Here is a 43932-nt window from a genome sequence, read left to right as displayed (position 1 = left end):
TGGCCCAAGTCTTCCAAAGCCAGCGCGACGCGCCCGAGCAAAGCGGAAAGATATGGCTGTGATTGCGGGACATGTTCAAGTGTCATAGTCGGCCAACCACACTTTCGATACACTGTTTCATGCTGGCAGTGGAAAACGGTTTTTTGATAATATTGTTCAAACCTAATGCCTTTCCCTTTGTCACCATCTCGGGCGTTGGGTTGCCTGTCACTAGAATAAAGCCAATGCGCGCCGTTGATCTGTTCTGCCGCAGTGCTTGGAGCAGGGCCAACCCATCCATGCCCGGCATGTTATAATCAGACAATACAAGGTGGACCGGGTCCGCCACCAGCTTGGCCAGTGCTGTCTGGCCATCATTTTCGGCCTGGTTCTTCCAGATACCTATTTCTTCAATGGCCTGAACCAACAGCCCGCGGCTGACACCCATATCGTCAACCACCATCACACGTAAAGAATCTTTCAGGCTCATGTTTTGTTATTCCTTTTTGGGAAGATTTGCTTTTTAGGCGGTTGTGTTGATTTTCTGATAGGTTGTGATGCCAGTGCTTTTGAAATGCTGTGCTGCTGGCCCCGAAAGCCTTTCCGAATGACCGATCATCAAATAGCCCCCCGGCGTCAGCGCTTGTTCAAAACGCGCCCACAGATTTGACTGTGTATCTTTGTCAAAATAGATGGCGGCATTGCGGCAGAAAATCACATCAAATTTCCGCTTCATTGGCCATGCTTCGATCAGGTTCAATTGACCGAACGTGACAATGGCACGCACATTTTGCTGCACCGTGAAATGGTCTGGCGAATCTGCAATCTTACTGACCATGATGTCGCGAAACACTGGCGGAATCGCATTCAACTGTTCGTTCGGGTAGCGCGCAGCGCGCGCTTGCCCAAGGATTGCAGCATCTACATCTGTCGCCAGCACCTTGATATCGTGCCTTTGCGCATCAGGAAAAGCGTCTAGGATCGTCGCTGCCATGCAGTAAGCCTCTTGCCCTGACGAGCAAGCCGACGACCAGAGCCGGATACTGCGGCCTGCCTGCGCCTTTTCAATCAGCTCTGGCATAATTTTATGACGCAAGGCATCAAAATGATGCATTTCACGAAAGAAATGCGTGACGTTCGTGGTCAGCGCTGACAGCAGATGGGGGTGTTCCGTCTCGCCTTTAGATGTCTGAATGAAAGCGCAATAGGTATTAAAAGAATCCATCTGTAGCGCGCGAAGCCGACGTGCCAGACGTGAATACACCAGCGCCTTCTTTGAAGTTTGCAAATGAAGACCGAACTTCCGGTTTGCCAGTTCTGCAATCATCGTAAAGTCTGCATCCGAAAACGCATATGCTTGCGGCGGACTGACATCCAAGGGAAGGGCGCTGAGCTGGGTCATGCCGCCACCGGTTCGGAATTTGTCAATAATGTCGACAGGTTGATCACTTTTGTCATGTCGTCGCCAACAGCGATTACGCCAAGGATCGCCCGCATCGTTGTATCATCAGGGCTGCGCGGCGTTTCGCGCACCATATCGGATCGGACACCCAGAATTTCTGATACTGACTCCACTAAAAGTCCGACAATGCGGTCTTCGATTGCGGTGATGATGATCACGTGACGCTCGGTCGGTGAAATGCGATCAAACCCAAGTTTTGCGGCCAGATCAATAATCGGAATGACTGCACCACGCAGGTTGATGACGCCCAGTACGTGGCTGGGAGAATGCGGCAGAATGGTCACTGGGGACCAGCGGCGGATTTCGCGGATTTGTGTGATTTCGATGCAAAAGTTCTGCCCGCCTGCAACAAGTGTCACGAATTCCAACTGTGTACCTTGGGTGTTTTCATCAGGCGGCGACATATGACCGACCTCCTTCTGTTGGTTGCGCGATTTGTGATTGGACGCTGGTAGTATTCGTTATCGCTTCGGGGTCGATGATCAGTGCAATCTTGCCATCACCAAGAATCGTTGCTCCTGAAACGCCAAGGATGTAGCCGTAGTTGCCCTGCAGGCTTTTGACGACAACCTGACGCTGATCGTAGATATCATCGACAGCCAGCGCGCATTGTGCGATGCTTTCGGTCTGGATCAGTAACAGGACCCTGTCCGTCAGCGGTCTGCCTGGCGGCGCATGGCCAAGTCTTTCGGCAAGGTCAATGATGGGAACATAATCCCCCCTGATCCTGAGCAGATCGTTATTCAAACCGATTTTCGACAGGTCAGTTTGCGAAGGGCGGATGGTTTCAAGGATATTGGTGATCGGCACTACCATTGTCTGACCACTGACATTGATGATCATCCCGTCCATAACCGCGAGGGTCAGCGGCAGCGTGATTGAAAATGTTGTGCCGCGTCCTGGCACGGTGCTGATTGCGACCCGTCCGCCCAAGCCGGTAATCGTTGTTTTGACGACATCCATTCCGACGCCGCGCCCGGAGAGGTTTGTGACTTCTGCGGCAGTGGAAAACCCGGGCGCAAAAAGAAGTTGATCAATTTCCTGATCGCTCAGGATTGTGTCATCCGCGATCAACCCCTTTTTGATGGCGGTGTCGCGGATTTGCGGTCGGTTTAGGCCAGCGCCATCATCAGCGATTTCGATCACAATACTGCCAGATCGCTGGCTGGCTGACAAACGTATGATGCCCTGCTGCGCTTTTCCCGATTTGATGCGTTTTTCCGGTGACTCAATTCCGTGGTCGATCGCGTTGCGGATCATATGCGTCAATGGGTCAGCCAGACGTTCTATGACGGTCTTGTCAACTTCGGTAGTCTCGCCCTCTGTGATCAACACGACAGATTTTCCCGTCGCGTCTGATGCTTCGCGGGCGATGCGCAACATGCGCTGGAACAAGGGTTTGACTGGTTGTGCGCGAATTGCCATCACGCCTTCCTGAATTTCGCGCGCAAGGAGCTTGTAGTCGTCAAGATCAGCAAAAAGTTCTGACGAATTTGGCAGCGCCGCTTCTTGCAATCGTTGAGAGATCACTGACTGGTTGATGATCAACTCGCCCACGGCATTGATCAGCCGGTCAATACGTTCGGGATCGACGCGTAATGTTGTCGTGGGCTTGATGGCCGTTCGTTCTGCTTGTTCGTCTTTCAGTCCCCTTTGCGGCGCATCTGTTGTCGGTCCGCTTTCAGGTTCGGGTTGTGGTGGGTGATCTGGGAATGTCGTCTGCGCAAAGGGCGCGCATTCATTGTTTTCGATCCTGAGATCGCAAAGGTCATCTACGAATTGAAAAATTTCGCGAATTGGCAAGTCTGAAACCGGTCCTGAAAGGGTGATTGTCCATGTCAGATAACCGTCGTCCCAATGGAGGTTAGAAAAGTTGTTTGGCAAATCGTTGGCTGTCACACAGATCTCTGTCGGGCCAAGATCCTGGATCGCCAAGATCAGAAGGAGCGGATCATGACCAAGCGCATAAAATGTGCGCCCGGGAGTGAACGAAATCCGGTAAACTGGAGAGGTATCATCCTGCCCCCCCAGATCCAGCGACATAGGCTCGAACACGAATTCATCTGTCGCAGTGTCCTCTTCGGGGCCGAGGAACGCCTGAAGTTCGGCCAAAACCGGATCGACAAGGGCGCGGTTCGCGGGTGTTGCATTGCGGGCATTATCGACCAAATCCGCAAGCATATCCCCTGCGCGTTGCAACGTGCGGAGCAAGCTGTCATCGGGTGCCAAGCGTTGCGCGCGCACGTCATCCAGCACCGTTTCAAATTTATGCGCAAAGTTAACAAGGTCATCGAGCGCAAAGGCACCTGCCGCGCCCTTGATCGAGTGCACTGCGCGGAAAACGGCATTAATGGTCTCATTGTCTGCCTGCCCGTCGCGCATTTCTGTCAGGCCATCGGATAAGGCGATGATCAAATCTTCGCATTCTTCGAAAAACGTATCGAGCAGTGATGGTTCATTGTTCATTGTCACCCCCCCGTCAAACGCTTGATCACTGCGACCAGCGATTCGTCATCAAAAGGCTTGACGATCCAGCCTGTTGCACCAGCTTTGCGCGCGCGCTCCTTCAAGGCGGCCCCGCTTTCGGTGGTCAGGACAAGCACGGGTACGGCACGGTTCCTGTCGCCATGGCGGATATCCTCAATCACACCAAAACCATCTTTGTTGGGCATATTCACATCGGTAATGACCAGATCGGCACCTTGATCGAGATATTTATTGACGCCATCAACGCCGTCGACCGCCGTAGTTACACGAAATCCCGCTTTTTCAAGTGTCAGGGACAGCAAACTGCGAATCGTGCGCGAATCGTCGATGGCAAGGATATGTGTTGTCATGCAACGCCCTCTTTTTCCGTCAGCAAATCATCAAGTCCGAGTGCCCTCAGGCTGTCGCGAAACCCTGGCGAGGGCGCGACCAGCTTGAATGGCACACCTTGCGCTGCCCAGATGGTGGCCGCAATTTTGATCAATTGCGCCGCCAGCCCGCCCAGCCGCGTCACGGATGCACATTCAAGGATGACCGGGGTGCCGCCTGACTGTTGCAGAAAACCATGCAGGTTCTGACAGTCTTCGATTTTCATGATCGGCGGCAGATCAAAAGTTCTTGTGTCCAAAGTCATTGTCGAGCGGTCCAATCCAACTGGCATAGTCACAACCAGCTTTATGGATCCGGTGACTTAATTTGGCGTAAACAGGACCGGAAAATGCCGGACAAGGGCACGTTTCCCAAATGGTGGAAAGATAAACGCCCTGACAACTGTAATGGCGTCAGGGTTGAACATGGTGTTGACGGGCTTTCAACCTGATAGGTTGGGGCCTATTCTGACGATTCAGGTTGTCACGTCGGGCTCTGACCGGTCGAGATGTCCGCGAAAATCTGCCAGCGCCAGCGTGGCGGCGCGCACGGCATCCAGTTTTGCCGGATTATTCAGATCATCGGCGCTATAGGCCTCCAGATAGCAGCGGATCGTCGCGCCTTCGGTGCCGGTGCCGGATGTGCGCAACACGGCGCGCGCGCCGCCCTCATACCAGATGCGCAGGCCCTGATGCGCGCTGACAGAACCATCAACGGGATCAAGATAGCTGAATTCATCGCAAGCCTTGACCGTCAGGTCGCCGAACATCTGCCCCGGCAGGGTGCCAAGCCGGGCGATGACGCCCTCAAGCAAGGCTTGCGCGGCCTCGGTTGGCACCGCTTCAAAATCCAGCCTTGTATAGTAGTTGCGGCCATAGGTTTGCCAGTGATCGGCCAGCAGTTCGGCCACGGATATCTTGCGCGCGGCCAGAATATTCAGCCAGAACAGCACCGCCCACAGCCCGTCTTTTTCGCGGATATGGTCCGACCCGGTGCCGGCGCTTTCTTCGCCGCAGATCGTGACCCGGCCCGCATCCAGCAGATTACCAAAGAATTTCCAGCCTGTCGGGGTCTCAAAAATGCCGATGCCCAGCTTTTCGGCCACACGGTCTGCCGCCGCGCTGGTGGGCATCGACCGCGCGACACCGGCCAGACCGCCCTGATAGGCAGGCACCCGCGTGGCATTGGCCGCCAGCACCGCAAGACTGTCTGACGGCGAAACATAGGCCCCGCGCCCCACGATCATGTTGCGGTCGCCATCGCCGTCGGACGCTGCGCCAAAATCGGGCGCGTCCGGCCCCATCATGCGGTCCATCAGATCATGCGCCCAGACAGGGTTGGGGTCGGGGTGGCCACCGCCGAAATCGGGTGACGGCGTGCCGTTGACGACGCTGCCCTTGGGCGCGCCCAATGTATCCTCAAGGATCGCATGGGCATAGGGGCCGGTGACGGCGTGCATCGCATCGAAACTGATGGTGAACCCGCCCGCAAACAGTGCGCGGATTGCGTCGAAATCAAAGATCGACCGCATCAAGGCTTCATAATCGGTGACGGGGTTGACCACGGTGATTTTCATCCCTGCCAGCGTCTGTGTGCCTTCGGTTGCAAGGTCCACATCGTCGGCATTCACGATATCATAGCCGTCGATGGTTTCGGTCCGCGCAAAGATCGCGTTGGTCACGCTTTCGGGGGCAGGGCCGCCGTTGGGGGTGTTGAACTTGATCCCGAAATCTTCGTCCGGGCCGCCGGGGTTGTGGCTGGCTGACAGGATGATCCCGCCATCGGTTTTGTTCAGACGGATCAGATGCGATGCGGCAGGGGTGGATAGCAGACCGTCGCGGCCCACGATGATATGCGCCGCCCCATTGGCAGCGGCCATTTTCAGGATCGTCTGGATCGCACGTTTGTTGAAATAGCGCCCGTCGCCACCCAGCACATAGGTCTTGCCCGCCGCCCCGCCGATGCCGTCAAAGATGGCTTGCACGAAATTTTCCAGATATCCGGGCTGCATGAACACACGGGTTTTCTTGCGCAGGCCGGATGTGCCGGGTTTCTGGCCGCTGATCGGTGTGGTGGCGATACGTGTCATTTCTGCTCCCCCTTGTGATATTCCAGTGTGATGGCGATGACGCTGGCGGCCTGAATGGCAGCACAGGTTTGATCATGTTCCACCCGTTTGTGGCCGGTCGGGTTGCCGGTGTCGATGTGGCGCACCCACTGCGCGCCGGGTGGTGCATCGGGCAGTTTGACCTGCGCACGCTTGCCCGCGCGGTTAAAGGCGATGACAACCACGTCGCGGTCGTTTTCCGTCAAAGTCGTTTCCGCCGAAGGGCGCTTGATCAGGCAAAAGCGTGACAGGGCAGGGTCGCGCCATTCCAGCGGGTGACCATCAAAATCGGTCCAGACGACATCGGGCAACCCATCGCTGGTGCGGGTGCGGCTGTGCAGGAAGTGCGATTGCCGCAATGTCGGATGGTCGCGCCGAAAGGCCGCCAGCCGCACGACAAAATCGGTCAGCGCCCGGTCGGGGGTGGCCCAGTTGATCCAGCCTGTGTCGTTGTCCTGACAATAGGCATTGTTGTTGCCGTTCTGGGAATTGCCGATTTCATCCCCTGCCAGCAGCATCGGGGTGCCTTGGGACAAAAACAGCGTGGCCAGCATGTTGCGCGCGCGCCGCCCCCGCCGGGCGAGGATCACCGCATCTTCGGTTGGCCCCTCGACCCCGCAATTGTCGGAATAATTCGCCGAATGCCCGTCGCGCCCGTCTTCAAGGTTGGGTTCATTGTGGCGTTTGCTATAGGCGCAGGTATCGGCCAGCGTGAAACCATCGTGACTTGTCACGAAATTAACCGACGCCCATGTCCGCCGCCCGCTGCGATCAAAAATATCGGCCGACCCCAGCAGTTTTGACCCCAGTTCCTGTGTGGAATGATCATGGCCTTTCCAGAACCGGCGGGTTGTGTCGCGGAACGTGTCGTTCCATTCCGAGAATTCAGTCGGGAAATTGCCCAGCTGATACCCTCCTGGCCCCAGATCCCAGGGTTCCGCGATCAGCCGGACCTGTGATAAAACCGGGTCTTGCCGCAGTGCATCAAGGAAACCACCGTTGGGATCAAAACCATAGCTTTCGCGCCCCAGTGTTGTTGCCAGATCAAACCGGAACCCATCTATGCCCATCTGCGTCACCCAGAACCGCAGGCTGTCGGTGACCATGCGCAGGACATGCGGGTTGATCATGTTCAGCGTGTTGCCGGTGCCCGCGTCATTGACATAATAGCGCGGCTGCCCGCCAAGCAGCCGGTAATAGCTGGCGTTGTCCAACCCGCGAAAGCACAGGGTGGGGCCGCGGTGGTCGCCCTCGGCGGTGTGGTTATAGACAACATCAAGGATCACCCTGATCCCGCCCGCATGGAATTTCTGCACCATCTTTCGAAAGCCGATAAAGCCTTCGGGGCCGAAATAGCGCGGTTCGGGCGCAAAGAACCCGATGGTGTTATAGCCCCAGTAATTGCGCAGGCCCTTTTTGACCAGAAACCCGTCATCGGGAAAGGCATGAACCGGCAGCAATTCAATCGTGCTGACGCCGATTTTGTGCAGATGGTCGATGACCGCGTCTGACGCCAGCCCCTCGTATGTGCCGCGCAGATGTGCCGCGACGTCTGGGTGCAGTTGGGTCAGGCCCTTGGCGTGCGCTTCATAAATCAGTTCTGACGTGGGCGCGTCGGGCAGGGGGGCCATAGCAGGCAAAAACAGATCGGGGTGCGAAATGACGGATTTCGGCACAAAAGCTGCGCTGTCGGTCGCGCTGAACGACAGATCGTCACCGGCGACGTCATAGCCATAGATTTCGGGCGCATCGGTGAAACGGCCATGAAATTCGCGGGTATAGGGGTCAATCAACAGCTTGTTGGAATTGAACCGATGCCCTTGATCGGGGGCGTAAATTCCGTGCGCGCGATACGCGTAAAGCGTGCCATATGGCAGGCCGGGCACATATCCGTGCCAGACCGGACCGGTGCGTTCGGGCAGGGGGATGCGCTGCGTTTCGGTTTTGCCATCGGGGGAAAACAGGCACAGGTCGATCCGCGTGGCATGTGCGGAAAACACCGCGAAATTCGCGCCGTCGCCATCATGTGTGACGCCCATCACCTTGGGCGTGCCGCTATTGATCGCAAAGCGGGTCATATCAAGGCTTGAAACAGCGTCTGATAGGCCCGCGCGGATGTTTCCCAGCCGACCGATTGCCGCATGGCACGGCGCTGCATCGCGGCCCAGACTTTGGGTTGCGCAAACAGATCGCAGGTGCGCGCAATGGCCTGTTCCAGCCCCATCGCGGTGACGGGCGCAAATTGCACACCCGTGGCGCAGCCGGCATCAAGGGCGGCCAGATTTGCATCGATCACCGTATCGGCCAGCCCGCCGGTGCGTGCAACCACCGGAATGGTGCCATAGCGCAGCCCGTAAAGTTGCGTCAGCCCGCAGGGTTCAAACCGTGACGGGATCACAATGGCATCCGACCCTGCCTGCATCAGATGCGACAGGCTTTCGTCGTAGCCGATGATCACGCCAACCTGTCCGGCATGACGGCTGGCCGCATCGGCAAAGGCCTGTTCCATCCCCTTGTCGCCCGTGCCCAGCAGCGCCAGTTGCGCACCGTGGGCCAGCAGCGATGGCAGCACCTCTAACAACAAATCCAGCCCTTTTTGCGTGGTCAACCGGCTGATGACGCAGAACAACGGGCCAGCGTCTGGCGTCAGGCCAAAGCGGTCTTGCAGTGCAGATTTGTTCTGCGCCTTTTTCCGCAGGTTGCGGGCAGAATACGGTGCCGCAATGGCCGGATCGGTTTCGGGGTTCCAGACATCCAGATCAATACCGTTGACGATCCCCGTCAGGTCGGCACGGCGCGCCTGCATGACGCCATCCAGCCCCATGCCGAAACCCGGGTCCATCAGTTCGCGGGCATAGGTGGGGCTGACAGTGGTCACCTTGCTGGCCAGCATCAGCCCGCATTTGAGAAAGCTGAACCGCCCGTAATATTCGCCCTTATCCACCGTGAACATGTCGGCGGGCAGGCCCAGCGGGGCCAGCACATCGGCGTCAAACACGCCTTGAAAGGCGATGTTGTGGATCGTCATGACTGTGGGCACCGCGCTGCCCGCCGCATGCAGATAGGCGGGCACAAGCGCCGCCTGCCAGTCGTGCGCATTCACCAGATCGGGCACCCAGCCATCCAACGCACCCATGGCGATCTGTGCGCCGACCTGCGAAAGCGCGCCGAACCTCAGCGCGTTGTCGGGCCAGTCCGTGCCATCGGGACCAAGGTAGATATTGCCCGCGCGGTCAAACAGATGCGGCGCGTCGAGCAAAAACAGGTCTAGCCCGCGCGCGGTAACCGCCACCACCCGCGCCGGACCACCCAGTAGATCGGGCAGGGGCAGCACCTCGCGGCCCCGGGCCAGTTCAGCCGATAGGGCGGGGTAGGCGGGCAGCAAAATACGCACCTTTGCCCCCAGCGGCGCCAGCGCTTTTGGCACCGCGCCGATGACATCGGCCAGACCGCCGGTTTTGATAAAGGGCGCACATTCGGACGCCACAAAAAGGATATTCATCTAGGTTTCCAAAGCATCAATCATCTTTTTTGTAATCAGGCATATCCCGTTTTCGGTGCGGCGGAAACGCTTTGCATCTGCGGCGGCATCTTCGCCCACAACCAGACCTTCGGGAATTTTCACGCCTCTGTCGATCACCACATTGGTCAACCGCGCCTTGCGGCCGATTTCGACATAAGGCATCGCTATCACGCCCTTTAATTCGGCATAGGAATGGGTGCGCACGCCGGTAAACAGCAGGCATTGGTCCAGCGTCGATCCCGAAATGATACAGCCCCCCGACACCATCGAGGATACCGCATGCCCCCTGCGGCCTTTTTCGTTGTGGATGAATTTTGCAGGCGGGGTCAGTTCCGAATAGGTCCAGATTGGCCATTCGTTGTCATAAAGGTCCAGTTCCGGTTTGAAATCGGTCAGGTCGATATTGGCCTGCCAGAACGCATCAATGGTGCCGACATCGCGCCAGTAATCCTTTTCTTCCAGCCCGGTGCGCACGCAGGACCGGCTGAAGGGATGCGCGATCGCCTTTCCGGTAGCGACGACCTTGGGGATGATATCCTTGCCGAAATCATTGTCGCTTTCGGGGTTTTCGGCGTCTTCGCGCAGCAGTTTGAACAGGTATTCTGTCTCGAACACGTAAATGCCCATACTGGCCAGCGCATGATCAGGGTCGCCCGGCATCGCAGGCGGATCGCTGGGTTTTTCGACAAATTCCAGAATGTTGTCGTTGTCATCCACATGCATCACTCCAAAGGCGCGCGCTTCTAGCCTTGGGACCTCGATGCAGCCGACGGTTACGTCTGCGCCGCTGTCCACATGGTGTTTGATCATCAGCGAATAATCTTGCTTGTAAATATGATCGCCGGCCAGAATGACGATATATTTTGGCGCATACCCGGCAATGATATCAATGTTTTGCGTCACCGCATCGGCGGTGCCGCGATACCAGTTGTCTTCGCCCAGCTGCTGGCTGGCAGGCAGGATATCAAGGCTTTCATTGCGTTCGGCGCGAAAGAATGACCAGCCGCGTTGCAGGTGCCGGATCAGCGAATGCGCCTTGTATTGGGTGGCCACCCCGATGCGGCGAATGCCGGAATTGACCGAATTGGACAGGGGAAAGTCAATGATCCGCGTCTTGCCGCCGAAATACATCGCCGGTTTGGCGCGGATATCTGTCAGTTCATACAAGCGGCTGCCGCGCCCGCCCGCCAGAATAAAGGCCATGGATTGTTGTGCTAGGCGCTGTGATTCTGTATCCATAATGGTCTCTCCTCCCAAAGAGTTCAGTCTAATGTGAAAATCAGCGTGGCAAGCGGCGGCACTGTCACAACGATGGAATGCGGCCGCCCCGATGCGGCAACGTCTTCGCTGTGCACCCCACCCAGATTGCCCAGGCCGCTGCCGCCGTATTCCGCCGCGTCGGTATTCAGCCGTTCGGCCCAGAACCCCGGTGCAGGCACGCCCACGCGGCGGCCATGCCGGGTGACGGGGGTCATGTTGCAGATCACCAGTGCCGGTTTGCTGCCGTCCTTGCCAAGGCGCAGCCAGATAAACAGTGATTCCGCGACAGCGCCGCCTTCGACCCAGTCGAAACCTTGCGCCTTGGTGTCCAGTTCATGCAGCGCAGGTACCGCACGATAGGTCGCGTTCAGGTCGCGCACCAGCGTCTGCACCCCGCGGTGCAGGTCATTGTCCAGCAAATGCCAATCAAGGCTGCTGTTGTGGTTCCATTCGCGCCCTTGGGCAAATTCGCAGCCCATGAACAACAGCTTTTTGCCCGGATGCCCCCACATGAACCCCAGATAGGCGCGCAGGTTGGCGAATTTATCTGCCCCGTCGCCGGGCATCTTGTCCAGCAGCGACCCCTTGCCGTGCACCACCTCGTCATGGCTGATCGGCAGCACAAAGTTTTCCGAAAACGCGTAATGCAGCCCGAACGTCATCTTGTCGTGGTGGTATTTGCGGTTGATCGGGTCTTCGGCCATGTAACGCAGGGTGTCATTCATCCAGCCCATGTTCCACTTATACCCAAACCCCAGCCCCCCCTGATTGGCCATGCCGGTGACACCGGGGAATGCGGTGGATTCCTCGGCGATCATCGCAACGCCGTCCACTTCGGCATACACGGTGGTATTGGTCGATTGCAGGAATGAAATGGCTTCGAGGTTTTCGCGTCCGCCGTATTGGTTGGGCACCCATTCGCCATCCTTGCGCGAATAGTCGCGATACAGCATCGAGGCCACAGCATCGACGCGCAGTCCGTCGATGTGGTGTTCGTCCAGCCAATACAATGCGTTGGCGGTCAGGTAATTCGCCACTTCGCGGCGGCCATAGTTGAACACCAGCGTGTTCCAGTCAGGGTGGAAACCCTCGCGCCGGTCGGCGTGTTCATAAAGGGCGGTGCCGTCGAACCGGCCCAGCCCATGCGCGTCTTCGGGAAAATGCCCCGGCACCCAGTCAAGGATCAGGCCGATGCCCGCGGCATGGCACGCCGCGACCAGGGCGCGGAATTCGGCCAGTGTGCCGTGCCGGATCGTGGGGGCGAACAGGCCCACGGGCTGATAGCCCCACGACCCGTCAAAGGGAAATTCCGAAATCGGCATCAGCTCGATATGGGTAAAGCCAAGATACTTGACGTAACCCACCAGATCATGCGCCAGTTCATCGTAGGACATGGGGCGGTTTCCATCCTCTGGCACGCGCCGCCATGATCCCAGATGCACCTCGTAGATCGACACAGGCGCATCGACTGCAATTGCCTTTCTGCGCCGCGCCAGCCAATCGGCATCGGCCCAGTCGCACCCGTCAAGGCGGCGCACGATGGATGCCTGCGCTGGTGGATGTTCAGATCCGAACCCGAAAGGGTCGGCCTTTTGCGGCAGCAGCGTGCCATCGGGGCCAAGCAGTTCGTATTTGTAACGTTCGCCTTCACCGATGCGCGGGATGAAAATTTCCCATACCCCCGTCGCGCCGCGCCTGCGCATCACGTGTCGCCGCCCGTCCCATGTGTTGAAATCCCCCACCACCGACACGCGGGCCGCATTGGGCGCCCAAACCGCGAAATGCACGCCAGCCACGCCTTCGTGGATCATCACATGCGCGCCCAGCACGCGCCACAGTTGGTGATGCGCGCCTTCACCGATCAGGTGTTCGTCCAGTTCCCCCATGACCGGGCCAAAGGCATAGGGGTCTTCGGTTTCCCATATGTGCCCGTCTGTCGTGATCCGCAGAACATAGGCAAAGCGGGTCTTGCGCCGCGCCGCCACACCTTCGAACAGACCGTCGCCATGGGGTGTCAGCTCCATGATCCTGCGCGCGGTTGCGGCATCCAGCACGTCGATCCGGTCTGCGCCGGGAACATAGGCGCGCACCACCCATGTGCCCGCGATCTGGTGCAGGCCCAGCCGCGCAAACGGGTCATGACACGTGCCTGATGTGATCGCTGCAATTTCTGCCTTGGTCAGCGTGGTCATCGTGTCCCCCCGTTCGCTCAAAGCAAGGACTTTGCGCCCCAGATATCACGGGCATACCCCGCAATCGTGCGGTCGGAACTGAACCAACCCATGCGGGCGGTGTTCAGTGCGGCCTTGCGCACCCATGTGCCCTGATCCTTGTAATCTTGGTCAATCGCGCGTTGCATGTCAAAATATTCATCGAAATCAGCGGTGACGAGGAAATAATCGTGGTCATAAAGCATGCCCAGAATATCGCCGAACACGGCATCACCGTTTGAAAAGACACCATTTGCGATCTGGCCTAGCACGCGGGTCAGGCGGGGGCTGTCGCCAATCGCGCGGCGGGCGTGGTCGGGTTCATTGCGACGGGCGCGAACCTGATCGGCGCTCAGCCCGAACAGATAGAAATTATCCGCCCCCACATGGTCGCGGATTTCCACATTTGCCCCGTCCAGCGTGCCGATGGTCAACGCGCCGTTCAGCGACAGTTTCATGTTACCGGTGCCCGATGCCTCTTTGCCCGCCGTGGAAATCTGTTCCGACAGATCGCACGCCGGGATCAGCATTTCCGCCATCGAGACGTTGTAGTTTTCGGGGTAAACCACCTGCAACCAATCCCGCGTGACCGGGTCGGCGTTGATGGTGCGCGCGACGCTGTTGATCAGGTAAATGATGGATTTCGCCATCGCGTAACCCGGTGCCGCCTTGCCGCCGAAAATCTTGACGCGCGGGGTCCAACAGGCGTTGGGGTCATCACGCATATCGTTCCAAAGGGCGATGGTTTCCAGAATATTCAGCAACTGGCGTTTGTATTCATGGATCCGCTTGATCTGGATGTCGAACATCGCGTCAGGGTTCAGGATTGCGCCGTCGCGGTCCTTCAGCCAGTCGGCCAGCCGCGCCTTGTTGTCACGTTTGGCCACGCCGAATGCGGCCTGAAACGCCGGATCGGCGATATGCGGTTCCAGCCCTTTCAGCTGTTCCAGATCGCTGATCCAGACATCCCCGATGGTGTCGGTGATCAGCCGGGACAGCGCGGGGTTTGCACCATGCAGCCAGCGGCGCGGGGTGATGCCGTTGGTCTGGTTGATGATCCGGTCGGGATAGGCGCGGTGCAGGTCGGCGAAAACCGTCTGTTTCACCAGTTCGGTATGCAGCGCTGAAACCCCGTTAACCTTATGCGCCATGACAAAGGCCAGTTCGCCCATCTTCACGCTGCCATGTTCAAGAATATGCGTGCCATTGGCCGCGACAGTTTGGTCATGGATGTGGCAGATGATCTGATGATGCCGCGGCAGGATGTGGCGGAACATGTCCTCGTGCCAGCGTTCCAGCGCCTCGGGCAGCAGGGTGTGGTTTGTATAGCCAAGACAATCGCGCGCCAGCATGATGGCCGCGTCAATTTCAAGCCCGTGGTGATCCACCAGCAGGCGGATCAGCTCTGGCCCGGCAAGGGCAGGGTGGGTGTCATTGAGCTGGATCGCCACATGATCGGCCAGCGTATGAATGGCAAAGCCTTCGGACAGGAACCGCCGCAGCAAGTCCTGCAAGGACGCAGCGGTAAAGAAATATTCCTGCTTGAGCCGCAGCGCCTTGCCTTCGTTTGTCGTGTCGTCGGGGTAAAGCACACGGCTCAGCGTGCGCGCCAAAGCCTCGGGGACGGATGCGCCGATATAGTCGCCGCGATTAAAGGCGGCGAGATCGAAAAGCACCGTGGGCAGCGCCGCCCACAGCCGCAAGGTGTTCACCCATCTGGCCTGCCAGCCGACGACAGGCGTGTCGTATGCTTGCGCGATGACGGTTTCGGCCGGGTGCCACGTTGCCTTTCCGTTTTGATCGTCCACGTGGCCGCCAAACCCGATGTGATAACGCACTTCGGGGCGTTCAAATTCCCAGACATGCTGTTCTTTCAGCCAGCCTTCGGCGGTTTCAATCTGGCGACCGTCCTGAAAATGCTGCGCGAACAGCCCGTGTTCATAGCGGATGCCATAGCCATAGGCGGGGATGCCAAGGGTGGACAGGCTGTCCAGAAAACACGCCGCCAACCGGCCCAGCCCACCGTTGCCAAGTGCGGCATCGGGTTCTGTGGCGACCAGCGCGTGATAATCCTGCCCCAGTGCCGCCATGGCAGCGGCGGCGATATCTTCCAACCCAAGGTTGGTGGTGACATCCTCGATCAGCCGCCCGATCAGGAATTCCATTGACAGATAATAGACCCGCTTGCCCTTGGCTGCATAGGTGGCGCGGGTGCTGTCGAACCATGGGTCCACCACATGGTCGCGCACCGCCAAAGACAGCGCGACGCGCCAGTCATAGGCAGAGGCATTGGCAGGGTCTTTGCCCAAGGATGTTTTAAGGTGGTGGTTGATTGTTGCGCCAAAGGCGTTGGTGGTCGGCAATGGCATGGTGTCTTTTGGCATCAACAAACGGTCCCTGGTCGCAATGTTCCATTGCGACTAAGAGGCAATAAAAGCGCTTTGAAAAGGTCAAATCGTAAAAAAATGCAGCCGGGGGGCGAAAGGTGGGTCAGACCCACCCTACGTTACCTCATGCCAGATAGCGGTTAAACCACGCCAGCGTGCGATCCCACGCCAGTTCGGCCATTTCTTCATCATAGCGCGGGGTGCTGTCATTGTGAAAACCGTGATTCACGCCCGCGTAGATATAGCCCTCATATGTCTTGCCATGTGCCTGCAATGCCGCCTCGAACGCGGGCCATCCTGCGTTGATTCGTTCATCCAGTTCCGCGTAATGCAGCAAAAGAGGTGCCTGAATTTTCGGCACATCCTCGACTGCGGCCTGTCGTCCGTAGAACGGCACCGAAGCCGCCAATTCGGGATAGGCCACCGCCAGCGCGTTGCACACACCGCCACCATAGCAAAAGCCCACAGCGCCGACCTTGCCGGTGCTGTCGTCGCGTTCCAGCAAATGTTCAAAACCAGCAAAGAAATCATTCATCAGCTTTTCACCGTCCACGGTGCTTTGCAGTTCGCGCCCTTCGGCGTCGTTGCCCGGATACCCCCCGACCGATGTCAGGCCATCAGGCGCCAGCGCCATGAAGCCGGCCTTGGCCAGCCTGCGCGCGACGTCTTCGATGTATGGGTTCAGCCCGCGGTTTTCATGGATCACCAGAACGGCGGGCAGGGGGGCAGTGGCATTGGCGGGTTTGACAAAATAACCGCGCACCGCGCCATGCCCGTTGGGCGATGGGTAGGTGATATATTCCGGCACAATATCAGGGTCGTTGAATGACACCTGTTCGGCCAGCGCGTAATTCGGGCTGAGCATCGTCAACAGGGCGGCCGCCGTCACGCCGCCAACGGCGAATTTGCCCGCCTTGTCCAGAAATTCCCGTTTCGAGATTTTACCGTGGGCGTAATAGTCATAAAGTTCGATCAATTCCTGATCAAAATCCTTGGCGGTCATACGTGTCATGGCGTGGTCTCCTGTTGGGAATGATGGCCTGTGTCAAGTCTTAAAGGATACTAGGGCGCTCAGATCATCGGGCAACAGGATATCAGCGTTCAGGCGTCGCGCCACTGCCCCGGTATCAGATCATCAATCGCCCAGTCCCCCACACGCCACCGCACCAGTCGCAGGGTGGGAAAGCCGATATGCGCCGTCATCCGCCGGACCTGCCTGTTGCGCCCTTCGCGCAAAGTGATCTCGATCCAGCGATCTGGCACCGATTTGCGAAACCGCACCGGCGGAACACGAACCCAAAGCGCAGGTGGGGCGATCAGTCGAACCTGCGCAGGCCGTGTCGGGCCGTCTTTCAACGTCACGCCAGCACGCAGTGGTTGCAGATCGGTGTCGTCCGGCGCGCCTTCGACCTGCACTAGATATGTTTTGGCCAGCTTGTGTTGCGGGTCTGCGATCTGCGCCTGCAAGCGGCCATCATCGGTCAGCACCAACAAACCTTCGCTATCGCGGTCAAGCCGGCCAGCGGGATAGACCCCGGGCACATCGATGAAAGCGGAAAGCGTCGGGCGCGCCTGCGGGCTGCCCGCATCGGTGAATTGCGACAGAACGCCAAAGGGTTTGTTGAACAGGATCGTGCGGGCCATGGCATTGATCATATCCTACCGTTTTGGTCCGGGTCCACCGGCAACCGCCTTTGGCGCGCCCGAACCACGCCCAAACCACCCCTGTGCAGCAGGGAGATATGCACTGATTTTACGCAAGCCATGACGTCAGTGCATAGCATTGAATTTAATTGATAATATCGCGATTTTTGGCACGACGCCGAACTAATTTATCAGTGGTGGCCATTTGTGAAAAAAATCCCTTGCATCGAATCCCGACTTGCCCCAAATGCGCATTCATAGACGCCAACGCACGCGCCTCTGGCCGGTGATAGTCAACGCACACGTGTTTACGTAGCGACGGTAACGTCTCTTTTGGAACTGAGCGGTCTGAGGCGGTATAAATCCGTTATGGCCGGGTCTACAGGAGATGACCCATGACTGTACACTTTGCGCCGCAAGCGGCACCCTTTGCTATTGCCCAACAATCCCGTCTAGACAGCTATGTTGCATCGCGCAGCTTTGACAAGCCGACGCTGGTGATGGACCTTGATCGCGTGTCCGACCAGTTTCGCGCGCTGCGCGCTGGGCTGGGTCGTGCTGATATACACTATGCCGTCAAGGCAAACCCGGCCCGTGAAATCATCGCGCGGCTGGTGGACCTTGGGTCGCATTTTGATGCCGCATCGCGGGCTGAAATCGCACTGTGCCTGGCCGAAGGTGCGGCACCGTCCGACGTGTCGTTCGGCAATACGATCAAGCGCGCCAGCGACATCGCATGGGCCTATGCCGAAGGGATCACCCTGTTTGCCGCCGACGCCGAGGAAGAGCTGGAAAAGATCGCCGATAACGCACCCGGCGTGTCCGTCTATATCCGCCTGATCGTGGAAGTTTCTCAGGCCGACTGGCCGCTGTCGCGCAAGTTCGGTTGCGATCGCGATACCGCCCTGCGCCTGCTGGATTATGCCAAATCGTTGGGCCTGAACCCGGTTGGTTTTTCCTTTCACGTCGGCAGCCAGACCCGTCAGGCGGCCATGTGGGCCCCCACGCTGGACGCAATGGCGATCATTTGGAACGATGCGCGCGCGGCGGGTCATGACCTGTCGCTGATCAACATCGGCGGTGGTTTTCCCGCGTTCTACGGCGAAGAAATCGACGCGCCGACCGCCTATGCCGCCAAGGTGATCGACATGGTCGAAGCCCGCTTTGCCGGTGCGGCAAAAATCATGGCCGAACCGGGCCGTGGCATGGTGGCCGAGGCTGGCGTGATCGTGTCCGAGGTGATGCTGGTCAGCCGCAAATCCGACCGTGACATGCACCGCTGGGTCTATCTGGACATTGGCCGTTTTTCCGGTCTGGCCGAAACCGAAGGCGAGGCGATCCGCTATCAGTTTGAAACCGACCGCGATGGTGATGACATGGGCCCTTGCATTCTGGCCGGACCAAGCTGCGACAGCGCCGACGTTCTTTATGAAAAGCGCCCAGTGCTGCTGCCGCACAGCCTGAAATCAGGTGACCGGGTGCTGATCCGCAACACTGGCGCCTATACATCGACCTATTCGTCGGTGTGTTTCAATGGCTTTCCACCGCTGGACGTGGTGGTCATCTGATCGGGGCAGCGGCACACGGTATACAGCTGTGTGCCGCTAACCTTTTGTAAATCCGTAATTTTTATTTACAGTTGCGAAAACACCGCTAGTTTAGGCATCAGACACTTATGCAAAGGCTGGCCTGATGCCCCCAATTGCCGATCATCCCCTGCGTTACGCGATGGCCAACGAACTGCACGCGCGGCCCTTTCCCACCGTGGAAACGCCCAGCCGTGCGGCCTATCTGGCGATCAAGCCTGCTGAAAATGCAGCGGGGCGTGATCGGGGCGCAGATCGCGCGCATCTGATCGACCTGCTGGACAGGTTCGGCGCCCAGCACCCGCAGCCTGATGCAACGCATTATTTTGGGCAGATCGGCAAACATTTCCTCAAATGGGAAAGCCACACCGAATTCGTCACCTACACGATCTTTGGGAAGGGGTTGGCCGAACGCCCCTTTGACGCCGCCACCTTTGCCGTTTTCCCCGAGGATTGGCTGGCGGCCGCCCCCGGCAGCCGTGTGACATCCGCCCTGATCCGGATCGAGGAGGCAGACGGCGATGACGGGATCAGGGAAAAGGTTGATGACTGGCTTGTTCCTGAAAGTCTTGCCATCAGCCGCGTGCTTGAAAATGACCTGGTGCTTGCGGGCGATTTCCGGATCGATACGGCAGGGCATATGCGGTTCGCGGTATTTGCCCGCCCCGGCACAGGCAACCGGCGTGTCGGGCGCGTGGTGCAGCGCCTGTGCGAAATCGAAACATACAAAGCGATGTCGATGCTGGGGCTGTCGCGCGCGCGCGCGCTCAGCCCGCAACTGTCCGCAATTGACATCACGCTGACGCGCCTTTTGGGCGATATGTGCGGCCCGATTGCCGAACCGGCCGCGATGCTGCAATCGCTGCTAGAGGTATCGGCAGAGCTGGAAAACATCGTAGCGCAATCGTCATTCCGCTTTGGTGCGACGGGGGCCTATGAAACCATTGTTCACCAGCGCATCGCAGTGCTGCGCGAAGAACGCTTTGGCGGGCGGCAGACCTTTAGCGAATTCATGATGCGCCGCTTTGATCCCGCGATGCGCACTGTAAAATCGACCGAACGGCGCCTGCAGGCGATGTCAGACCGCGCCCTGCGTGCGGGCGATCTGTTGCGCACGCGGGTCGATGTGGAACGCTCGGCGCAAAATCAGGAACTGCTGACCAGCATGGACCGCCGCGCCGATCTGCAATTGCGCCTGCAACGCACGGTCGAAGGGTTGTCGGTGGTCGCCATCAGCTATTACGCTGTCAATCTGGTGCTGTATATGACCGGACCACTGGAAAAAACGCTGGATATCCCCAAAACGGTGATGGCCGCAATCGCGACGCCTTTCGTGCTGTTGATGGTGTGGTTTCTGGTCAAACGCATCCGCGAAAAGGTTGAAAAATAACGCGCGGCAATCCGCAAGGCGATGGTTTGTGTTGATCCTTTCCTATGCTATTGACCCGAAAGCGATGACACGAAAGCGGGCGATGACAGTCTGGGGCAGGGCGATTGTGCTGACGATCTGGGGCGGGTGTGCGGCGGCGCAAAACCTGCCCGCACCCGTCACCGACGACTTATTCGCGCCTGTCCGGTTCGAAGAGGCCTTGCTGGGCCAAAAACTGTTTTACGACCCGATCCTGTCGGGCAATCGCGAAGTTTCCTGCGCGACCTGCCACCACCCCGCCTTTGGCACCAGCGATGGCCTGTCGCTGGGGATCGGCGACGGGGGCATCGGGCTTGGCCCTGACCGCGTGGCCGACCCTGCCAACATGCCCGAACAACGCATCCCCCGCAACGCGCCGGGCCTGTTCAATCTGGGGGCGCATGAATTCAGTGTCATGTTCCACGATGGCCGGATCGAGACGGACCCCAGCCGCCCCGGCGGTCTGCGCACCCCGCTGGATGCCGATATGGTGACGGGGTTTGCCTCTCTCTTGGCGGCGCAAACGATGTTTCCGGTGCTGAGCCCCGATGAAATGGCAGGCCATTACAGTGAAAACGACGTTGCCGCTGCCGTGCGGCGCGGCGTGATCACCGGGCCGGGCGGCGCGTGGGATATCATCGCCCGCCGGGTTGCGGATATTCCGGTCTACGCGGATGATTTTGCCGCTGTCTATGCCCATCTGGACAGCCCTGACCAAATTGATTTTGTGGATATCTCCAACGCCATTGCGGCTTTTGTGGCCTTTGAATGGCGGTCGGATACGGCCCAGTTTGATGCGGTGCTGCGCGGGCAGGCCACGTTGCCGGAACCGGCGGCGACAGGCATGGCGTTGTTTTACGGTGATGCGGGCTGCGCGTCTTGCCACAGTGGGCCGTTTCTGACCGACCATGATTTTCACGCCATGGGCGCCCCTCAGATCGGTCCGGGCAAGGCCGCGCGGTTTGAAACCCACACCCGCGACGAAGGCCGGTTTCGCGTCACCGGTAGGGCAGAGGATCTTTATGCGTTTCGCACACCATCGCTGCGCAATGTTGCGCTGACTGCGCCCTATGGTCATGCGGGGGCGCATCGTGATCTGCGTGGCTTTGTGCGGGCGCATGCAGACCCTGTTGCGGCGCTGCAAACCTATGATCTGGCGGCGGCTGTTCTGCCTGACCTGCCGGTGGATGATGCGAAAGGGTTGGAAAACAGCGATGCCATTGCGGCAGCCGTCCAATATCGCGTAGATCTGCGCGATGTGGACATCACCGCATTGTTGGCGTTCCTCGATACACTGACTGATCCGGTGGCCCTAACTGGGCGGCTGGGTGTGCTGCAAACAGTGCCAAGCGGTCTGCCGGTGGCGCAGCCCAGTGCGCAAGGACCGCAATAACGCCAAAGGCTGAAAGGCAGGTACGAATGGCACATGACATGCGCGCAGAGGCATTGCGCATTTTTCAGGCGGGGGTGGCGGCGGCCAACCCTGTGGCGGCGGTGTCCGCTGCACTTGACGCGACAATCACGCCGCCTGCGCTGATCGTGGCGTTGGGCAAGGCAGCGGGGTTGATGGCACAGGCGGCGCTGGCCCGGTTCCCGGGCACGCCCACTTTGGTTGTGACCAATCATGAAAACGCGACCCCGATCGAGGGGGCAAAGGTCTTTGCCGCCGGACATCCGGTGCCGGATGACAACGGCGCGCAGGCTGCACAGGCTGTCATTGCGGCGCTGCGTGCCACCGATGGTCCGGTGCTGGCGTTGATTTCAGGGGGCGGGTCGGCCCTTTTGCCTGCGCCCGCAACGCCGCTGACACTGGCGGATAAGCAGCAAGTCAATGCGGTATTGCTGGCCTCTGGCCTTGATATCACCGGCATGAACCTGATCAGGCAGCAATTGTCTGACCTCAAGGGGGGTGGTTTTTTACGGCAGGCGGCGCCGCATCCGGTGACGGCGCTGATCCTGTCGGATGTGGTGGGCGATGATCTGTCGGTGATTGCCAGTGGCCCAACCGTGGCCCCCATCGGCACAGCACAGGATGCGGTGACGCTATTGCAGGCGCGCGGGCTGTGGGAACGGGTGCCGCAAGCGGTGCGCGATCATTTGCTGGCCCCCGGGCCTGCGGTGGATTTGCCCAATGCCATCAACATCCTGATCGGATCGAACAGCCAAAGCGTGGTGGCCATGGCGGCGGCGATGCCTGACGCGCATGTGATCGCTGATCCGGTCATAGGTGATGTGCGCAACGCGGCGCGGTTGATCTGCGGCGCGGCCGGACCCGGTGTCACCTTGTGGGGCGGGGAAACCACGGTGCAGCTGCACGGCACCGGACGCGGCGGGCGCAATCAGGAACTGGCGCTATTGATCGCGCAAGAGGCCGCAGCGCGCGGTTGGGCGGCATGGGCCTGCCTGCAAGGCGGCACAGACGGGCGCGACGGGCCAACCGATGCGGCGGGTGGTCTGGTTGATCAGGGCACGCTGGGCCGGATCGCGGCAGCGGGCGGGGATATTGACGCGTTTCTGGCCAATAACGACAGCTATGCGGCACTTGGCCTTGCCGGTGATTTGCTGATTACGGGGGCGACGGGCACCAATGTCGCTGATCTGGGTGTGCTGATCCGTCGGGAATGACGCCAGCCTTGGCTTAGGGCCACCCGGTGTCGGGTGGCCCTTTTGTTTCAGTTCAGGTCAGCCGCATAGGCGGCATCAAACGCGGCCACGGCTTCGGCCACGGCTGTGGTCATGGCTTCAAGGATACGGTCGCCGCCATCCACATTGGCGCGGAACCAATCCTGCACTGGTGCGGCTGCTTCGGCAAACAGCGCCTTTTCTTCGGGGGTCGGCACATAGATATCGCCACCACCTGCGACGAATTCTTCATAGGCGGCGATGGATTTACGCTTGGGCGATGCGAATGTTGCCTGCTGCAATTCGGCAAAACCATCCACCACGACGCGGCGCAGATCCTCTGGCAGGGCCAAGAAGTTGTTGTTGTTCATCCACCACAGCGCACCCATATAGGCGTGCCCGTCCAGTGTAAGGTATTGCAGGCCGGCATCGGGGAATTTCATGCCCATAATGTCGGTGATGCCGTTTTTGGTTCCTTCAACAACGCCGGTTTGCAGCGAAGTGAACAGTTCGGGCCATGGAATCGGCGTGGGCGATGCACCCAAGGTGCGGGTCAGTTCCTGCGGCAAATCGGCGACCACAGTGCGGATTTTCAGACCGGCCAGATCACTGGGCGTCTGCACCCGGCGTTGGGTGTTGGCAAAGTTACGCCAGCCGCCGGTGTTGCCGATGGTCATCAGGCGGATCGTGTTGTCGGATGTTTCCAGCGCCATTTCGCGCATGGTGCGCACGAAATCACCTGTCAACACATGTTCAGCGATCCGGTCGTTGGCCATCAGATAGGGCAGGTCAAGCACCTGCACGTAGGGGAAAATGCCCGCCGCCCCGCCAGAGGTTGAAATATAGACATCAATCGACCCTTCAGCGACGCCTTCAAGGCATTCCGCGCCGGTCGCGCAAAGCTGGGTGCCGATGAAAAGTTCTACCCCGATGCGCCCGTTTGATGCGGCTTCGACGTAGTTCTTGAACACGACCAGACCGTCGTAATCTTCGTCATCGGTATTTGAATTGGCTGTGGCGCGGATTGTGAAATCCTGTGCCCAGCCGGCCAGCGGTGTGGCCAGCAGCGCCGCGGTTGCCGCGATTTTGGTGAAATGTTTGAACATATGTTCGTTCTCCCTTTTGGTGACTTGGGTGCCGGGGTAAACCCTGGCCTACGGTGTTGGGCTTATGCAAGCCGAAAAGCCGACTTCGGGGCCGCAGCCCAGAAAACCGGTGAGGTAAGGCACTGTCATCGAAATGGCAGGCACATAGGTAATCAGGAAAATCACAAAGATTTCCACGGCAAGAAACGGCAGGATCGCACGCGCGATGGTTTCAACCTTTTCGCCCGACACGGTACTGGCCACGAACAGCACAAGCCCCATGGGCGGTGTCGCCAACCCCACGGTCAGGTTCACGCTCATGATGATGGCGAAATGCACCGGGTGCACGCCCAGATCAACAAAGATCGGCCCAAGGATCGGCCCGAGGATGATGATCGCCGGCCCTGCATCAAGGAACATGCCAACGATGAACAGCAGGATGTTGATCAGAAACAGCAGGATCAGCGGATTTTCCGATAGCGACAGGATATATTCCGACAAAATCTGCGGCGCGTATGACAAGGATACGACGGTCTTGAACGCAACCGCCGCCCCCACCAGCAACAGTACAGCGGATGTGGCCAGCGCAGAACGCGTCAACACCTGCAGCAGGTCGGACATTTTCATCGACCGCAGCACAAAGAACGATACGATCAGCGCATAAGCCACCGCGACGGCTGATGCCTCGGTCGGGGTGAAGACACCGACAAGGATGCCGCCCAGGATGATGATCGGGGTTTGCAGGGGCGCGACAGCCTTTTTGCAGACAATACGGAAATCTGCGCTGACGCGGGCCTTGACCGCCTGGGCAATCGCGTGGGCGATGGGCAGGGTGATCAGGAACACCAGCCAGCCGTTGGGCGGGGTATCCAGAAACTGCGTGACGATGCCGGAAACAGCAAACAGCAGCCCGCCGATGTTGATGCGCAGCAAGGCCCAGCTGACAACGCTTTCGGTGGGGCTGATTGTCTGGTTTTTCTGCACGATCCGTTCGGCCTTGGGCAGGTCATAGCGGTCGGCCATCAGGCGGACCATGACCATCAGGCCCACGCCCACCAAAATGCCCGGCACAATGCCAGCAAGAAACAGTGCCGCAACGCTTTCGCCCATCACATAGGCATAGATGATCATGATGCCGGATGGCGGAATGATCGGCCCGATCACCGAACTGGCCGCCGTGATTGCGGCCGCGAACTTGCGGCTGTAGCCGTTTTTTTCCATTGCGGGAATCAGGGTAGAGCCAAGCGCGGACGTGTCCGCCACAGCCGAACCGGACAGCCCGGCAAACAGGATCGACGACAGGATGTTCACATGCGCAAGCCCGCCGCGCAGGTGGCCCATGAAGGCCTGGGAAAATTCCACCAGCCGCATCGTGATGCCGCCGCGGTTCATGATTTCACCCGCCAGCATGAAGAACGGCAGTGCCATGAGTGGAAAACTGTCCATGCCGTTGTAAAGGTTACGATAAAGGCCCGCGACCACATTGCGTGTGTCGCCTTCGATCATGATCAGCGCGATGGGACTGGCCAACAGCGCGAAGACCACGGGCAGGCCGACCATGATCAACAGCAGGAAAAGAGGAAGGAACCACAAAAGCATCAGTCAGCCCCCACAACTTCGCCAACGTTCAGCGGTTTCAAACGGTCGCCGTGACCGGCGATCTTGATGATCTGGCGGATCATCAGTTCAAGGTTCACAAGGATCAGCAGGTTCACCCCAACCCAAAGCGAGGCATATTGATAGCTGTTCTGAAAACGATTGCCGCATTTGCCGATCTCGAATCCGAAGGGCCAGCGCAGCGATGACGAACACCCGCGCCCTGACAGCGTATCGACATGGTTGTTCAGCCCGCGTTCCCACGCCACAAAAAGCACCCACATCGCGATGCCCATCAGCAACAGGCCCAGCAAATTAGACAACATCCGGGGCAAGGCGCGTTCGACCATGTCGATGGCCACAAACCCGCCCATCCGATAGGCCAGCGGTGCCATCAGACCTGTCATCCACAACATGCCGAACCGGGCGCCTTCTTCTGTCCAGTTGGGGGCGTCGTTCAGAATATAGCGGAAAAACACCTGCCCAAGGATCAAGCAGACCATGATCGCAAGCGCAGTCACCGCGATGGCCTTGCCGATAGCAAGAAGCACGGTATTGAACCGTTCAAGTGGCCATAAAAGACCTAACAGGACCGACATGCGGCTCCTCCCCTGTTTATGTGCGGCTTTTTACCGCGGTTGCTGGGGGCTTTGCCCCCGTCCCGGACGGTGTCCGGGCCTCCCCCAAGGTATTTTGGAACAAAAGAAGAGTTATTGTTCCTGAAATGCCCCGTATTTCCCCCCGTGAAAGACCAGTGGGTCGCCCCCGCCGTGGTGCGCCTTGGTCACGCGGCCCACGACAATGACGTGATCGCCGGCATCATGTGTGGCCTCAAGATTGCATTCGAAAGTGGCAAGCGCGCCTTCGATGATCGGCATGCCGCAGTGTGACAGATGGGTCGGCACCTTGGCGATGGCGGTTTTCGATTCGATAATTGCTCTGCAGATGTCGCGCTGGTCTGCTGCCAGCACATGCACTGCAAAGCGCCGTGCGCCTGCGAAATGTTCAAACCGGCGCGAGGATTTGGCAGGCGACCACAAGACCAGCGGCGGGTTAAGCGACACAGAGGCAAAGCTGTTGGCGACAATGGCGACGGGCCCTTCGGGGGTGTCGGTCGTGACCACGGTAACGCCTGTTACAAATGTGCCAAGGGCCGCGCGAAAGTTGCTGGAGTCGGTGCCGGGGTCGAATGTGACGGGCGTTTGCGTATTCATCAAGGGACCTCTTTTCCCAGAGCGGCGGTGTAGAGTGTAAACCACGTCTGTCGGTCCATTCTGACCTTGAACGCCTCTGACAGTGCCTTGATCCGGGTTATGTTATTCGTGCCCATCACGGGCATGATCTGCGCGGGATGCGCCAGCAACCATGCGATCGCAACCGCGCTGTTGCCTACGCTATTTTCGGCGGCAACGGCGGCCAGCGCGTCCTGCATCGGGCCGGTGCCCGTCATCAGCGCGCCACCACCCAGCGGTGACCATGCCATGACCGGCACGCGCCGTTCCTGCAGATAAGCCACATCGCCGTTGGTGAACCCGTGGTGGGCGGCCAGCGACAGTTCGATCTGGTTGGTAATCAGCGGCGTTTGCATCGCCGATTGCAGCAGTGTCCAGTCGTGCAATTTGAAGTTCGACACGCCAACGCTGCGCACCTTGCCAGAGGCGACGACCGCGTCCAAGGCTGCGCCGGTTTCGGCGGCATCCATCATCGGGTCGGGGCGGTGGATCAACAGGGTGTCGATTTTGTCCACACCCATGAGCCGCAGCGAATTATCGACCGATGCCATGATATGCGCGCGGCTGGTGTCATAGTATTTTACCACAGCGTCTGCATAGCGCCCTGCAGGGGCCACGATATCGCATTTGGTGACGATTTCGATCTGGTCTTTCAGGGCAGGGGCTGCACGCAGGGCATCGCCCAATACCTCCTCGGCGGCGTAACCGCCGTAGATATCGGCCTGATCCATCGTCGTAATGCCCTGTTCAAGGCAAGCCTCGATCTTGGCCTGAACGTGGCCGGGGCTGGTGTCGGTGTCGTCAGATAGCCGCCACATACCATAGACGATGCGGCTGAAAGACAGGTTTTCGGTTATTGTGATACGGTTCAACGGCGGGTTCCTGTGCCAAGGGGCGTTGCGGGTGTTTCGGATGGGACGCGCCCATAAGCATGGGGCAAAGAGCAGGTTTTCAAGTGCGGCATCACTCGTTTTCCGAAATGTTCCGCCTCGTCGATGTGGGGGTAACCCGAAAAGATAAAGGCACGGATGCCCATTTTCTGATAGGTTTCGATCTTTGACAATACCTGATCGGTGGACCCGACAAGTGCCGCCCCGCAGCCCGAGCGCGCGCGCCCCACGCCTGTCCACAGGCCAGGTTCGACATAGCCGAATTTATCGGCCAGTTCGCGCGCCTTTGCTTGGTGCGATACGCCCAGCGATATGCTGTCATGGGCGCGGTCGCGGATCAGTTTGCCGTATTCATCGTCCAGCTTGCTGGCGATGTAATCGGCGTATTCCTTTGCCTCTGCCTCGGTGTCGCGCACGATCATATGCACGCGCAGCCCGTAATCCAGCGTGCGCCCGTGGGCTTCGGCCCTTGCGTGCACGTCTTTCATGCGTTGTTCCAGCATGTCGGTGGTTTCGGGCCACATCAGATAAACGTCGCATTGCGCGCCGCACAGTTCCAGTGCCGCCGGCGAATAGCCCCCGAAATACAACAGCGGGCCGCCGTTTTGCTGATAGGGTTTCGCGGGGTCGGTTGTCAGTTTCGATATCTGATAGATTTCGCCATCATGGCTGACCTCGTCCTGCGTCCAGCATTTACGCAAAATCTGCACAACTTCGTGGCTGCGCTGGTAGCGATAGGCGCTTTCCGCGACCTCGCCGGGGAAATCGGAACTGATAACGTTCAGCGTCAGCCGCCCCTTGAGCATGTGATCCAGCGTCGCGATTGTGCGTGCCAGCATGATCGGCTGCACCTCGCCACAGCGGATGGCGGCAAGGAAATTGATCTTTTCGGTCAGCGGCGCCATGCCCGCCACAAAAGACAGTGTGTCTTGCCCCACCTGATAGGATGACGGGGCTAGAATGTTGCGAAACCCTTGCTTTTCCGCCGTCAGGGCGATGTCGCGGCAGTGTTCCCAACTGCTGCGCAGATCGCCGTCAGGCACACCAAGGAACTGGTAGTCATCCGAACATAGCGCTGAAAACCAGCTGACTTCGGCAGCGTCCAGATTGGCGCTGGTGACCGGCACGATGGTCATTGATTCTGTCTCCCCTTCGGTGTTCTTGCCCCTTGCGTAGCATGTGAATTTATGTGAAACAATAGTATATCAATTCTGCGGGTGCGAGGAGGCCTGCGATGGCTGCCACATCCGCCTTGCCGAAATATATTCAGGTCAGCGAAATGCTGATCCGCGAGATAGCCGCAGGTCATCTGGCGGATGGAGCGCGCCTGCCGCCTGAACGCGAAATGGCCGAGGAACTGGGCCTTGCCGTGGGCACATTGCGCAAGGCATTGGCCGATGTGGAGGCGAAGGGCCTGCTGGAACGGGTGCAGGGGTCCGGCAATTACGTGCGCTACAAACCAGTGGTGGATTCGGTCTATGCGTTTTTCCGGCTGGAATTGCTGCGCGGGGGCGGGTTGCCCACAGCGCAGGTGTTGTCGGTGGATCGTTTGCCCAAACCAGCCGATGCGCCGCCCTTTGGGCCTGATGCGCAGGGGTATCGGATCAGACGCTTGCGGTCGTTGGACGGCATACTGGTCGCGGTCGAGGAAATCTGGCTGGACGGTGCGCAACGCGATGTCATCAAGGTCAGGGATCTGTCTGAATCGCTCTACCATTTTTACCGCCATGAACTTGGGCTGGTGATTGCCTCGGCCACGGACCGTGTCGGCGTGGGGACACTGCCGGACTGGGCACCGGATGTGTTTCACCTGCGCCCCGGTCAGACCGTTGGTTACGTCGAACGGATCGGGCGCACCGGCGCGCAGGATCCTGTTGAATTTTCACGCACGTGGTTCGATGCGAACCGCGCTGCGTATATCTATCGCATGGGAAAAGGTTAGAGAACTTGCAAACTGTAAACTACGGCCTGATTGGCTGCGGCATGATGGGCCGCGAACATATCCAGAATATCAACCTGTTGCCGCATGGGCGGGTGTCGGTGGTCTATGACCCTGTCACAGAGCTGGCCCATGAGGCGGCAACACTGGCGGGCGATGCGCATGTTGCGGCATCGCTTGATGAATTGCTGGCGTTTGAACAGCTTGATGCTGTCGTGATCGTCAGCCCGAACTATCTGCATGTGCCGCAACTGCGCCATATCGTGGAAACGCGCCCCTTGCCGATCCTGTGTGAAAAGCCGCTTTATACCAATCCGTCGGAAAAGCCGCTGCTGGATGATCTGTTCGCGGGCTATCCGCACCCGGTCTGGGTGGCGATGGAATACCGCTATATGCCGCCCGTTGCGGCTCTGATTGCGCAGGTCGAACAGGCTACTGGCGGCATCAACATGCTGAGCATTCGTGAACACCGTTTTCCGTTTCTGCCCAAGATCGGTGACTGGAACCGGTTCAATGCGAAAACCGGCGGCACGCTGGTGGAAAAGTGCTGTCACTTTTTTGACCTGATGCGGCTGATCCTAAAGGCCGAACCTGTGCGGGTGATGGCCAGTGCGGGGCAGGCACTGAACCATATCGACGAACGCTATGACGGGCAGGCACCCGATATCTGGGACCACGGCTATGTCATCGTTGATTTTGACAGTGGCGCCAAGGCGATGCTGGAGCTGTGCATGTTCGCCGAAGGATCGAAATATCAAGAAGAAATCAGCGCCGTCGGCCCCAAGGGCAAGATCGAGGCGCTGGTGCCCGGACCGGGCCGGTTCTGGCCGCAAACACTGGGCGAACCGCCGGTGCCGCAGCTGATTGTCAGCCCGCGCAACCCCAAGGGGCCGTTCGTGTCGGAAATTCCGGTTGATCCGACCTTGCTTGCGGCAGGCGATCACAACGGTTCGACCTTTTACCAGCATCAGCGGTTCAATGCGGTCGTGCGCGGTGAAGGCGTGGTCGAGGTGACGCTGGCCGATGGCGCACGCGCCGTTGCCATCGGGCTGGCGGCACAGGAAAGTGCGGCAACCGGGCAGGCGGTGTTGCTGTAAGACAAAACGGCGCCGCAGGTTTCTGCGGCGCCGTTTCATTGTGCTGTCAGGCCGGATCACGCGGCCAGATCGAACCGATCAGCGTTCATCACCTTGGCCCATGCAGCAACGAAATCCTTCACGAATTTTTCCTTGCTGTCGTCCTGTGCGTAAACTTCGGCATAGGCGCGCAGGATCGAATTTGACCCGAACACCAGATCGGCGCTGGTGGCTGTCCATTTCACAGCACCGGTTTTGCGGTCGCGCAGTTCATACTGGTTTTCGCCTACCGGCTGCCATGCGTTCGCCATGTCGGTCAGATTTACAAAGAAATCCGTGGTCAGCGCGCCGACGTTATCGGTGAACACGCCATGCTTGCTGTCGCCGTGGTTGGTGCCCATCACCCGCATCCCGCCAATCAGGGCGGTCATTTCGGGGGCGGTCAGCCCCATCAGTTGCGCACGATCCAGCAGCATTTCCTCGGGGCTGACGACAAAGTCATGCTTTAGCCAGTTGCGGAAACCGTCCGCCTTGGGTTCCAGCACGTCAAAGCTGTCGGCGTCGGTCATGTCGTTCGTGGCATCGCCACGACCGGGCGCGAACGGCACGGCGATGTCGAAACCGGCCGCCTTGGCGGCTTGTTCCACACCGACGTTCCCGGCCAGCACGATCACATCCGCGATGCTTGCGCCGGTGTCGGCGGCGATGCCTTCCAGCACGCCCAGCACGCGGGCCAGACGGGCGGGCTCGTTGCCTTCCCAGTCTTTCTGCGGGGCCAGGCGGATGCGCGCGCCATTGGCACCGCCCCGCTTGTCAGACCCTCGGAAGGTGCGCGCACTGTCCCATGCGGTGTTGACCATATCGGTCAGGCTCAGCCCGCTGTCGGCGATTTTCGCCTTGACCGCATCCACGTCATAATCGGTGGTGCCGGCAGGGATCGGATCTTGCCAGATCAGGTCTTCGGCGGGAACGTCAGGGCCGAAATAGTTGGCCTTTGGCCCCATGTCGCGGTGGGTCAGCTTGAACCATGCGCGCGCGAAGGTGTCCGCCAGATAGGCCGGATCCTTGTGGAACCGTTCGCAGATTTCGCGATAGATCGGATCAACCTTCATTGCCATGTCGGCATCAGTCATGATCGGGTTGTGCTTGACCGACGGGTCGGTCGCATCGGGCACCTTGTGTTCTTCGGCGATGTCGACCGGTTCCCACTGCCATGCGCCAGCACGGGATTTTTTCAGTTCCCATTCATAGCCGAACAGCAGTTCAAGATATCCGTTGTCCCACTGCGTCGGGTTCGTCGTCCATGCGCCTTCAAGGCCCGAGGTATGCGCGGTGTTGGCCGTGCCTGCGAATTTCGGGTTGTGCCAGCCAAGGCCTGCCTCGGCAATTGGTGCACCTTCGGGGGCTGCGCCAATCTCGGCGTCCATGCCGTGGCATTTGCCCACGGTGTGGCCACCCACCGTCAGGGCGGCGGTTTCTTCGTCGTTCATCGCCATGCGGGCAAAGGTCGTACGTACGTATTTGGCTGTCAGCGCGGGGTCTGGGTTGCCGTTCACGCCTTCGGGGTTCACATAGATCAGGCCCATGTGCGAAGCGGCCAGCGGGTCATACATCGTGTCGGGGTTTGCGACATCTTCGACGCGCATGTCGGACGGGGCGAGCAGTTCTTCGTCATTGCCCCAGTTGATGTCGATTTCAGGGCCCCAGATATCGGCACGGCCAAAACCGAAGCCAAAGGTTTTCAACCCCATGGATTCGTATGCCACCGTGCCCGACAGCACGATCAGGTCGGCCCATGACAGCGCGCTACCGTATTTCCGCTTGATCGGCCACAAAAGGCGGCGCGCCTTGTCAAGGCTGGCGTTATCGGGCCACGAATTCAGCGGTGCAAAGCGAATGTTGCCGGTGCCTGCGCCACCGCGACCATCGCCCAAGCGGTAAGACCCCGCCGCATGCCATGCCAGACGGATCATCAACCCGCCATAATGGCCCCAATCGGCCGGCCACCAGTCCTGACTATCGGTCATGAGGGCGGTCAGGTCTTTTTTTACTGCGTCAACATCCAGCTTTTTCAGCGCGTCACGATAGTTGAAATCAGGGCCCAGCGGGTTTGCCTTGGCGTCGTTCTGGTGCAGGATGTCAAGGTTCAGCGCCTTTGGCCACCAACCAATCGCGGTGTTTTCGACAGCGGTGTTGCCGCCATGCATGACGGGGCATTTGCCCATGTTGTTACCGTCCATGATATCTTTCTCCGATTTCTTGTTTCTGTCGTTGCGGCCAGTTTGTTGCACCGCCCGCAAGTTGTTTCGCGCAAGGTCAGCGACGCACGCGCCGCTGTTACAACCTGCTTAGAACGTTTCAATAACAGAAAAAAGTAATAGGTTTAAGTTGCAAATTCATATGGCTTCAATAGGTATTCGTTATGGTAAATTTCACCCTGAAACAACTGCGCTATTTCGAGGCCGTCGCCCGCCACGGCCATTTCGGCCGCGCCGCCGAGGCCTGCGCGATTTCGCAGCCCGCGTTGTCGGTGCAAATCAGAGAATTGGAAAATGCACTGGGTGCAGCCGTGTTCGACCGGACACCGCGGCAAGTGCGCTTGACGGGGTTTGGCGAACAATGCGCCCAGCAGGTTCGGGCCATCCTGCGCGAGGTGGACGCATTGGGCGATCTGGCGCGCACAGCGGGTGATTTATTGTCGGGGCGGTTGCGCCTTGGCGTCATTCCAACCGTTGCGCCCTATCTTTTGCCTGCGCTGATCGGTGATCTTGGCCGCAGTCACCCGGGGCTTGATATCCATGTGCGTGAAACCGTGACCCCGGGGCTGATCGCTGAATTGGCCGAAGGGCGAATCGACGCTGCCATCGTGGCCTTGCCGATATCTGAACCCAGCCTGGTGGAAACGCCGATTTTCGCCGAAAGTTTCAAATTGGTGCGACACTTGTCAGAACGGGACAAGCCTGTGCCAAACGGCGAGACCCTGCGCCGGATGCGCCTGTTATTGCTGGAAGAAGGACATTGTTTTCGTGATCAGGCGTTGTCGTTCTGTCATGTGGGTCACGCTGTCCCGCGCGAAGGGCTGGACGGCAGTTCGTTGACCACATTGGTGCAAATGGTTGGTGCGGGTATCGGCGTGACTTTGATCCCCGATATGGCGGTAGCGGTTGAAACGCGCTCAGCGCCGGTTTGCGTCGCGGCCTTTCCTGATCCACAGCCTTCGCGCACCGTCGGTATGATCTGGCGCAAGACCAATCCGCTGGCCGATCAGTTGATGCAACTGGCAGACATTGTGCAGCAGTCCGTGATGACCATGCGCAACCAACAGATGAACACGGACGCGGCAGACGCGCATGCCGGTGTGCTTGCGCCTTTGGTAAAAGCGGGTCAGACTTTGCGGTGACAGGGGTATGGGGCTGACCGTATGAAATTTTCCGCAAACCTTGGTTTTTTATGGGCCGATCTGCCGTTGCCGGATGCGATCCGTGCTGCAAAGGCGGGGGGGTTTGATGCGGTTGAATGTCATTGGCCCTATGATTACCGCGCGGCTGATATTTTGGCTGTCTTGCAGGAAACGGGGTTGCCCATCTGTGCATTGAATACCCGGCGTGGTGATGTGGCGATGGGTGAAAACGGGCTTGCCGCACTGCCGGGACGTGAAGCCGAAGCCCGCGCCGCCATTGACGAGGCTGTGCGCTTTGCCGCCGCTGTCCGGGCGGGTGCGGTACATGTCATGGCAGGGATCGCATCAGGTGCGCAGGCGCAGGCCTGTTTTCTGGATAACCTCGCTTATGCCTGCGATCAGGCTGCCCCGCATGGTTTGACGATTTTGATCGAACCGTTGAACCGCCATGATGCACCGGGCTATTTCTTGCGCACCACCGGTCAGGCGCGCGCCCTGATTGCAACTGCGGGGCGACACAATCTGAAGCTGATGTTCGACTGTTATCACGTGGCCCGAACCGAAGGTGACGTAACAATGCGGCTGGCTGATTTGCTGCCGGTCATCGGCCATATCCAATGCGCGGGCGTGCCTGATCGTGGGCCGCTGGACCGGGGAGAGCTGAATTATGATGCGGTTTTCGCGACGCTGAAGGCGCTGGGCTGGCAGGCCCCTTTGGGGGCCGAATATCGCACAAACGGCCCGACCGAACAGACGCTGGGATGGTTGCGCCGACAAAAAGCGCGCTGAGGGGCGCGTTTAGCCTGTGGCGGGGCCGGCACTGTCGGGCGGTTGGCGTTGCAGCGGTGCAAAATCGTCGGGCGTGATCGTTTCACGTTCCAGCAGCATCGCGGCCCCCGCGTCCAGATCGGCGCGACGGCGGGTCAGGATGTCGCGCGCATGCGTATAGGCATCGTTGATCAATTTGCGCACCGCGAGATCGATCTCGCGGGCGGTGGCCTCGGCGTAATCCTTTGTGCCCATGTCGATCTGCGTGGTGTCGAGCCATTGCAAGCGCCGTTTTTCCAGTACAACCTGCCCCAGTTCTGCGCTCATCCCGTGGCGTGTCACAGTTTCACGGGCGATGTCGGTGACCTTGGCCAGATCATCAGCGGCCCCCGTTGACACATCACCAAATACAATTTCTTCGGACGCACGCCCTGCCAGCAGAACGACCATGCGGTCCTTGAGTTCGCCAAAGGTGATCAGGAAACGATCCTCGGTCGGGCGTTGCATGGTGTAGCCCAGCGCGCCGATGCTGCGCGGAATGATCGACACCTTATGCACCGGGTCCGTTCCGGGCAAAGAGGCCGCCGCCAAGGCATGTCCGATTTCGTGATAGGCGACGCGCCTGCGTTCCTGGGGGTTCATCAGGCGGGTCTTGCGTTCGGATCCCGCGACAATGCGTTCCAGAGCTGCGGTCAGGTCGTTGGTTGTGACAGTTTCGCCATCACGGCGGGTTGCGACGATCGCGGCTTCGTTGATCAGATTGGCCAGATCAGCGCCGGTCAACCCTGTTGTAAGGCCAGCGATGTCATCAAGGTTGACCGCCGGGTCCAGTTTGATCTTGCGGGCATGAACCTTTAGGATCGCGGCACGCCCTTTGTGGTCTGGACGGTCAACCACGACTTGCCGGTCGAACCGGCCCGCCCGCAGCAAGGCAGGATCAAGGATTTCGGGCCGGTTGGTCGCCGCCAGCAGCACGATGCCGACGCGTGGATCGAACCCGTCCAGTTCCGACAACAACTGGTTCAGTGTCTGTTCCTTCTCATCTCCTCCGCCCATGCCCGACAGGGCCGACCGCGCCCGGCCCAACGCATCAAGTTCATCAATAAAAATGATACAGGGTGCGGCCTTGCGGGCCTGTTCAAACAAATCGCGCACCCGAGCAGCCCCCACGCCCACGAACATTTCCACGAATTCAGACCCCGAGATGGAAAAGAACGGCACACCTGCCTCGCCCGCGACAGCCCGTGCCAATAAGGTTTTGCCAGTGCCGGGAGGACCGACCAGCAAAACGCCCTTTGGGATATGCGCCCCAAGGCGGCCATATTTTTCCTTATCGCTGAGAAACGATACGATTTCCTGCAATTCCGTCTTGGCTTCGTCCACCCCTGCGACATCGCGGAACGTCACGCCGGTATCGCGTTCCACATAAACCTTGGCGCGGGATTTGCCGATATTGACCAACCCGCCCATGCCCTGCCTTTCAGCCATCCGGCGAAATAGGAATGCCCAAAGCCCAAAGAAAAACAAGATGGGCACCACCCACGACAAAAGCGCCGTAAACCATGTCTGATCCGATGCGCCGGCAAAGGGAATGCCCGATGCCTGCAAGTCGTCCACGACCTCGGGCGCGACCCTTTGGGTGACAAATGCGGTTTTGCCGTCAACGGGACTGTTAAAGGTGCCCCTGATCCGGCTTTCGGTGACTGTGACCTCTGCAATCATGCCACTGCGCAGATGATCAAGAAAATTGCTGTAGGTGATTGTCGCGACCGTCTGGCTGGCAATCCAAAGCTGGATGGCAAAGATGCTCGCAATCACAAATATGATGTAGCCAAGGTTGAATTTGTGTTTGGGTTCCATCAGACGAGCCTTTCACATGAAACAGGGCGGGCCAAAGTGGGCGTGCTGAATTTGAGCGGCATCATGATGTGGCCTGTGCCGTCTCGTAGCCGGCGACCAGATCAAGCAGTTCGCGGGTGATCGTTTCCTGCCGTTTTTGGCGCAGCGCAGCATTCAGGGTATCTTGCCGGTCCTGCAAGGTGCGTGCAGCGTTCTGCATGGCGGCTAATCGGGTGGCATGTTCACTGGCCAGCGCCTCGGCCAACGCGCGGTAAAGCATGACGAACAGCCGTTCGCGAACCAGCCATGACATCAGCGCGGCTTTATCCATCCGGAAAAAGGGCAGGCCCGGGCCAGGCCATTTCGCCTGCCTGCGTTCTGTCAGATAGTCCTGCGGGATGGGCAATAACTGGCGGATGACAGGTTGCGCGGTGTGCTGGCCTTTGCGCCGGTTGTGCAGCAGTCGCACCCGGCGCAGGTGGTTTGTGTCAGCCCACGCATCAATCGTGACAATTACGGATTGAACAGTCGCTGTGAAACCTTCGACCGATGCAGGCACTGCCAACAGCGTTTGCGGCACCTGTCCCGCGGCTTCTAGGCGTGCTGCCGCGCGCGCGCCCAAAACGCCCAGCAGGGGGTCTTGTTCCGAAATTTCCGCAATAGCACGGCGGCTGACGACTTCGTTATACTGGCCGCAAAGCCCACGATCAGACCCGATCACGATCAAGGCCTCGCGCCCGGTTCGGGCATCTTGTCCGGCCGGTTGCACGATGCCATCCGCATGCTGCTGTTGCAAAACGGCTGACAGGCCCAGATCGATCGTGTCCGCATAATCGCCAAGCGCGGTTTCCGCGGTTTCATATTGATGGATGCTGACGGCGGACAAAGCTTTCATCGTGCGCACGATAGACTGGATGTCTTGTGCCGTGCGCAGCGCCGCCGACAGGGTTTCAAGCGTTTCCATTTCCAGCCTCGTTTGCGGTGTCGGACAGGGCATTGCGCAGGGTCGCGACAAGTTTTTCACGATCCGCCTGGCTGAGTGGTTTGCCGCGTGCCATCCTGTCGCAAAGCTCTGGATCCTGCGCGCGCAGTGCCTCTTGGACGGTGTGTTCCGCTTTGGCCATGTCATCCAGCGCGACCTGATCAAACAGACCTTCCGTGGCGGCCAAAAGCACGGCAATCTGCGCGGGCACATCCAGATGTGCGTGTTCCCCCTGTTTGAGAACCTCGCGAACGCGGCGACCGCGCGTCAGCTTGTGCCGGGTTTCCTGATCCAGTTGGGTGCCAAATCGGGCAAAGCTTTCCAGTTCTTCGAATTGGGCATACATCAGGCGCAAATTGCCCGCGACGGTGCGAAATGCCGGGCGCTGCACCTTGCCGCCAACCCTGCTGACCGATGCGCCGATGTCGATCGCAGGCAGTTGCCCCTTTTCGAACAGGTCGGGTGATAGATAGACCTGCCCGTCCGTGATCGAAATGAGGTTGGTCGGGATATAGGCAGAAATATTTTGCGCCTGTGTTTCAACGACCGGCAGGGCCGTCAATGATCCGCCGCCGTATTCATCTTTTAGGTGTGTTGCGCGTTCTAACAGTCGGGAATGAATGTAAAAAATATCACTTGGATAGGCTTCGCGACCGGGCGGGCGCCGCAGCAGCAGAGACAATTCACGATAGGCACGCGCATGGCGAGTCAGGTCATCCAGAACGACCAGAACATCATGGCCTTGCGCCATGAAATGCTCGGCCATGGTCATGGCGGCATAGGGGGCGATGAATTGCAGCCCGGGCGCATCATCACCCCCCGCCACCATAACGATGGTGCGATCGAGCGCGCCGCCTTTGCGCAGGCTTGCAATGACATGCGCCACGGCTGATGCGCGCTGACCGACCGCACAATAAACTGAAATCACGCCGTTATCGCCCTGATTGAGGATCGTATCGACCGCGATCGCAGTTTTGCCGGTCTGCCGGTCGCCCAGGATCAGTTCGCGCTGTCCGCGTCCAATGGGAATGGCTGCGTCAATCGCCTTGATCCCAGTCTGCAAAGGTTCATCCACGGGCGCACGGTGCATGATCGGCGGGGCCGGGCGTTCGACTGGTAAACGGTCTTTGGCGTCAATCGGGCCTGCATCGTCCAGCGGGCGGCCCATCGCATCGACGACCCGCCCCAAAAGCGCATGGCCGACAGGCACATCGACGACGCGCCCCGTTCGCTGAACCTTGTCGCCCGGGCGCAGGCGGTCTGTATCGCCCAGCACAACCACGCCGATCTGGTGTTCTTGCAGGTTTGACGCGATCCCCATCACCCCATGGGGAAAGCGGACCAGTTCATCTGCGTGCAGATCGCTAAAGCCCGTGATCTGCGCCACACCGTTGCCTACTGATGCCACATGCGCGATTTCGGCAATTTCGACCGTAGCACTGACTTGGCCAAGCGCCATATCCAGCGGGTCAAACAGTGTATCGGCAAGTGTGGCGAAGGCATCCATGATCAGCTGCCCTGTGCCGCAGCCGTGATGCCAGTGCTGTCAATGACCTCGTCCAGCGCCGTATCCAGCCGTTTCAGGTGCTGCGCCGCCGACCATTCAACTGTTTGTGTCCCGATGCTCAGGCGCAGCCCCAACACGATGGCTTCATCCTGCGCATAGTGAACCTCGATATCCGTGGCGCAGGCTTTGTGAATGGCGCGGGTCAATCTGGATTTTGCAGACGCGCGAAACGCCACCGATGTTTCAACCAATGCGGGGGATTCGGTGCCTTTTGCGGCCTGCATCAGTTTCTGGCGCATTTGATCATCCAGATCAGCAAGACGGGCGATGAACCCGCTGACCAACGGGCCGGAAAGATCGGTCTGCGCATATGTGTGCAACAAATCCCCCGTGATCGCGATAACCTGATGACCGGCGTGACGGCGCAGGGCATTTGCAAAATCGTCCCGTTCTTGTGCAAGGTGTTCGCACCATGTGTTGCGCCTGGCTTGCATTTCCGTGTGCAGGTCGTCTTCCAGTCGCTGGCGCAGGGCTTGCGCATTTTCCCTTGCGTCATCCAAAACGGCCTGGGTTGATGCCTCTAGCGCGGCTTTCTTGTCTCGCAGGGCCTCTGCCTTGGCGGTGGCATCATCAAGGGCGGCCTGTGCTTGTGCCAGTTGATTGGCGATCACCGCCTCGCGCCGTTGCATCGCGTCGGTAATGGGGCGGTAAAGAAACCGTTGCAACAGCCAGATCAGCACAAGGAAATTGGCAATCTGCGCCACAACGGTCAGCCAGTCGATCTGCACCTGCTTAACCTCCGCTGGCTTGCTGCACCACGTTCAGAAACGGGTTGGCGAAAATCAGGATCATCGACACGACAAAGCAATAAATCGCGGTGGATTCGATCATCGCAAGGCTGACGAACAGCGTGCGGGTGATTGTGTTCGATGCATCGGGTTGTTGGGCCAGCGCCTGCAAGGCCTGTGCGGCGGCCCGCCCTTCGGCCAGCGCCGGACCAATTGACCCGATAGCGATGGTCAGCCCCGCCGTGAAAATCGAAACGATGGCAATCAATGTGAACGCGTCCATGTTCAGTCCTTTTCGTTGGATTCAGATGTGGTGCTGCGGCCCGCCCGGCTGGCCGACGCGATATAGACCATGGCCAGAATGGCAAAAATGTAAGCTTGGATCAGCCCGGTCAGCAGACCCAAAAGCTGCATCACCACCGGAAAGAAAAACGGTGCGATGCTGATCAGGATACCGACGATGACGGTCCCGCTCATGACATTGCCATAAAGCCGCACCGCCAGCGCAATAGTGCGCGATATCGTGGCGACGATGTTCAGCGGCAACATCAGCGGGCTGGGCTGGATATAGGTTTTCAGATAGGTGCCTAACCCGCGTTTGGTGATCGAAAACAGCGGCACCGCGATCAGAACGCAGATCGCCAATGCCGCCGTGGTCGATAACGACCCGGTGGGCGCCTGATAGCCGGGCAAAATCGACAGAATATTCGCGGTCGCGATAAATAAGAACAGCGTGCCAATGAAAGGCAAATATCGCCCTGGGTTTTCTGTGCCGACCTCAGCGATCTGGTCGCGGATCGTGGTCACGATCACTTCGAGCATGATCTGCCAGCGCGATACTGTTGGCCCGCTGCTCAACCCGGTCGTAATGGCCCATGACCCCAGCACAAGCAGCGCCATGATGACCCAGGTAAAAACCACCGTGGCGTTCAGCTGCCAGCCGTGCCAATCATAAACAATCCAGCTGTCGGGGGTTATTTCCATTGGGGTATTTCCTTGCCCTGGCTGGCCATACGCGTGGCCGAAAAACGCATGACCAAAAACCCCAATGTTCCGGCCACAATACCGGTCGCCGGCACCGCGACCATGATCGCGCCGGCCATCACCGAGATCACAAGTGCGGCCCGGGCCAGCCCCAAAAGCACGAAAATCACTGTGCCGCGCGGTCCGGGCAAATGACGCACCGCGGCCCAAAGCAAACCCAGATACACGCCGGCAACTGCGATACCGCCGAAAAAACAGGTTGCAAGCCATGGCATTGTCAGGTCCGGCATGCTTGATGTTCCTTTGCCATATCAGTCATCACGCCCTTCACGTTGAATCCAATACCAAGCATTCAGGCACCCAAGCGCCACCCCGACGAGCATGAAGACCAGGGTCCAGCTTGTTTCGGCGGGCCAGCGTCGATCAATCCAAAGCCCCAATGCCGTGCCCGCGACAATCGGCACTGCCACCGACCAGCCGACCAGCCCGAACATGCCCAGCCCATACCACGCGCTTTGCCGGTGTTTCTTGCGCGCAAGGGCCATACGCGTTGCCTTGCGCGTGATGGTTTCGGTTTCATTGGTGTGTTGCGGGGTCATGGCCTGACCTTTTCAAGGTCGCGAAACCGGTGGATCATCGTGACCTCAAGACGGGCAAGTGCAGCGCGTGCATTGCGCTCGTCCTCATCAAGTTTGCGAAATTCCGTTTCAACCCGCTGTTTGAGCAGATCAAGATCATCACCCGCGATGGCACCATGCACGGCAACCCGCACCAGATCACCGCTTTTGATCAACGTGCCTGAATTGATGGCGACAAAACGTTCGGCATCCGTCTCCTGCGGTGCGTAAACCAGAATGCCGGGAACCAGTTGCGCAACAAAATCGCCGTGCCGTGGCAGAATCCCAAAAAAGCCGGCAGGGGATTCCGCGGTCAGCCGTGTCACCGGCGTGTCGATATAAATGGCCGCGGGTGTTGCGATCCTAAGCTGCATTTCGGTTACTTTTCGTTGCCAGATCGTCCACTGTTCCGATCATGTAGAAATCGCCTTCATCACGGTCGCTGAAGGCGCCCGAAAGGATGCGTTCAAAACTGTTCAATGATTGTTCCAGTGACACAAAGGCACCTGGATTGCCTGTCATGGCTTCGGTTGTGTAAAACGGTTGTGTCAGGAAACGTTCGATCTGGCGGGCTTGTCGCACGGTTCTGCGGTCTTTTTCAGACAGTTCCGCCAGCCCCAGCATTGCAATGATATCCTTTAGGTCTTCGTATTCGGCCAGCGTATTGCGCACATCGCGCGCCACCCGGTAATGCCGTGCGCTGACCGTGCCGGGGGTCAGCATCTTTGAAAAGGATTGCAGCGGGTCGATCGCGGGATAGAGCCCCTCTGACGCCTTTTTGCGTGACAGCACGATCGAGGCCGACAGATGGGCAAATGTATGTGTAGCAGCCGGATCGGTGAAATCATCCGCAGGCACATATACCGCCTGAATTGATGTCATTGCACCACTGGCGGTGGAACAGATGCGTTCTTCCAGTTCGGCCAGTTCGGTGCCAAGGGTCGGCTGGTACCCGACACGGCTGGGGATCCGGCCCAACAGGCCCGACACTTCTGACCCGGCTTGCACAAAGCGAAAGATATTGTCGATCAGCACCAGCACGTTGCGCCGCTGTTCATCGCGAAAATATTCTGCCATCGTCAGCGCGGCATGTCCGACGCGAAACCGCACTCCCGGGCTTTCGTTCATCTGGCCAAAAACCATGATCGTATTACCCAAAACGCCCGCATCACGCATTTCGCGGTAAAGTTCTTCGGCCTCGCGGCAACGTTCGCCGATCCCGCAAAACAGGCTGATGCCATCATATTCGGCGACCATGTTATGGATCATTTCGGTGATCAGCACGGTTTTGCCTACACCCGCACCTCCGAAAAGCCCCGCTTTTCCGCCGCGTTCCAGCGGGCTGAGCAGATCAATTGCCTTGATTCCCGTTTCAAAGATATCGCCTTCGGCGCGGCGCTGTGACAGCGGCACCGGCGCGCGCAGGATCGGACGTCTTGGCAGGTCTTTTAACGGTGGACCATCGTCGATTGTGTCGCCAAAAACGTTGAACATCCGTCCCAACAGCGCGTCCCCCACTGGCACCGTGATGGGGTGTCCGGTATCACGCACGGCAAGCCCAAGGCGCAGGTCCGGCGTAGGGTTCAAAATCAGGCCGCGGGCTGTGCGCGCATCGGGCAGGCTTGCGACCTCGATCACGATTTCGGGGTCGGTCAGCGTGACAAGCCTGGTGCCGATCGACGGCAGGCCATTATTGAATCGAATGTCTGTGACACCGCCCAGAATGGCCGTGATATGCCCGATATGTGCGTCTGGATGGGTCATCCGGCTTGTGTTTTTCAATCCGTTCATAGGGTGCAGCTTAGCGGCGTGCACCAAAGCCGACATTGACCCCGATCAAGTGCCACCGGTCGCATGAGATCCTGTTTCATTAACGCAGATTAATGCGCACCGCTGTGCATCGGGAAAAGCTGTATCGCAGGGCGTATGTTGTCCTGGCAGGATCGGATCAGAATGATGACACAGACCAAAACCGAAGGCACCGACCCAGAGGTCGATCTGCAATCGCGCTTTCCCACTGCTTATACGGTCTTGTTTTTGTTGATCGTTCTTGTCGCGGTGATGACCTGGATCATCCCTGCGGGTCAATACGACCGCGTGATGAACGAAGACATCGGCCGCGAGGTTGCGGTGCCGGGCACCTACCAGACGGTTGCGCCAAACCCGCAGGGCCTGATTGACGTGC

General features: G+C 58.9%; 39 protein-coding genes and 1 pseudogene. 9 read left to right on the top strand and 31 right to left on the bottom strand.

The window, feature by feature from the left end; genetic code table 11:
* Positions 1–82 precede the first annotated feature (82 nt).
* From IBX59_RS10290 to IBX59_RS10225, 14 genes are all read right to left on the bottom strand, one after another.
* Positions 83–469: a response regulator gene (locus tag IBX59_RS10290; protein ID WP_296375164.1), complete on the bottom strand. Its 387-nt coding sequence runs from the start codon at positions 467–469 to the stop codon at positions 83–85.
* Positions 470–502: 33 nt separating this feature from the next.
* Positions 503–1381: a protein-glutamate O-methyltransferase CheR gene (locus IBX59_RS10285; RefSeq protein WP_296375162.1), complete on the bottom strand. Its 879-nt coding sequence runs from the start codon at positions 1379–1381 to the stop codon at positions 503–505.
* A complete protein-coding gene (locus tag IBX59_RS10280) occupies positions 1378–1845 on the bottom strand; it encodes a chemotaxis protein CheW (protein WP_296375159.1) in 468 nt (155 codons plus the stop codon). Before IBX59_RS10280 ends, IBX59_RS10285 begins: the two co-directional genes overlap by 4 nt.
* On the bottom strand, positions 1832–3907 hold the full coding sequence (locus IBX59_RS10275) for a chemotaxis protein CheA (protein ID WP_296375158.1): 2076 nt from the start codon (positions 3905–3907) through the stop codon (positions 1832–1834). The genes IBX59_RS10280 and IBX59_RS10275 overlap by 14 nt, the downstream gene beginning before the upstream one ends.
* 2 nt (positions 3908–3909) lie before the next feature.
* The gene (locus IBX59_RS10270) at positions 3910–4278 is read right to left on the bottom strand and encodes a response regulator (protein ID WP_296375155.1); all 369 of its coding nucleotides are present in this window, start codon (positions 4276–4278) and stop codon (positions 3910–3912) included.
* Positions 4275–4562 carry an STAS domain-containing protein gene (locus IBX59_RS10265; protein ID WP_296375153.1) on the bottom strand — a complete coding sequence of 96 codons (288 nt, stop codon included), beginning with the start codon at positions 4560–4562 and terminating at the stop codon, positions 4275–4277. Before IBX59_RS10265 ends, IBX59_RS10270 begins: the two co-directional genes overlap by 4 nt.
* A 210-nt stretch (positions 4563–4772) precedes the next feature.
* Positions 4773–6386 carry an alpha-D-glucose phosphate-specific phosphoglucomutase gene (locus IBX59_RS10260; RefSeq protein WP_296375151.1) on the bottom strand — a complete coding sequence of 538 codons (1614 nt, stop codon included), beginning with the start codon at positions 6384–6386 and terminating at the stop codon, positions 4773–4775.
* Positions 6383–8482 carry a glycogen debranching protein GlgX gene (gene glgX / locus IBX59_RS10255; RefSeq protein ID WP_296375150.1) on the bottom strand — a complete coding sequence of 700 codons (2100 nt, stop codon included), beginning with the start codon at positions 8480–8482 and terminating at the stop codon, positions 6383–6385. The genes IBX59_RS10260 and glgX overlap by 4 nt, the downstream gene beginning before the upstream one ends.
* Positions 8479–9906, bottom strand: coding sequence for a glycogen synthase GlgA (gene glgA / locus IBX59_RS10250; RefSeq protein WP_296375148.1), 1428 nt, complete (start codon positions 9904–9906; stop codon positions 8479–8481). The genes glgX and glgA overlap by 4 nt, the downstream gene beginning before the upstream one ends.
* Entirely contained in the window at positions 9907–11166 is a 1260-nt protein-coding gene (gene glgC, locus IBX59_RS10245; protein WP_296375146.1) for a glucose-1-phosphate adenylyltransferase, read from the bottom strand.
* A 23-nt stretch (positions 11167–11189) separates the two neighbouring features.
* Complete coding sequence (gene glgB, locus IBX59_RS10240; protein ID WP_296375144.1) at positions 11190–13379, bottom strand: 1,4-alpha-glucan branching protein GlgB; 2190 nt, start codon at positions 13377–13379, stop codon at positions 11190–11192.
* Between the two features lie 17 nt (positions 13380–13396).
* Entirely contained in the window at positions 13397–15781 is a 2385-nt protein-coding gene (locus tag IBX59_RS10235) for a glycogen/starch/alpha-glucan phosphorylase (protein WP_296375142.1), read from the bottom strand.
* Between the two features lie 127 nt (positions 15782–15908).
* A complete protein-coding gene (yghX, locus tag IBX59_RS10230; protein WP_296375139.1) occupies positions 15909–16796 on the bottom strand; it encodes a YghX family hydrolase in 888 nt (295 codons plus the stop codon).
* An 89-nt stretch (positions 16797–16885) separates the two neighbouring features.
* Positions 16886–17428, bottom strand: a complete 543-nt coding sequence (locus IBX59_RS10225; RefSeq protein ID WP_296375137.1) for a pseudouridine synthase — start codon at positions 17426–17428, stop codon at positions 16886–16888.
* 395 nt (positions 17429–17823) lie between these two features.
* On the opposite strand from IBX59_RS10225, the gene IBX59_RS10220 reads away from it, so the two are divergent.
* The 4 genes from IBX59_RS10220 to IBX59_RS10205 all read left to right on the top strand — a co-directional run bounded on the left by IBX59_RS10220 (position 17824) and on the right by IBX59_RS10205 (position 23047).
* Entirely contained in the window at positions 17824–18996 is a 1173-nt protein-coding gene (locus IBX59_RS10220) for a type III PLP-dependent enzyme (RefSeq protein ID WP_296375134.1), read from the top strand.
* A 124-nt stretch (positions 18997–19120) separates the two neighbouring features.
* Positions 19121–20404, top strand: a complete 1284-nt coding sequence (locus tag IBX59_RS10215) for a DUF3422 family protein (RefSeq protein ID WP_296375132.1) — start codon at positions 19121–19123, stop codon at positions 20402–20404.
* 82 nt (positions 20405–20486) lie between these two features.
* Positions 20487–21815, top strand: coding sequence for a cytochrome c peroxidase (locus tag IBX59_RS10210; protein ID WP_296375166.1), 1329 nt, complete (start codon positions 20487–20489; stop codon positions 21813–21815).
* Between the two features lie 26 nt (positions 21816–21841).
* Positions 21842–23047, top strand: a complete 1206-nt coding sequence (locus IBX59_RS10205) for a DUF4147 domain-containing protein (RefSeq protein WP_296375130.1) — start codon at positions 21842–21844, stop codon at positions 23045–23047.
* Between the two features lie 47 nt (positions 23048–23094).
* Here the strand turns inward: IBX59_RS10205 and dctP are convergent, their stop codons facing one another.
* From dctP to IBX59_RS10175, 6 genes are all read right to left on the bottom strand, one after another.
* The gene (dctP, locus tag IBX59_RS10200; protein ID WP_296375128.1) at positions 23095–24150 is read right to left on the bottom strand and encodes a TRAP transporter substrate-binding protein DctP; all 1056 of its coding nucleotides are present in this window, start codon (positions 24148–24150) and stop codon (positions 23095–23097) included.
* A 48-nt stretch (positions 24151–24198) separates the two neighbouring features.
* Positions 24199–25728 (bottom strand): TRAP transporter large permease, encoded by a 1530-nt coding sequence (locus IBX59_RS10195; RefSeq protein ID WP_296375126.1) that lies wholly within the window; start codon positions 25726–25728, stop codon positions 24199–24201.
* On the bottom strand, positions 25728–26324 hold the full coding sequence (locus tag IBX59_RS10190; RefSeq protein WP_296375124.1) for a TRAP transporter small permease: 597 nt from the start codon (positions 26322–26324) through the stop codon (positions 25728–25730). The genes IBX59_RS10195 and IBX59_RS10190 overlap by 1 nt, the downstream gene beginning before the upstream one ends.
* Before the next feature lie 111 nt (positions 26325–26435).
* Positions 26436–26939 carry a flavin reductase family protein gene (locus IBX59_RS10185; protein WP_296375122.1) on the bottom strand — a complete coding sequence of 168 codons (504 nt, stop codon included), beginning with the start codon at positions 26937–26939 and terminating at the stop codon, positions 26436–26438.
* Positions 26939–27829 carry an aldo/keto reductase gene (locus tag IBX59_RS10180; protein ID WP_296375119.1) on the bottom strand — a complete coding sequence of 297 codons (891 nt, stop codon included), beginning with the start codon at positions 27827–27829 and terminating at the stop codon, positions 26939–26941. The genes IBX59_RS10185 and IBX59_RS10180 overlap by 1 nt, the downstream gene beginning before the upstream one ends.
* Positions 27826–28983, bottom strand: coding sequence for an LLM class flavin-dependent oxidoreductase (locus IBX59_RS10175; protein WP_296375116.1), 1158 nt, complete (start codon positions 28981–28983; stop codon positions 27826–27828). Before IBX59_RS10175 ends, IBX59_RS10180 begins: the two co-directional genes overlap by 4 nt.
* 98 nt (positions 28984–29081) lie before the next feature.
* Here IBX59_RS10175 and IBX59_RS10170 point away from each other — a divergent pair, with 98 nt between their 5' ends.
* Both IBX59_RS10170 and IBX59_RS10165 read left to right on the top strand, forming a co-directional pair.
* Entirely contained in the window at positions 29082–29789 is a 708-nt protein-coding gene (locus tag IBX59_RS10170; RefSeq protein WP_296375114.1) for a GntR family transcriptional regulator, read from the top strand.
* Positions 29790–29794: 5 nt separating this feature from the next.
* The gene (locus IBX59_RS10165; RefSeq protein WP_296375113.1) at positions 29795–30883 is read left to right on the top strand and encodes a Gfo/Idh/MocA family oxidoreductase; all 1089 of its coding nucleotides are present in this window, start codon (positions 29795–29797) and stop codon (positions 30881–30883) included.
* Between the two features lie 56 nt (positions 30884–30939).
* Here IBX59_RS10165 and katG read toward each other — a convergent pair whose 3' ends face one another.
* Complete coding sequence (gene katG, locus IBX59_RS10160; protein WP_296375111.1) at positions 30940–33102, bottom strand: catalase/peroxidase HPI; 2163 nt, start codon at positions 33100–33102, stop codon at positions 30940–30942.
* Positions 33103–33284: 182 nt separating this feature from the next.
* On the opposite strand from katG, the gene IBX59_RS10155 reads away from it, so the two are divergent.
* Positions 33285–34262 (top strand): LysR substrate-binding domain-containing protein, encoded by a 978-nt coding sequence (locus tag IBX59_RS10155; protein ID WP_296375109.1) that lies wholly within the window; start codon positions 33285–33287, stop codon positions 34260–34262.
* A gap of 21 nt (positions 34263–34283) precedes the next feature.
* Positions 34284–35051, top strand: a complete 768-nt coding sequence (locus IBX59_RS10150; RefSeq protein ID WP_296375107.1) for a TIM barrel protein — start codon at positions 34284–34286, stop codon at positions 35049–35051.
* Positions 35052–35060: 9 nt separating this feature from the next.
* Here IBX59_RS10150 and ftsH read toward each other — a convergent pair whose 3' ends face one another.
* The 10 genes from ftsH to atpD form a co-directional block, all read right to left on the bottom strand.
* On the bottom strand, positions 35061–36890 hold the full coding sequence (gene ftsH / locus IBX59_RS10145) for an ATP-dependent zinc metalloprotease FtsH (RefSeq protein WP_296375105.1): 1830 nt from the start codon (positions 36888–36890) through the stop codon (positions 35061–35063).
* A 61-nt stretch (positions 36891–36951) separates the two neighbouring features.
* On the bottom strand, positions 36952–37833 hold the full coding sequence (locus tag IBX59_RS10140) for a F0F1 ATP synthase subunit gamma (protein ID WP_296375103.1): 882 nt from the start codon (positions 37831–37833) through the stop codon (positions 36952–36954).
* The gene (locus IBX59_RS10135) at positions 37820–39358 is read right to left on the bottom strand and encodes an alternate F1F0 ATPase, F1 subunit alpha (protein ID WP_296375101.1); all 1539 of its coding nucleotides are present in this window, start codon (positions 39356–39358) and stop codon (positions 37820–37822) included. Before IBX59_RS10135 ends, IBX59_RS10140 begins: the two co-directional genes overlap by 14 nt.
* A 2-nt stretch (positions 39359–39360) precedes the next feature.
* Positions 39361–40146, bottom strand: a complete 786-nt coding sequence (locus IBX59_RS10130) for a F0F1 ATP synthase subunit delta (protein WP_296375100.1) — start codon at positions 40144–40146, stop codon at positions 39361–39363.
* A gap of 4 nt (positions 40147–40150) precedes the next feature.
* Positions 40151–40429, bottom strand: a complete 279-nt coding sequence (locus IBX59_RS10125) for a F0F1 ATP synthase subunit C (protein ID WP_296375098.1) — start codon at positions 40427–40429, stop codon at positions 40151–40153.
* A 2-nt stretch (positions 40430–40431) separates the two neighbouring features.
* Complete coding sequence (locus tag IBX59_RS10120) at positions 40432–41130, bottom strand: F0F1 ATP synthase subunit A (protein WP_296375096.1); 699 nt, start codon at positions 41128–41130, stop codon at positions 40432–40434.
* A complete protein-coding gene (locus IBX59_RS10115) occupies positions 41121–41420 on the bottom strand; it encodes an ATP synthase subunit I (RefSeq protein WP_296375094.1) in 300 nt (99 codons plus the stop codon). Before IBX59_RS10115 ends, IBX59_RS10120 begins: the two co-directional genes overlap by 10 nt.
* Positions 41421–41441: 21 nt before the next feature.
* Positions 41442–41729 carry an AtpZ/AtpI family protein gene (locus IBX59_RS10110; protein WP_296375091.1) on the bottom strand — a complete coding sequence of 96 codons (288 nt, stop codon included), beginning with the start codon at positions 41727–41729 and terminating at the stop codon, positions 41442–41444.
* A complete protein-coding gene (locus tag IBX59_RS10105; protein WP_296375090.1) occupies positions 41726–42121 on the bottom strand; it encodes a F0F1 ATP synthase subunit epsilon in 396 nt (131 codons plus the stop codon). The genes IBX59_RS10110 and IBX59_RS10105 overlap by 4 nt, the downstream gene beginning before the upstream one ends.
* Positions 42111–43511, bottom strand: a complete 1401-nt coding sequence (atpD, locus tag IBX59_RS10100) for a F0F1 ATP synthase subunit beta (RefSeq protein WP_367119373.1) — start codon at positions 43509–43511, stop codon at positions 42111–42113. Before atpD ends, IBX59_RS10105 begins: the two co-directional genes overlap by 11 nt.
* Before the next feature lie 192 nt (positions 43512–43703).
* Between atpD and IBX59_RS10095 the strand changes: the two are divergent.
* Positions 43704–43932 (top strand): annotated as a pseudogene (locus IBX59_RS10095) (YfcC family protein); the annotation flags it as partial.

Source organism: Yoonia sp., from assembly GCF_014859355.1.
GTDB lineage: Bacteria > Pseudomonadota > Alphaproteobacteria > Rhodobacterales > Rhodobacteraceae > Yoonia.
The sequence above is the reverse complement of the archived record's forward strand: the minus strand, read 5'-3'. Positions and strand labels throughout refer to the sequence as shown.

Bases quoted from the DNA above. Each gene is read 5' to 3' on its own strand.
- IBX59_RS10175 (WP_296375116.1), bottom strand. From the start codon at position 28,983: ATGACCATCGTGCCGGTCACCAGCGCCAATCTGGACGCTGCCGAAGTC.
- IBX59_RS10265 (WP_296375153.1), bottom strand. From the start codon at position 4,562: ATGACTTTGGACACAAGAACTTTTGATCTGCCGCCGATCATGAAAATC.
- IBX59_RS10220 (WP_296375134.1), top strand. From the start codon at position 17,824: ATGACTGTACACTTTGCGCCGCAAGCGGCACCCTTTGCTATTGCCCAA.
- IBX59_RS10270 (WP_296375155.1), bottom strand. From the start codon at position 4,278: ATGACAACACATATCCTTGCCATCGACGATTCGCGCACGATTCGCAGT.
- IBX59_RS10280 (WP_296375159.1), bottom strand. From the start codon at position 1,845: ATGTCGCCGCCTGATGAAAACACCCAAGGTACACAGTTGGAATTCGTG.
- IBX59_RS10285 (WP_296375162.1), bottom strand. From the start codon at position 1,381: ATGACCCAGCTCAGCGCCCTTCCCTTGGATGTCAGTCCGCCGCAAGCA.
- glgB (WP_296375144.1), bottom strand. From the start codon at position 13,379: ATGACCACGCTGACCAAGGCAGAAATTGCAGCGATCACATCAGGCACG.
- IBX59_RS10275 (WP_296375158.1), bottom strand. From the start codon at position 3,907: ATGAACAATGAACCATCACTGCTCGATACGTTTTTCGAAGAATGCGAA.
- IBX59_RS10225 (WP_296375137.1), bottom strand. From the start codon at position 17,428: ATGGCCCGCACGATCCTGTTCAACAAACCCTTTGGCGTTCTGTCGCAA.
- IBX59_RS10155 (WP_296375109.1), top strand. From the start codon at position 33,285: ATGGTAAATTTCACCCTGAAACAACTGCGCTATTTCGAGGCCGTCGCC.
- IBX59_RS10105 (WP_296375090.1), bottom strand. From the start codon at position 42,121: ATGCAGCTTAGGATCGCAACACCCGCGGCCATTTATATCGACACGCCG.
- IBX59_RS10190 (WP_296375124.1), bottom strand. From the start codon at position 26,324: ATGTCGGTCCTGTTAGGTCTTTTATGGCCACTTGAACGGTTCAATACC.
- IBX59_RS10195 (WP_296375126.1), bottom strand. From the start codon at position 25,728: ATGCTTTTGTGGTTCCTTCCTCTTTTCCTGCTGTTGATCATGGTCGGC.
- IBX59_RS10260 (WP_296375151.1), bottom strand. From the start codon at position 6,386: ATGACACGTATCGCCACCACACCGATCAGCGGCCAGAAACCCGGCACA.
- glgX (WP_296375150.1), bottom strand. From the start codon at position 8,482: ATGACCCGCTTTGCGATCAATAGCGGCACGCCCAAGGTGATGGGCGTC.
- atpD (WP_367119373.1), bottom strand. From the start codon at position 43,511: ATGACCCATCCAGACGCACATATCGGGCATATCACGGCCATTCTGGGC.
- katG (WP_296375111.1), bottom strand. From the start codon at position 33,102: ATGGACGGTAACAACATGGGCAAATGCCCCGTCATGCATGGCGGCAAC.
- IBX59_RS10140 (WP_296375103.1), bottom strand. From the start codon at position 37,833: ATGGAAACGCTTGAAACCCTGTCGGCGGCGCTGCGCACGGCACAAGAC.
- IBX59_RS10170 (WP_296375114.1), top strand. From the start codon at position 29,082: ATGGCTGCCACATCCGCCTTGCCGAAATATATTCAGGTCAGCGAAATG.
- glgA (WP_296375148.1), bottom strand. From the start codon at position 9,906: ATGAATATCCTTTTTGTGGCGTCCGAATGTGCGCCCTTTATCAAAACC.
- dctP (WP_296375128.1), bottom strand. From the start codon at position 24,150: ATGTTCAAACATTTCACCAAAATCGCGGCAACCGCGGCGCTGCTGGCC.
- yghX (WP_296375139.1), bottom strand. From the start codon at position 16,796: ATGACACGTATGACCGCCAAGGATTTTGATCAGGAATTGATCGAACTT.
- IBX59_RS10150 (WP_296375107.1), top strand. From the start codon at position 34,284: ATGAAATTTTCCGCAAACCTTGGTTTTTTATGGGCCGATCTGCCGTTG.
- IBX59_RS10135 (WP_296375101.1), bottom strand. From the start codon at position 39,358: ATGGATGCCTTCGCCACACTTGCCGATACACTGTTTGACCCGCTGGAT.
- IBX59_RS10215 (WP_296375132.1), top strand. From the start codon at position 19,121: ATGCCCCCAATTGCCGATCATCCCCTGCGTTACGCGATGGCCAACGAA.
- IBX59_RS10185 (WP_296375122.1), bottom strand. From the start codon at position 26,939: ATGAATACGCAAACGCCCGTCACATTCGACCCCGGCACCGACTCCAGC.
- IBX59_RS10210 (WP_296375166.1), top strand. From the start codon at position 20,487: ATGACAGTCTGGGGCAGGGCGATTGTGCTGACGATCTGGGGCGGGTGT.
- ftsH (WP_296375105.1), bottom strand. From the start codon at position 36,890: ATGGAACCCAAACACAAATTCAACCTTGGCTACATCATATTTGTGATT.
- IBX59_RS10290 (WP_296375164.1), bottom strand. From the start codon at position 469: ATGAGCCTGAAAGATTCTTTACGTGTGATGGTGGTTGACGATATGGGT.
- IBX59_RS10110 (WP_296375091.1), bottom strand. From the start codon at position 41,729: ATGACCCCGCAACACACCAATGAAACCGAAACCATCACGCGCAAGGCA.
- IBX59_RS10115 (WP_296375094.1), bottom strand. From the start codon at position 41,420: ATGCCGGACCTGACAATGCCATGGCTTGCAACCTGTTTTTTCGGCGGT.
- IBX59_RS10205 (WP_296375130.1), top strand. From the start codon at position 21,842: ATGGCACATGACATGCGCGCAGAGGCATTGCGCATTTTTCAGGCGGGG.
- IBX59_RS10125 (WP_296375098.1), bottom strand. From the start codon at position 40,429: ATGGACGCGTTCACATTGATTGCCATCGTTTCGATTTTCACGGCGGGG.
- IBX59_RS10235 (WP_296375142.1), bottom strand. From the start codon at position 15,781: ATGCCAAAAGACACCATGCCATTGCCGACCACCAACGCCTTTGGCGCA.
- IBX59_RS10120 (WP_296375096.1), bottom strand. From the start codon at position 41,130: ATGGAAATAACCCCCGACAGCTGGATTGTTTATGATTGGCACGGCTGG.
- glgC (WP_296375146.1), bottom strand. From the start codon at position 11,166: ATGGATACAGAATCACAGCGCCTAGCACAACAATCCATGGCCTTTATT.